This window comes from Solirhodobacter sp. (assembly GCF_964715405.1).
This window is the reverse complement of the sequence record NZ_CBAICG010000029.1, coordinates 1-42,578: the sequence shown is the minus strand read 5'-3', so window position 1 is coordinate 42,578 and position 42,578 is coordinate 1. Positions and strand designations below refer to the sequence as shown.

Genomic DNA, 42,578 nt, shown 5'->3' with positions numbered 1-42,578 from the left:
CGATGATGGCGACGGAACTGGAGTTCTTCCTGTTCGAGCAGTCCTATGCCGAGCTGCGCGACGCGAACTACCGCGACCCCAAGACCTGGGGCGGCTACAACATCGACTATTCGGTGTTCGGAACCACCAAGGAAGAAGACGTGATGCGCGCCGTCCGCAACGGCCTTTACGGCGCGGGCATCCCGATCGAATGCTCGAAAGGCGAGGCCGAGGCGGGGCAGGAAGAGGTTAACGCGAAGTATTCCGACGCGCTGGATGCGGCCGACAACCACGCGATCATCAAGAACGGCGTGAAGGAGATCGCGTTCCAGAAGGGCCGGTCCGTCACCTTCATGGCGAAATACGACCACCGCCGCGCCGGATCGTCGGCCCATGTGCATCAGTCGCTGTGGCAGGGCGACCAGCCCGCCTTCCTCGACAAGACCGCCGAGAACGGCATGTCGGACGTGATGAAACACTACCTTGCGGGCTTGCTGACCCATGCCGAGGAGATCACCTATTTCCTCGCGCCCTACGTCAACAGCTACAAGCGGTTCGTGGTGGGGATGTTCGCGCCGACCAAGGCGGTCTGGAGCCTTGACAACCGCACCGCGGGATTCCGCATCTGCGGCGAGGGCACCAAGGCGATAAGGATCGAATGCCGCATCGGCGGCGCCGACCTGAACCCCTATCTTGCGCTGGCGGCGCAGCTTGCCGCCGGGCTGGACGGGATCGAGAAGAAGCTGGCGCTGGAGCCGGTCGCCTCTGGCGATGTCTACCACGCGGGCAACGTGCGCGAGATTCCGAAGTCGCTGGGCGAGGCGGCCGCCAAGCTGAGCGGGTCGAAGATGCTGCGCGCGGCCTTTGGCGACGGGGTGGTGGACCACTACACCCGCGCCGCGACGTGGGAGATCGAGGAACAGAACCGCGTCGTGACCGACTGGGAAGTGCAGCGCGGGCTGGAACGGTCGTGACACCCGCCTTGCTGCAGATCATGGTCTGCCGCGAGGCGATGCCGGATAGTGAAAAACGCGCCCGATCGGTGCGTACGAAGAGGATGACATGACGAAGACGATCCAATGCATCTCGCCCATAGACGGGCGGGTCTATGCCGAGCGTCCTGTGCTGCCGCTGGCGATGGCCGAAGAGGCTGTGGCCAACGCGCGCGCCGCACAGAAGCACTGGGCCGCGCTGCCGCTGGCCGAGCGCATCGCAAAGGTGCAGGCGGGCATCGCCGCGCTGAACGCGATGAAGGACAAGGTGGTCGAGGAACTGGCCTGGCAGATGGGCCGCCCGACCCGCTTTGGCGGCGAGTTCGGCGGCGTCAACGAGCGCGCGACCTACATGGCCCAGATCGCCGAAACCGCGCTGGCGCCGATGGTGGTGGAAGCCTCGGACCGGTTCGAGCGGCGGATTGTCCGTGAACCGGTCGGCGTCGTTTTCGTGATGGCGCCGTGGAACTATCCCTACCTGACCGCGATCAACACCATCATCCCGGCGCTGATCGCGGGCAACAGCGTGATGCTGAAGCACTCCAGCCAGACGCTGCTGGTGGGTGAACGGCTGGCCGAGGCGATGCACGCGGGTGGCGTGCCTTATGACGTGTTCCAGAACGTCGTGATGGACCACGCGACAACCGAGGCGCTGATCGGCGCGCGGGCGTTCAACTTCATCAACTTCACCGGCTCGGTCGCGGGGGGCGCCAATATCGAGCGCGCGGCGGCGGGCACCTTCACCGGGCTCGGGCTGGAACTGGGCGGCAAGGATCCGGGCTATGTGATGGACGACGCCGATCTGGATGCGGCGGTCGACAGCCTGATGGACGGCGCGATGTTCAACGCGGGCCAGTGCTGCTGCGGGATCGAGCGCATCTATGTGCACCATTCGCTTTTCCATGCCTTCGTCGAAAAGGCGGTGGCCTGGGTCAAGACGCTGAAACTGGGCAATCCATTCGACCCGGAAACCACGCTGGGGCCGATGGCGAACGTGCGTTTTGCCCATGTCGTGCGCAGCCAGATCGCCGATGCCATCGCCGATGGCGCCAAGCCGCTGATCGACCCCGCACTGTTTCCGGCCGATGACGGCGGCGCCTACCTTGCACCGCAGATTCTGGTGAACGTGAACCACGAGATGCGCGTGATGCGCGAGGAAAGCTTTGGCCCGGTGGTCGGCATCATGTCCGTCAAGGACGATGACGAAGCGGTGGCGGTGATGAATGACTCGCCCTACGGGCTGACCGCCTCGCTCTGGACCCAGGACGCCGAGCGGGCGGCGCGGATCGGCGCGCAGGTGGAAACCGGCACCATCTTCATGAACCGCTGCGACTACCTCGATCCGGCGCTGTGCTGGACGGGCTGCAAGGACACCGGCCGGGGCGGATCGCTGTCCGTTCTGGGCTATTACGCGGTCACAAGGCCGAAATCCTACCATCTGAAGAAGGTGACGAAATGAGCAATGTTCCCACCGCGAACTGGTCCTATCCGACGCTGATCAAGTTCGGCCCCGGCCGGATTCAGGAACTCGCGCATCTGTGCAAGCAGGCCGGGCTGACCAAGCCGCTCTTGGTCACCGACAAGGCGCTGGCGAGCCTGCCGATCACCAAGCGAGCACTTGACCTGATGGAGGAAGGCGGCCTTGGCCGCGCCATGTTCTCCGAAGTTGATCCGAACCCGAACGAGGGCAACATGGCCGCCGGGATCGCGGTCTACAACGCGGGCGGCCATGACGGCGTGATCTGTTTCGGCGGCGGCTCGGCTCTCGACCTCGGCAAGATGATCGCGCTGATGCATGCGCAGACGGTTTCGGTCTGGGATCTGGAAGATGTCGGCGACTGGTACAAACGGGCGGACGCCTCGAAGATCGCGCCGATCGTGGCGGTGCCGACCACGGCGGGCACGGGGTCCGAAGTCGGCCGCGCCGGGGTGCTGACAAACTCGGTCACCCACAAGAAGAAGATCATCTTCCACCCCAAGCTGATGCCCGCGATCACGATCTGCGACCCGGAACTGACGGTGGGGATGCCGAAGTTCATCACGGCGGGCACCGGCATGGATGCGCTGGCGCATTGTCTGGAGGCCTATTGCTCGCCGTTCTATCACCCGATGTCGCAGGGCATTGCGCTGGAAGGCATGCGGCTGGTGTTCGAGAACCTGCCGAAGGTCTACGCCGACCCGAACGACCTTGAGGCGCGGGCGAACATGATGAGCGCGGCGGCGATGGGCGCGGTGGCGTTCCAGAAGGGTCTGGGCGCGATCCACGCGCTGTCGCACCCGATCGGCGCGGTCTACGGCACCCACCACGGCACGACGAATGCGGTGGTGATGCCGATGGTGCTGGAGTTCAACCGCGCGGCCATCGAAGAGCGCATCGAACGCGCGGCGGCCTATCTTGGGATCGACGGCGGCTTTGACGGCTTCCATGCCGAAATCATGGAACTGCGCGCCAAGCTGAACATCCCTGCCAACCTCAGCGCGATGGGGGTGGAATTTGCCCGCCTTGACGAGCTGACCGAGATGGCGCTGGAAGACCCGTCCTGCGGCGGCAACCCGGTGCCGATGACGCGCGAGAATACCCGCGCGCTGTTCGACGCCTGCATGTAAGGGCACGTCGGGGGGCATGACGCAGCATCTGTCGGCCGAGATTGCCGTGGTCGGCGCGGGCGTGGTGGGGTTGACCATCGCGCACCGTCTGGCCGCGGCGGGGCATGAGGTGCTGCTGCTCGACCCGGCGGTGCCCGGCTCGGGCGCGTCCTGGGGCAACGCCGGCACCATCGCGGATTACGCGGTGATGCCGGTCGGCACGCCCGATGTGCTGCGCAACCTGCCCTCGCTGCTGTTCGACCGGACCTCGCCCCTGTCGATCCGGCGCGCGGCGCTGCTGTCGCTGGCGCCTTGGCTTTTACGCTTCGCCCGGCAGTCGCTGCCGGGGGCAATGATGCGGAACGCGACCGCGCTGGCGGCGCTGCTGGCCGATGCCGGCCCGCGCTGGATCGAGCTTGCGGCCGGGATCGGTGCAATGGAGATCCTGCAACCGCGCGGCTGCCTTTACCTTTACGAGACGCGAAACGCCTTTGGCCGCGCGGGGGCCGAGATGGCGCTGCGGCGCGGCCTTGGCGTGACGGTGGACCTGATCGGCCCCGACGAGTTGCGACAGATGGAACCGGGCCTGCCCGAGATGGAGGGCGGGGCCGCGTTCTTCCCCAGGGCGGTGTTCCTCAGCGATCCCGGCCGCATGATGGCGGCGCTGGCGCAGGCGGCCCGAAGCGCGGGCGCGGGCCTCCTGCAGGCGAAGGCCGAGCGGCTGACGCGACAGGTCGATGGCGTGGTGCTGGAAGGCACCGGCCCGGGCGGCGCGTTCCACCTGCACGCCCGTCGCGTGGTGATCGCCGCAGGCGCCCATTCGCGCGACCTTGCCCGGCAGGCAGGCGACCGGGTGCCCTTGGACACCGAGCGCGGCTATCATCTGGAATACGACATGGCTGCGCCGCGCCTGACCCGCCCCGCCTGCCCCACGGCGCGCGGCTTCTACCTTTGCCCGATGGAGGGGCGGCTCAGGGTGGCCGGCACGGTGGAACTGGGCGGCCTGACCGCGCCGCCCTCGGCCCACCGGCTGGCGATGCTGGAAGAAGGCGCCCGTGCGATCTTCCCCGACCTGCCCGAACCCTCGCGCACCTGGATGGGCTTTCGCCCTTCGATCCCGGATTCGCTGCCGGTGATCGGCCCGTCAGGGGGCGGGGCCGAGGTGCTGCTGGCCTTCGGGCACGGCCACATCGGGCTGACGCTGGCGCCGATCACGGCGGCGCTGATCGAAGGCTGGATCGAGGGTCGGGCGCCGGAAGGGTTCGACGCGGTTCTGCCTTCGCGCTTCTGATCCCTTTCATCTTGGCGAGAAATATCCCCGCCGGAGGCTCCCATAGCCGATGCCGGATGCCTCCGGCGGGGATATTTGGGCCAAGATGAAAGCAGGGCGCCGGGCTTGACCGCGCGGGGGGCGCCCCTAAGGTGGCGGCGCGTTTCAGGAAAGGTTTGCCGCATGGCCCGCACAGCCCTCGTCACCGGATCGGCCGGGTTCATCGGCTATCACCTGTGCCACCGGCTGCTGGCGGACGGCTTCACGGTGGTCGGGCTGGACGGGATGACGGCCTATTATGACGTGACCCTGAAACAGCGCCGCCATGCGATGCTGAGCCAGTCGCCCGGCTTTACGGCGGTGGAGGGGCTGCTGGAGGCGCCGGGGCGCGTGATCGGACTGGTCGCCGACCTGAAGCCCGACGTCATCGTTCACCTCGCCGCGCAAGCGGGGGTGCGCCATTCGATCGACTCGCCGCGAACCTATGTCGAGGCGAACCTGATCGGCACCTTCGAGGTGCTGGAGGCGGCGCGGGCGCATCCGCCGCAGCATCTGCTGATCGCCTCGACCTCGTCCGTCTACGGGGCGAACACGGCGATGCCCTATGCCGAGACCGACAAGGCGGATACGCAGATGTCGTTCTATGCCGCCACCAAGAAGGCGGGCGAGGCGATGGCGCATTCCTACGCGCATCTCTATGGCCTGCCGACGACGATGTTCCGCTTCTTCACGGTCTACGGGCCCTGGGGGCGGCCCGACATGGCGCTGTTCAAGTTCACTAGGGCGACCCTGGCCGGTGACCCGATCGAGATCTACAACCACGGCGACATGCTGCGCGACTTCACCTACGTCGACGATCTGGTCGAGGGCATCCGGCGGCTGATCGAGGCCGCGCCGGTGGCGGGGGCGCCGGTCGCGGGCGACAGCCTGTCGCCGGTGGCGCCGTGGCGGGTAGTGAACATCGGCAACGGCGCGCCGGTCAAGCTGCTGGACTTCGTCGAGGCGATCGAGGCCGCGACCGGGCGGGAGGCGATCCGGCAATACCTTCCGATGCAGCCGGGCGACGTGCCCGCGACCTGGGCCGCGACCGGGCTGATCGAGGCGCTGGTGGGCCCCCTGCCCCGCACCGACATCCGCGACGGCGTGCGCCGCTTCGTCGCCTGGTACCGCGACTATTACGGCGCCTGAGGGTCAGCCCACGAAATCCTGTGTGACGTAGAATATCCCGCACACCGGGGCTTCGTCGGCGAAGGCCGCCGCCGCGCCGGTGAACCGGACCTGCGGATCAAGGATGTTCTGCCGGTGGCCCGGCGAGGCCATCCAGTTTGCCACCACCTCGGCGGCGAGGCTGCCATAGCTGTGCATCGTGATCACGCGGCCGCTGGCATCGCGAAGGTCGCACTTGCCCTTGCCGGTCTGGAACTCGATGCCATCCACCCGGTAAACATGCGCCGTCGCGATGTTCTCGGCCCCGGACGACATCGGAACCCCGGTGCCCGACAGCCGAGCGAACACGCTGGCCTGCCCCGCCGGGCCGCCGTCGTGCGAGAGCTGGCCGGTCTGCGCCATCCATTCGCTGTGGACAAAGGCCACTTGCCGCACCCCGTCAGCGGGTGCCAGCGGGCCCAGGCCGACCTTGCAGCGCTCGAGGTTCACTCGGGCGCGAATGGCGGTGTCCAGCAACCGCTGATCAAACCCGGCGCCGGGTTTGACCTGCGCATCCAGCCCCTGAAGCGGCGATTGCGAGCAGGCCATCGCACTGGTCCCCGCACCAAGGATCAGAGCAGCCACGAATAGCGCCCCGAAATTGTAACGCATCATCGACACGGCTCTGTCTCCCTCTTTCAGCGCGCCCGGACGGAATCGCCGCGATCCCTGAAGGTGTGGGCCAACCGCACCCATCGGCAACCATTTCGGTGGGCCGCATTGACACAATGCCCACGTTCTCGCATCGGTTGAAGGAAAATCTGGGGCAGCTTCGAGGGAAACATATGAAAATCGCGATGATCGGCACGGGCTATGTCGGCCTTGTGTCCGGGGTGTGCTTCTCGGACTTCGGGCATGATGTGGTCTGTGTCGACAAGGACCCGCGCAAGATCGAGATGCTGGAGGCGGGCAAGCTTCCGATCTACGAGCCCGGCCTTGACGAGGTGATGGCGCGGAACGTTGCGGCCGGGCGGCTGGCCTTCACCACCGACCTCAAGGCGGCGGTGGACGGGGCGGAGGCGGTCTTCATCGCGGTGGGCACCCCGACGCGGCGCGGCGACGGGCACGCCGATCTGACCTATGTGATGGCGGCGGCGGAAGAGATCGCGGCGGCGCTGACGGGCTATGCGGTGATCGTGACGAAATCGACGGTGCCGGTGGGCACCAACAAGCAGGTCGCGCGCGTGATCCGCAAGGCGCGGCCGGAGGCCGTGTTCGACGTCGCCTCCAACCCGGAATTCCTGCGCGAGGGCGCGGCGATCGACGATTTCATGCGGCCCGACCGGGTGGTGGTGGGGGTGCAGACCGAACGCGCGAAAGAGGTGATGTCGGACGTCTACCGCCCGCTGTTCCTGCGCGAGTTTCCGATCGTCTTCACCGATCTCGAGTCGGCCGAGATGATCAAGTACGCGGCGAACGCCTTCCTTGCCACCAAGATCACCTTCATCAACGAGATCGCCGCGCTGTGCGAGAAGGTCGGCGCGGATGTGAAGGATGTGGCGCGGGGGATGGGGCTGGACGGCCGGATCGGCAACAAGTTCCTGCACGCCGGGCCGGGCTATGGCGGGTCTTGCTTCCCGAAGGACACGCGGGCGTTGGCGCGCATCGGGCAGGATCATGCGGTACCGATGCAGATCACCGAGGCGGTGATCAAGGTGAACGAAGAGATCAAGCGGCGGATGATCGACCGCATCGTCGATCTGTGCGACGGGACGGTGAACGGCAAGACCATCGCCGTGCTGGGGGTGACCTTCAAGCCCAACACCGACGACATGCGCGAGGCGCCAAGCCTCACGATCATTCCGGCGCTGGTCGGCAACGGCGCCAAGGTCAAGGTGGTCGATCCGCAGGGCCGCAAGGAAGGCGAGGCGCTGCTGCCGGGGGTGAAGTGGTCGGACGACGCCTATCACGCGGCGCAGGGCGCGCACGTGCTGGTGATCCTGACCGAGTGGAACGAGTTTCGCGCGCTGGATCTGGCGCGGATGGCGAAGAAGATGGCGGTGCCGAGGATGGCGGATCTGCGCAACATCTACTCGGCCAAGGACGCAAAGAAGGCCGGGTTCACCGCGTATGTGGGCGTCGGGCGGTAGGCTGCGGCACGGCCCCGGATAAGGTCACCCGGGGCCCGCCGGAACGGAGGGATCAGAACTTGTAGGTCGCGCCGATCATCACGGTCTGGGAAACGATGTTGTTGTGTTCCTTCCAGTCAAAATCGGTATTGAGCGTCGCATCCGTGACACGCCCGAACTTGATGAAGCGATATTCCGCCCGGGCGGACCAGTGCTCGTTGAAGGCATGCTCGATGCCAATTCCGACCGCCAGACCGGCGCGAACGTGCTTGCCGATATCCTCGACCGTGCCCGGGCCGACCACGGCCGGCGCGGCGGACTCGCCCCCGCCCGCAGTGTCGTAATAGTGCGTCTCGATCTGCCCGAACGCCACGCCGAGGGTTCCGTAGAACAGGTTGGCGCCGACCGCATAGCCGAGCCGACCACTTACCGATCCGACGTTCTTGATGCGGGCGGTCATGTCGGTGCCGAACGGCCAAGCGGCATTGTCGCCTTTGGCGCCCGGAAATTGCAGATTGGCTTCCGCGCCGTAGACCCAGGGACCGTTCTGGACGTTGTATCCGCTGTAGAGGGAAAGCGACCCGCCACGCATCTTGAAATGGTCGATGTAGTCGTTGTCGCCCGTTCCGAGTTGTTCATCATAGATATGGTCATGCGCAAGCGTCGTGGCGACCCCACCGCCGACGTAGACACCTGACCAGTTATAGGGCGTTGCCGTCGGTCCTGCCTGCGCGACACCGGACGCTGCCACGAACACGGAGAATACGACGCCTGAAATTCCGATCTTCATCCTCAAACTCCTTTTCCGCACACAACCGAGCGGGCCAACGCGGCTCTCAAGAAAGCCTTTTCACCGCCCTTCACCAAGAGTTAACACATTCGTTACCTGCGTCAACGCAGCGGCCGACCGCACGCGCAGGGCCGCACCCACTGATGCAAAACCGCATCGGCCGATCGCGGTCAGATCGGTCGGCCCCGCCTTGCGCGGCCCTGCGATCCAGACCCCGCTCAGGCGTGAATCGCGCCGTCGCCGCAGGCCAGCGCGGCCTCGCGCACCGCTTCGGAATAGGTCGGGTGGGCGTGGCAGGTGCGGGCGAGGTCTTCGGCCGCGGCGCCGAATTCCATCGCAACGCAGACCTCGTGGATCAGATCACCCGCCGAGGGGCCGATGATGTGGGCGCCGAGGATGCGGTCGGTTGCCGTGTCGGCGAGGATCTTCACGAAGCCGTCGCCCGAGAAAGTGGCCTTGGCGCGGCCGTTGCCCATGAAGCTGAACTTGCCCACCTTGAAGGCGCGGCCCGCAGCTTTCAGGCTTTCCTCGGTTTCGCCGACCGAGGCGACCTCGGGCCAGGTGTAGATCACACCGGGGATCACGCCATAGTTCACATGGCCGTGCTGGCCCGCGATGACCTCGGCCACCGCCATGCCCTCGTCCTCGGCCTTGTGGGCCAGCATCGGGCCGGGAATGGCATCGCCGATGGCATAGAGGCCGGGGATGTTGGTGCGCCATTGCGCATCGGTCTCGATCTGGCCGCGGGCGGTCAGTTTCACGCCCAGTTCCTCCAGCCCCAGCCCTTTGGTGAAGGGGCGGCGGCCAGTGGCGACCAGCACGGTCTCGGCTTCCAGCGTGGCCTCGGTGCCATCCTTGCGCATCTTGTAGCTGACCCTGGCCTTGCCCCCGGTCACTTCGACCCCCTGCACGGCGGCGCCGGTGATGAACACCATGCCCTGTTTCTTCAACAGCCGCTGGAAGGTGCGCGCGACCTCGGCATCGGCGCCGGGGATCAGCGCATCGAGGTATTCGACCACGGTCACGGCGGTGCCGAGGCGGGCGTAGACCGAGCCAAGCTCCAGCCCGATGACACCGCCGCCGATGACAACCATCGTGTTCGGGATCTTCGGCAGCGCGAGCGCGCCGGTGGAGGTGACCACCGTCACCTCATCCACCGTGACGCCGGGCAGCGATGACGGCTCGGACCCGGTGGCGATGACGATGTGTTTGGCGGTGTGAACCTCGTCGCCGACCTTCACCTGACCGGGCGCGGGGATCGAGGCCCAGCCGGTGATGCGGGTGATCTTGTTCTTCTTGAACAGGAATTCGACCCCCTTGGTGTTGGTCGCGACGACGTCGTCCTTGTAGGCCTGCATCTGCGCCCAATCGACGGTGGGCGATTTGCCCGTCAGCCCCATGGCGGCGAAGTTGGTTTCCGCCTCGTGCAGCATGTGGCTGGCGTGCAAGAGCGCCTTGGACGGGATGCAGCCGATGTTGAGGCAGGTGCCCCCCAGCGTCTCGCGCCCCTCGACGCAGGCGGTTTTCAACCCGAGCTGGGCGGCGCGGATCGCGCAGACGTAGCCGCCGGGGCCGCTGCCGATCACGATCACATCAAAGTTGGCCATCGGGCTTTCCTTTCGTTGCGGTGGCCGGGGGGCTGTCTGCCCCCCGGACCCCCCGAGGATATTTGGGCCAATGCGAAAACATGGCCTAGAGAAGCGCGGCGAGGATCATCGCCACGGATGCGAAGAACCCGACCGACCAGATCGCCGAGCGCCAGGGCGCCCAACCGAAGGCGTAGGCCGGGACATAGAGGATGCGGGCGCCGAGATAGGCCCAGGCGCAGGCGGCCGTGAAGCCGCTGCCGCGGTGGCCGAGGCTGACGACGACGACAGCGAGGGTAAAGAGGATCAGGGCCTCGAAGTGGTTTTCCATCGCGCGCTTCAGCCGACCGGCGGGGGCCGAGAGGGGGCGCGGCGGATCGGTATCGCGCGGGCCGGCGGTGTAGCGGGGACCAAGCTCGCGGTTGGCGGGGATGGCCATCAGCAGGAACTGCACCGCCTGCAGCAGCCCCGCGAGCGCGAGGGCGGTGAGTTCCGGGCTCATCGGGCGGGGCCTTTCGCGGTGCGGCGCCAGAGCACTTCGGTCAGCACGGCGGCGCCGAGGCCGGGCATCAGGGCGAGCAGGTGCAGCAGCGGGCCGGGCACGAGCGCGTCGATCGCCAGGGCCACGGGTCCGGCGAAGGGGATGGCGCGCGACAACTGGTAGAGCAGGTAGAGGAAGGCGGTGCCAACCGCCACCGTTTCGATCATCGACCGCGTCGGCTCTGGCAGGCGCACCTTGCGCCGGGTGGCGAGCAGGCGAAGGCATCCCAGGCTGACGCCGACCGGCAGCGCCGCGAGAAGCCCGACGAACGCGGCCGCGTGCCCGCCGGGTTGCGGCAGGCCGAGCATCCCGAAATAGACGACCGAGGCCACCACCGACAGCGCGGCGGCGGCAAGGGCGGCGGTGCGAAGCTGCAGCGTGGTCATGGCACCTCAGAAGGCCAGGAGGTAGAGCGCGGCGGTGGCGGCGAAGCCGACGAACCAGACCAGCGTGCGGAAGCCGGTGAGGTTGAAGACATAGGCCGGCAGGTAAAGCACGCGCGCGGCGAGGAAGACCTGCGCCGCCAGCAGCGAGGTGGGCGAGAAGCCCGCCTTGGCCTGCAGGATCAGGATCGCCGGGGCGAAGAGCGCCATCGCGGTGACCGAGTTGTTCAGCGCGCGTTCCAGACGGGCGACCATGCCCGAGAGGGTGCGGTGCTCGTCACGCGACGAGAGCAGGTAACCCATGTCGAGCTGGGTCATTGCGCCGGAGGCTTGCGCCACGAGCGTGAGGCAGACGAGGAGCCCGTAGAGGGCGAGGATGTCGAGTTCGCTGGTCAGCATGGCGAGGGGCCTTTCGGGTGGGGCAGGGCCCGGACTGTCGCGCGCAGAACGGGCGGGGTCAAGGCGGCGCGGGTCACGGCGGAGCCGGATGCGGGGCTGGCGAGGAACCCGGGGGGTCGGTGACGACGACGCCCGTCGGGGGGAGCCCTGCCCCGGCCCGCCCGCCGGATCGCGCTGATGGCGCGGCGGCGGTCGATGGCAGGCGCTTCATGCCGGAGGGGAACGGCGGCGACGCGGGCAAGGGGCGCCAACAGCAACCCCGCCACTGCGCCGCCGCAGCCCCCACCGGACGTGAGACGAGCGAGCATTTCGCCCTCAGAGGTCCATCAGCAGGCGGCGCGGGTCTTCCAGCGCCTCTTTCACGCGAACGAGGAAGGTCACCGCGCCCTTGCCATCGACCACGCGGTGATCGTAGCTGAGGGCGAGATACATCATCGGGCGGATGACGATCTGACCCTTCACCACCACCGGGCGGTCCTGAATCTTGTGCATCCCGAGGATGCCCGACTGCGGTGGGTTCAGGATCGGCGAGGACATCAGCGAGCCGTAGACGCCGCCGTTGGAGATGGTGAAGGAGCCGCCCTGCATCTCGGCCATGGAAAGCTTGCCGTCGCGGGCACGCAGGCCCAGTTCGGCGATCTTCTTCTCGATCGCGGCAAAACCCATCTGGTCGGCGTCGCGCAGCACCGGCACGACGAGGCCGGAGGGTGTTCCGACCGCCACGCCCATGTGGACGTAGTTCTTGTAGACCACATCGGTGCCGTCGATCTCGGCGTTGACCTCGGGCACCTCTTTCAGCGCGTGGGTGCAGGCCTTCACGAAGAAGGACATGAAGCCGAGCTTGACGCCGTGCTTCTTCTCGAAGGCGTCCTTGTACTCGTTGCGCAGCTCCATGATGGCGGACATGTCGACCTCGTTGTAGGTCGTCAGCATGGCGGCGGTGTTCTGCGCGTCCTTCAGGCGGCGGGCGATGGTCTGGCGCAGGCGGGTCATCTTGACCCGTTCCTCGCGCGCGGCATCGTCGGCCGGGACCGGGGCGCGGGGGATCGCGGGGGGCGCGGCGGGCGCGGGTGCGGCCTTGGCGGCGGCGACGGCGCGGGCGACGTCTTCCTTCATCACGCGGCCGTCGCGGCCGGTGGCGGTGACAGCGTCGCGGCCGAGGCCCGCGTCGGCCATCGCCTTCTTCGCCGAGGGCGCATCCTCGACATCCTTCGCCGGGGCGGCGGGGGCCGGGGCGGGCGCGGCGGCGGGGGCCGCAACCACGGCGGCCGCGTCGGTCGAGATCACGGCAAGCCGGGCGGCGGCGGCAACGGTCGCCCCCTCGGGCACAAGAATTTGCGCGATCACCCCGGCAGCCGGGGCGGGCACCTCGACCGAGACCTTGTCGGTTTCCAGCTCGCACAGCATCTCATCCTGCGCGACGGTGTCGCCGACCTTCTTGAACCAGGTCGAGACGGTCGCCTCAGTCACGCTTTCGCCCAGAGTGGGCACCATCACGTCGATCATTCCAACTTCTCCTGCGCCGGTCGCCGACGGTGCGGCCCTGGGCGTTGACTGTTCTGCGGGCGACACGTCGGCAAGCTGCGCCAGAAGCGCGGCGACGCCGACCGTGGACCCTTCGGGTGCGACAATCTCTGCCAGACGACCGCCGACAGGGGCGTGAACCTCCACCGTCACCTTGTCGGTTTCCAACTCGCAGAGCATCTCATCGGCGGCGACGAGGTCGCCCACCTTCTTGAACCAGGTGGCGACGGTCGCCTCTGATACGCTCTCGCCGAGCGTCGGCACCCGGACTTCCGTAGCCATCCGCTATCCTCCGATCGTCAGCGCTTCGTTGACAAGCGCCTCTTGCTGGGCCTTGTGCTGGCTGGCGAGGCCGGTCGCGGGCGAGGCCGTGGCAGAGCGCCCGACATAGCGCGGCCGCAGATGCGTGGCGCCGATGCGGCCCAGCACCCATTCCAGATTGGGCTCGATGAAGCTCCAGCCGCCCTGGTTCTTCGGCTCTTCCTGGCACCAGACGATCTCGGCGCCCTTGAAACGCCCAAGCTCGTTGGACAGCGACATCGCCGGGAACGGATAGAACTGTTCCACCCGCATCAGATAGACGTCATCCAGCCCGCGCTTGTCCCGCTCGGCCAGCAGGTCGAAGTAGACCTTGCCCGAGCAGAGCACGACCCGCTTGACCTGATCGTCGGGCGCAAGCTGCGTATTGGAATGGCCCTTTTCGGCGTCATCCCAGAGCACGCGGTGGAAATGCGAGCCGGTGGTGAAATCCTCGGCATCCGAGACGCACATCGGGTGGCGCAGCAGCGATTTCGGCGTCATCAGCACCAGCGGCTTGCGGAAACTGCGGTGGATCTGGCGGCGCAGCGCGTGGAAGTAGTTCGCGGGCGTCGAGCAGTTGGCGACGATCCAGTTGTCCTGCGCGCAAAGCTGCAGCCAGCGTTCGACGCGGCCGGACGAATGCTCCGGCCCCTGCCCCTCGTAGCCGTGCGGCAAGAGCATCACGAGGCCTGACATCCGCAGCCACTTCGACTCGCCCGACGAGATGAACTGGTCGAACATGATCTGCGCACCGTTGGCGAAGTCGCCGAACTGCGCTTCCCACAGCGTCAGGGTGTTCGGTTCGGCCAGCGAATAGCCATACTCGAACCCGAGCACGGCATATTCCGACAGCATCGAGTCGATCACCTCATAGCGCGCCTGCCCGGCGCGGATGTGGTTGAGCGGATAGTGCCGTTCCTCGGTGGACTGGTCGAGGAAGGCGGAATGGCGCTGGCTGAAGGTGCCGCGCGTGCAGTCCTGCCCCGACAGGCGAACCGGGAAGCCTTCGACGGTGAGGCTGCCGAAGGCGAGCGCCTCGGCGGTGGCCCAATCGAAGCCCTTGCCGGTGGCAAGCATCTGCTGCTTCGCCTCCAGCAGGCGGCCCACGGTCTTGTGCAAGTCGAACCCCGGCGGCACGCGGGTCAGCGCGGCACCGACCTCGGCCAGCGTCTCGGGCGCGATCGCGGTCTGGCCGGGCTGATACTCCTCGCCCTCGCGGTTGATGCCGGACCAGCGGCCATCGAGCCAGTCGGCCTTGTTCGGGCGGTATTCCTTGCCCGCCTCGAACTCGGCGTTCAGCTTGGCCTGGAAGGCGGCCTTCATGTCCTCGATCTCGCCTTCCGGGATCAGACCGTCCTTCACCAGCCGCTCGGTGTAAAGTTGCAGCGTGGTCTTCTGCTTCTTGATCCGGGTGTACATCACGGGGTTTGTGAACATCGGTTCATCCCCCTCGTTATGGCCAAAGCGGCGGTAGCAGAAGATGTCGATCACCACGTCCTTGTGGAACTTCTGGCGGAACTCGGTCGCCACCTTGGCGGCGTGCACCACCGCCTCGGGGTCGTCGCCGTTGACGTGGAAGATCGGTGCCTCGACCATCAGGGCGATATCGGTCGGATAGGGCGACGAGCGGCTGAACGACGGCGAGGTGGTGAAGCCGATCTGGTTGTTCACCACGACATGGATGGTGCCGCCGGTGCGATGCCCGACAAGGCCCGACATGCCGAAACACTCGGCCACCACGCCCTGCCCGGCAAAGGCCGCATCGCCATGCAGCAGCACCGGCAGCACCGTCAGGCGCGCCTTGTCGCCGCGCTGTTCCTGCTTCGCGCGCGCCTTGCCCAGCACGACCGGGTTCACCGCCTCAAGGTGGCTGGGGTTCGCGGTCAGCGACAGGTGCACGGTGTTGCCGTCGAAGGTGCGGTCGGACGAGGCGCCGAGGTGGTATTTCACGTCGCCCGATCCGTCGACATCCTCGGGCTTGTAGCTGCCGCCCTGGAATTCGTTGAAGATCGCCCGGTAGGGTTTCATCATCACGTTGGCCAGCACCGACAGGCGGCCGCGGTGCGGCATGCCGAACACCACTTCCTTCACGCCAAGGTTGCCGCCGCGCTTGATGATCTGCTCCAGCGCCGGGATCAGGCTTTCGCCGCCATCAAGGCCGAACCGCTTGGTGCCCATGTACTTGACGTGCAGGAACTTTTCGTAGCCCTCGGCCTCGACCAGCTTGTTCAGGATCGCCTTGCGGCCCTCGCGGGTGAAGCTGATTTCCTTGCCGTAGCCCTCGATCCGCTCTTTCAGCCAGGCGGCCTGCTCGGGGTCGGAAATGTGCATGTATTGCAACGCGAAGGTGCCGCAGTAGGTGCGGCGCACGATCTCGATGATCTGGCGCATCGAGGCGACCTGCAGGCCCAGCACGTTGTCGATGAAGATCGGGCGGTCCAAGTCGGCTTCGGTGAAGCCGTAGGACTTGGGGTCAAGCTCGGGGTGCAGGCCGGTGTCGACCAGCCGCAGCGGGTCAAGGTCGGCGGCCAGGTGGCCACGGATGCGGTAGGCGCGGATGATCATCAGCGCGCGGATCGAATCCAGCACGGCGCGTTGCACCTGCGTATCGGTCAGCGAAACGCCCTTCTCGGCGGCCTTCGCGATGATCTTGGGACCGGCCGACTTCATTTCCCGCGCCGCGGCGGGCCATTCGCCGGTCAGCGCCGAGGTCAGCTCGTCCATCGGCATCGGCGGCCAGTCGGCGCGCGCCCAGCTTGGCCCCTTCGCCTGCTTCTTCGCCTCCATCTCGGTGTCGCCGAGGGCGCGGAAGAATTCGGCCCAGGCGGCATCGACGCTCGCCGGATCGGCGGCAAAGCGCGCCTGAAGCTGGTCGATATACGCCGCATTCGCCCCGTCGAGGAAGGAGGAGGCATTGAAGAGGTCGTTGGGGGATTGGTCGGTCATGGGGTTACCTCAAGCGGGTTGGGACCGTATTCGTTCGGGCCGGACTGCGTCGGGCGGCTGAGCCACCAGATCGGCGCGATGAAACAGACGACGGCGACAAGCCAGACAACGAAGAACTGCAACATATGGCCCGGGGCCACCATCCGGCGCATTGCATCGTCATCCGGCAGGGTGCCGGTGAACGGGTTGATGCCGGAGAGGCCGACCACGAGGTAGAAGATCAGGCCGACCGCAATCAACGGTGGAACCACGGTCCACCAGCCGGGGCGGCCGGTGTCATGCATCCGGCGCCACGACGCCGCCAGCAGCGGCAGCATGCTGAGCAGCGAGAACACCCCCGACACCGGGCCGCCACCGTAGGATACGATCTGGTTGGTGCTGTCGGTGATACGGCCGCTGGAGTCGATGTTGCGGACATGCTCCACGCTGACGTGCGGGCCGAAGATCGCGGCATCGACGATGCTGAGCGCGGACGAGGCAAGCATGAGCGCCAGCACGAACCACCAGAACTCCGGCCGCGAAGCGCGACCCGAGAAGGTCGCGAAACGGCGCAGGCAGGTTCTGATGGCGTCGACGAAGCTCATGCTGCCTGTCCGGTTAACCGATCGCCTTCATCACCGCTTCACCCAGCCCCGCCGGGCTGTCGGCGACGAAGATGCCGGCCGAGCGCATCGCCTCGATCTTGCTTTCCGCGTCGCCCTTGCCGCCCGCCACGATGGCGCCGGCATGGCCCATGCGGCGGCCCTTCGGTGCGGTGCGGCCCGCGATGAAGCCCGCGCAGGGCTTGGACCGGCCGCGCTTCGCCTCGTCCTTCAGGAACTGCGCCGCGTCTTCTTCGGCGGCGCCGCCGATCTCGCCGATCATGATCATCGAGTGGGTTTCCGGGTCGGCGAGGAACATCTCGAGGATGGCGAGGTGTTCGGTGCCCTTGATCGGGTCGCCGCCGATGCCGACGGCGGTCGATTGGCCAAGGCCGAGGTCGGTGGTCTGTTTCACGGCTTCATAGGTCAGCGTGCCGGAGCGGCTGACGACGCCGACGCTGCCGCGCTTGTGGATGTGGCCGGGCATGATGCCGATCTTGCAGGCGCCGGGGGTGATGACGCCGGGGCAGTTCGGCCCGATCAGGCGGGATTTCGACCCCTCCAGCGCGCGCTTCACCTTCATCATGTCCAGCACCGGGATGCCTTCGGTGATGCAGACGATCAGCTCCATCTCGGCGTCGATGGCCTCAAGGATCGAGTCGGCGGCGTAGGGTGGCGGCACGTAGATCACGGAGGCGTTGGCGCCGGTCACCGCCCGCGCCTCGTGCACCGAGTTGAACACGGGCAGGTTCAGGTGGCTGCTGCCGCCCTTGCCCGGCGTCACGCCGCCGACCATCTTGGTGCCGTAGGCGATGGCCTGTTCCGAGTGGAAGGTGCCCTGGCTGCCGGTGAAGCCCTGGCAGATCACCTTGGTGTTTTCGTTAACGAGAATGGCCATGTTCGAAGTGTCCTAGCTTAGCTTTGTCGTGTCGACATCGACATCGACACCGACTTTATTCATTCGTTTCCGTTTGGGCATCATGTGATAAACACATCGCTTCGACTGAAGTCAGAAACGAGTATTTTTCTTCTAAAGATCCGAGATCTTTTATTTTGCGAACCATCGAAATCACTTTGATTTCGCTTTCATCTTGATACATATCAGCGGCCAAACGATCATCATCGCTGTCCAAGAGCTTTTTATTTGCCACCGTCATCCTTGAAAACAAGTCTGCGTACCTCTTCCAAAGTAAGTAGTTTGGTTCAGTTATGACGTTATTATTCTCAAATAGTTCTGCGCTGATTGCGGATGCGGATGCGGTGAGGTGAAAGCACAGGATGGCCTTGGTCGTGTCATCCAAGCTCACTGCCTTCGCCAATGTTGAAGATGCGGCGAGAGCTGAAATTGTGAATGCCAACATCCGCATCGCTACACTTACCCCTTCACCGCTTTGACGATCTTCTGCGCGGCATCCGAGAGGTTGTCGGCGGCGATCACGTTCAGGCCGGAATTCTTGATGATGTCCTTGCCCAGTTCGACGTTGGTGCCCTCCAGACGCACCACCAGCGGCACCTTCAGGCCGACCTCTTTCACCGCGGCGATCACGCCCTCGGCGATGATGTCGCAGCGCATGATGCCGCCGAAGATGTTCACCAGGATGCCCTTCACGTTCGGGTCCGAGGTGATGATCTTGAACGCCTCGGTCACCTTCTCGCGCGTGGCGCCGCCGCCGACGTCGAGGAAGTTGGCGGGCTCGGCACCGTAAAGCTTGATGATGTCCATCGTGGCCATCGCAAGGCCCGCGCCGTTCACCATGCAGCCGATCTCGCCATCCAGCGCGATGTAGTTGAGGTCGAACTTCGAGGCGGCGAGTTCCTTCGGGTCTTCCTCGGTCTCGTCCCGCAGGGCGAGGATGTCGGCGTGGCGGAAGAGGGCGTTGTTGTCGAAGCCGACCTTGGCATCCAGGCACTTCAGATCGCCGTTCGGCATCAGGATCAGCGGGTTGATCTCGACCATCTCGGCGTCTTTTTCGACGAACATCGTGTAGATCTTTTGCAGCAGGTCGACGCATTTGCCGACCGTCTTGCCGCTCAGGCCCAGCGCGAAGGCAACGCGGCGGCCGTGGAAGCCCTGATAGCCGGTGACCGGGTCGATCGAGAACGACAGGATCTTTTCCGGCGTGTGGGCCGCGACCTCCTCGATGTCCATCCCGCCTTCGGTCGAGCACACCACCGAGATGCGGCTGGACTGGCGGTCGATCAGAAAGGCCAGATAGAATTCCTTGGCGATGTCCGACCCGTCTTCGATGTAGATGCGGTTGACCTGCTTGCCGTGCGGCCCGGTCTGGTGCGTGACCAGCGTGCGGCCCAACATCTGATGCGCCATCGCGGCGGCTTCCTCGACCGAGCGGGCCAGGCGAACGCCGCCCTTCTCGCCCGCCTCGGCCTCCTTGAAGTGACCCTTGCCGCGGCCGCCCGCGTGAATTTGTGCCTTCACCACCCAGAGCGGGCCATCGAGCGCGGAGGCTGCCGTCTTTGCCTCGTCGGCGCGCAGAACCACGCGGCCGTCCGAAACCGGGGCGCCGTAGCTGCGCAGAAGCGCCTTGGCCTGATACTCATGGATGTTCATGAAGCTGTCCCGTAGCTGAGGAATTTGCGCAGGCTAATGGCACAAGTTTAAGGCACCACAAACGCAATTCCACGTGGGAGCGGGGTTTCCGCGGAAAATTCCGAGTTTTGTGATCACACGCTGAAAAAGTGTGATCACAAATGCTTCGGCCCGCATCGGAGCGCGAGTCGGTGGCGGATCAGCCTGCCGCGCGCTGGCTGATCGCAAGGCACAGATCGGTCGCTACGGCCATGTCCTGAACCGAGATCCATTCCAGCGGGCCGTGAATGTTCTGCATGCCGGTGAACAGGTTGGGACAGGGCACGCCCATCTCGGTCAGCCGCGATCCGTCGGTGCCGCCCCGGATCGGCACCGACACCGGCTCGATCCCCAGGCTGCGGGCCGCATCGCGGGCGAACTCCACCGGTGTCATGTCCTTTTCCAGCCAGTAGCGCATGTTGCGGTACTGCGGGGTGATGGTGCAGGTGATCTCGGCGCGCGGTTCGGTGGCCTGCACGGCGGCGCAGACCCTGCGCAGCATCTCGCCCTTGGCGGCGAGTCCGTCGAGTTCGAAGTCGCGCAGGATGAACTTGATGCGCATGTCCGCCGCGCCGCCGGTCATGTCGGTGGCGTGGACAAACCCCTGACGGTCGTCGGTGGTCTCGGGCGTCAGGGTCGCCTGCGGCATCGTCTGCATGATCTTCGCGGCCAGATGGATCGCGTTCACCAGCTTGTCCTTGGCAAGCCCCGGATGGATCGAGACGCCCTTGACCGTCACCACCGCGCCATCGGCCGAGAAGGACTCATACTCGATCTCGCCCACCGCGCCGCCATCGAAGGTATAGGCGAAATCGGCGCGCAGGTCGGCCGGCAGCCGCTTGTCGACGCCGCGCCCGATCTCTTCGTCGGGGGTGAAGGCCAGACGGATGGTCGGATGCCGCAGCCCCGGCGTCGCCAGCATGTGCCGCGCCGCCGTCATGAGGATCGCCACGCCCGCCTTGTCATCGGCGCCCAGCAGCGTCAGGCCCGAGGCGGTGACGATGTCATGGCCCTGCTTTTCGGCCAGATGCGGAAACTCGCGCGGGTCCAGCACCAGATCGGGATTGTCGGGAAAGGTGATGGCGCCGCCGTTGTAGCCCTTGATCACGCGCGGCTTCACGCCCGTGGCGTTGAACTGCGGGGCGGTGTCGACATGGGCCAGGAACCCGACCGTCGGCCCCGGCGCGGTGCCGGGAATGGTCGCGATGACGGTGCCGTAGGGGGTCTTGGTCACCTCCGCCGCCCCGATCCCGGTCAATTCCAGCGCCAGCAGGTCCAGCAGCCTGTGCTGGATCGCGGTCGAGGGCGCCGCGGGGCTGTCGGCGTCGGACTGGCTGTCGATGGCGGCATAGCGGACAAGGCGGGCGGCGAGTTCGTCGTGGAAGGGCATCGGGGACACTCTGCGGTTCGAGTTTCGGCAGGTGGGGGTTCAGGGCTGACCGTCCAAGACAGGCGCCTCGGCAGGGTGGCGCCCGTCACCATGGATCGCGGCACGGGCGGCGGGCCAGTCGTCGCCGGACAGACCGAGGCCGATCCGTCCGGTCGGCAGGTTCGCCTGTGCCATCGCGGGGAAGACGGCGGCGCACGGGCGCCGCCGTCCTTGCGCCGGTCAGGCCAGCGACGGGTCGATCGCCTTGCAGGCGGCGACAAGGCCCTTCACGGCATCCACCGACTTCTGGAACATCGCCTGCTCGGCGGCGTTCAACTGGATGTCGATCACCTTCTCGACGCCGCCCGCACCGATCACGGTGGGCGCGCCGACGTAAAGCCCGTCCAGCCCCAGCGCGCCTTTCACATAGGCCGCGCAGGGCAGCACGCGCTTTTGGTCCTTCAGGAAGGCTTCCGCCATCTCGATGGCGCTGGCGGCGGGCGCGTAGAAGGCCGAGCCGGTCTTCAAGAGCCCGACGATCTCGGCGCCGCCGTCACGGGTGCGCTGGATGATCGCGTCAAGTTTGTCCTGCGTCGTCCAGCCCATCGCGACGAGGTCCGGCAGCGGAATGCCGCCCACCGTCGAATACCGCGCCAGCGGCACCATCGTGTCGCCATGGCCGCCCAGCACGAAGGCGTTGACGTCGCGCATCGAGACGCCGAATTCGAGGCTCAGGAAGTGGCGGAACCGGCCCGCGTCCAGCACACCGGCCATCCCCACCACCATGTGGTGCGGCAGGCCCGAGAATTCGCGCAGCGCCCAGACCATCGCATCGAGCGGGTTGGTGATGCAGATCACAAAGGCATCGGGCGCGTGCGCCTTCAGCCCCTCGCCGACCGCCTTCATCACCTTCAGGTTGATGCCCAGCAGATCATCGCGGCTCATCCCCGGCTTGCGCGGCACCCCGGCGGTGACGATGCAGACATCGGCGCCCGCGATGTCGGCATAGCTGTTGGCACCCTTCAGGCTGGCGTCGAAGCCCTCGATCGGGCCGGATTGCGCGATGTCGAGCGCCTTGCCCTGCGGCGTGCCTTCGGCGATGTCAAAGAGGACGATGTCGCCGAGTTCCTTGATCGCGGCGAGATGGGCGAGCGTGCCGCCGATCTGCCCCGCGCCGATGAGGGCGATCTTGGGTCTGGCCATGAGGTGTTCTCCGGGTCGGTTGATGACGCGGGGATGCGTAGACCCATTGCCCCCGCCGTGCAAGTGTGCCGCAGCGCGGCGGAATCGGCGCGCTCTGGCGGCTCGCGCATGTTTGCGCTAAACCGGCGCCAACCCCTTGGGATTGCGAAGGCGCTCGCCATGATGTTCGATCTGACCTTCTTCGCGATCGCCATTCCGGCGGTGATCTTCACCGGCGTGTCGAAGGGCGGTTTCGCCGGGATGGCGGCCTTTGCCTCGACTCCGATTCTGGCGATGGTGCTGCCGCCCGCGCAGGCGGCGGGGCTGATCCTGCCGCTTCTGATGATGATGGATGTGGCAACGCTGCGGCCCTACTGGGGCCAGTGGGACCGAACGGCGGCGCGGGTGCTGCTGCTGGGCGGACTGCCGGGCGTCGCGGTGGGTGCCGCGCTGTTCCGGCTGACAAATCCGGACGCGTTCCGGCTGTTCATCGGCCTTATCGCGGTGGCTTTCGTGGTCTATCAGGTCGCCCTCGCCACCGGCGTGCTGCGCATCCGCCCGCGCGAGGTCAGCCTCGGCGCCGGGCTGCTGGCCGGGCTTGTCGCCGGGTTCACCAGCTTCGTCGCCAATGCCGGCGGTCCGCCCGCCTCGGTCTACATGCTGGCCCGCGGCGTGACGAAGACCGAGTTCCAGGCAACGATGGTGATCGTGTTCTGGATCATCAACGTGGCGAAGTTCGTGCCGTTCCTGTTTCTCAACATCTTCACCTGGCAGATCGCCAAGGCCGACCTGATGCTGGCCCCCTTCGCGGTGTTCGGCGCCTGGCTTGGCGTCAAGGCGCACCACGCGATCCCCGAGCGCCTGTTCTTCGGCCTCACCTATGTCCTGCTGCTCGGCACCGGCGGCAAGCTGATCTGGGACGCGCTGACCTGATCCGATCTCACACCCGGTCAAAGCTGAAGCGCGTCACCTGCCGGTAGACCTGCCCCGGATCCAGCGTGATCGGCGGAAAGCCCGGATGCGCGGCGGCGTCCGGCCAGCGTTGCGGTTCCAGCGCCAGCCCGGCGGAAGGCCCGTAGGGCTGCCCCGCGTGGCCCACGAATGGTGCCGTGTTCAACCCGCGCCCGTCGTAGACCTGCAACCCCGGTTCGGTCGTCGCCAGCGTCATCCGCAGACCGCTTTGCCCGGTCAGATCGGCCGCGAACGACAGAGGGCGGGGGCCATCCGCCAGGCAGAAGTTGTGATCGAACCCTTCGGTCAGATCAAGGCTGCGCCCGGCGCGCAGATCGAACGCGCCCGCGACCAGCCGCGCCTCGCCGGTCGGCAGCAGCGCGGCATCGACCGGCAGATAGCGATCCGCCGCGACCCGCAGCCGCTGGCCGCGGATGTCGGCGTGGCCGTCCATCGTCCAGTAGCCATGGCTGGCCAGGTTCATCAGCGTGGGTGCGTCGGTGGTGGCGCTCAGCGTCAGCGTCAGCGCCGAACCCGACAGCGCATAGACCGCCGTGATCTCGCGATGGCCCGGAAAGCCGCCAAGCCCGTCGGGCAGCGTCAGGCACAGCGTCACGGCAGAGGCCGTGGCCTCGGTCACCGACCAGACCCGCGCATGAGTGCCGGTCGCGCCGGAGTGCAGCAGGTTCGGCCCCTCGTTCGCCGCGAACCGATACTCCCGTCCGCCGATCGTCGCCCGCGCGCCGCCGATGCGGTTGGCGACCGGGCCGACAATCGCCCCGCAATAGGCCATCGGCCCGGCATAGGCCGCCGCCACATCGGAGCCGAGCGTCAGGCTGTAGGGCGCCCCGGCCAGCCGCAGGTCTTGCAGGATCGCGCCGAGCGTCAGCACGACGGCGGTCAGTTCGCCGGACTGAAGCCGGATCGCGTCGATGGCCTCGCCGGTCGGGGTCGTTCCGAAAGGGCGGATGAGTGCGGTCACGTTTGCTCCGATGCACGCCGGTGGGAAAGTGCGCTGCCGATCACCCTAATCGGCGCGCGCGGGCAGGTGAAGAGGCGGCGGGCCAGGGGCAGATCGCACGCCGCCGCCGACCGTCAGCCCTTCACGCAATCGGCGACCGTCCGCGCGAGATTGCGCATCAGGGTGTCGTAAAGCTGCGGGCTGGGCGCATCGGACGGGTCGGTCCCTTCCGGGTCCTGGCCCGCGCCGATGAGCGCGCCGCTGCCTTCGGTGACGGTGGCGATGAACTTCGGGTCGCGTCCCAGTTCGGGGAAGACGCAGGTCGCCTTGGCCGCGGCCAGGGTCTTGCGAATCCCGGCCAGCCGCGCCGCGCTGGGCGATGCGGCGTCGCCAAGCTCGATCGTGCCGACGACGTTCAGCCCGTAGTGATCGGCGAAATAGCCGAAGGCGTCGTGGAATTCGACGATCGGAACGCCGCGCGCCGGGGCAAGTTCGGCCGTCAGCTCGGCATCGAGCGCCGTCAGCCGCGTCCGTGCCGCCGCCGCGTTCGCGCCGTAGGTCGCGGCATTCGCGGGGTCGAGTTTCGCCAGCCGGTCGGCGATGGTCGCCACCCAGGCTTCGGCGTTGGTCGGGTCGAGCCAGGCGTGCGGGTCGGTCCCTTCGCCATCGCCGAACTGCCGGATGTGGCCGCCGCCCTCGTGCAACAGCGCCACCGTCTGCGCCTTGCCCGCCATCGCGGTGATCGCCTCGGCCAGCGAGGGCATCAGTTCCGGCCCGTCCCAGAACACGATGTCTGCCGCGGTCAGCGCGGTGGCCAGCGAGGGGCGCATCTGGAAATCATGCGGGTCGCCGCCGACCGGCGACAGCATCACGGGCGTGCCGAGGTTGCCCATCACCTGCATCACCAGCGACTGGATCGGCGCGAAGTCGGTCACCACCTTCGGCACCGCAAGGGCGGGCGAAGCCAGCGCGGCGAGGGCAGCAGCTAGGATCAGGCGCATGGGAACCTCCGGGATTGCGTTTCGGAGGGAAGGTTTCTATGTTACAAGATAACATGTCAAGAGATGTAATATCGTAACATACGAGCCTGTGATGACCGCATCCCCCAACCCCGCCGCCGCGCTGGCCTTCGCGCATCATGACCACGCCCATTGCGCAGGCGCCGTGCTGGCGCGCGCCGAGGCCGCCAGCCTCGCCCGTGGCGCCCGGCTGACGCCGGTGCGGCGGCGCACGCTGGAGATATTGCTCGAGTCGCATCGCGCGATGGGGGCCTATGACGTGCTCGACCGGCTGGCGGCCGAGGGCTATGGCAAGCAGCCGCCGGTGGCTTACCGCGCGCTCGATTTCCTTGTCGAACAGGGCTTCGCGCATCGGATCAACCGGCTGAACGCCTTCACCGCCTGCATCCATCCGGGCGAGGATCACGCCGCCGCCTTCCTGATCTGCCGGGCCTGCAATGCGGTGGCCGAAGCACCCGCCGCCCGCGTCCGCGCCGCGCTTGATGCGGCGGGGGCCGAGATCGGCTTCACCGTCGAACGGGCCACGGTGGAGGCGCTTGGCCTTTGCCCCGCCTGCCGGGCCGCATCATGAGCCTGATCGCCGCCGAAAACCTCAGCATCCGGTTCGGCGGGGCGACCGTGCTGGAAGGGGTGACCATGTCGATCGAACCCGGCGAGATCGTCACGCTGGTCGGCCCGAACGGCTCGGGCAAGTCGACCCTGCTGCGCGCGCTGCTGGGCATCGTCGCGCCATCCGCGGGCAGCGTCAGCCGCAAGCCGGGGCTGCGCATCGGCTATGTGCCGCAAAAACTGCACATCGACGACGCCCTGCCGATGCCGGTGCGCCGCTTCCTGTCGCTGCCGCATCGCCATTCCGCCGCCGACATGGCCGCCGCGCTGACCCGCGTCGGCATGGCCGGAACCGAGACGCGGGGCATGTCCGATCTGTCGGGCGGCCAGTTTCAGCGCGTGCTGCTGGCCCGCGCGCTGCTGATGACGCCCGACATCCTGATCCTCGACGAGGCGACGCAGGGGCTGGACCAGCCCGGCGAGGCGTCGTTCTACCTGCTGATCGAAGAGGTCCGGCGCGACCTCGGCTGCGCCGTGCTGATGGTCAGCCACGACCTGCATGTAGTGATGGCGGCGTCTGACCGGGTGATCTGCCTCAACGGCCACGTCTGTTGTGAGGGCACGCCGCATGTCGTGTCGAACGCACCGGAATACCGGGCGCTGTTCGGGCTGGGCACGCAGGGCGCGCTGGCGCTGTATCAGCACCGGCACGATCACGACCATTCGCACGATCACGGGCACGGCCATGACCCCGCCCACCCGCACCATCTGCACGACGAGCCGCATGGGGCGCATGACCACGGGGCGCATGACCATGCTGAATGATTTCCTGGTGCGCGCCGCGCTGGCCGGGGTCGGGCTGGCGCTGGCGGCCGGGCCACTGGGCTGCTTTGTCGTCTGGCGCCGGATGGCCTATTTCGGCGACGCCACCGCCCATGCCGCGATCCTTGGCGTGGCGTTGGCGCTGGCGTTTTCCGTGTCGATCTTCACCGGCACGCTGGGGGTGGCGCTGCTGATGGCGCTGACCGTCTCGACGCTGGTCGGCCGTGGCTGGGCGATCGACACCACGCTGGGCGTGCTGGCCCATTCCGCGCTGGCCGTCGGCCTGATCGCGATCAGTTTCGTGCACGGCGTCCGGGTTGATCTGGAGGCCTATCTGTTCGGCGACATCCTCGCCGTCACGCGCACCGATCTGGTGTTCATCTGGGTCGGCGCGGCGCTGGTGCTGGGGCTGCTGGTCTGGCGCTGGTCGGCGCTGCTGACGGCGACGCTGAGCGAGGATCTGGCGCAGGCCTCGGGCGTTTCCCCGGCGCGCGAGCGGCTGGTGCTGACGCTGGCGCTGGCGGTCGTGGTCGCGGTGGCGATCAAGGTGGTGGGCGCGCTCTTGATCGCGGCGATGCTGATCATCCCGGCCGCCGCCGCCCGCGGCATCTCGCGCACACCCGAGGCGATGGCCGCCGCCGCCGTCGGCGTCGGCGCGCTGTCGGCGCTGATCGGGCTTTATGCCTCGCTGACGTTCGACACGCCCGCAGGGCCGTCCATCGTCGCGGCGGCGACAGCCTGCTTTGCGGTGTCGGTCCTGTTCGGCACGCTCCGGCGGCGGGCCTGAGGCGCTATCGCCCGAACATCCGCCGCCAGAACCCGCGCGCGCGGTCGTCGGCGTTGTCCCAGGCCTCCTCGGCATCCTCGACCATCGGGGCGATCGTGCGCTCGCGGAACTGCAACCACATCCGCCGGATCGCCAGCAGGATCAGCGCGAGAAGGGTCAGGATGATGGTGTTCGCCCAAGGAAACACCGTGGCATCGGGGCTGTCGACCGCCCGCACCCGCACCGCGTTCGGGAAGATCGTCAGGAACTGGCTGCGCCAGCCATAGCGCGTGACCATCACCCATTTCGGCGCCGCCTCGGTCGAGATCAGGTTGCTGGCCTCGGTCTGCAAGTCGAAGCTGTCGAGCTTGAAGTAGGGCGGCCAGCCCCAGCCGGTATCCTCGTTGCGAAACACCATCGGGCGGCCGTTCGGGCGGATCGTCTGGATGAACTTGATGTCGCGCCCGGTGCCCGAGGCGTTGGTGCCGCCGGTGCCGACATCCGGCACGGCATAGAACCAGGCGTTTTCGCCCATGTCGATGCGCTGGGTGTTGGTAGCGACGATCCGCACCACCTCGTGCTGCGGCAGCACGTAGTCGAAGAACAGGAACAGGATCAGCGCGATCAGCGCGTAGAATGTCCACTTCACGGTACGCATCACGACCCTCTCAGGTGAAATTCAGCAGATAGACAATGGCGGCAATCCCCAGGATCGGTACCACATAGACGCCCAAGATCAGCTTGTGCCGGAAGCCGTGGCGCCAAGTGCGCATCCCTTCGGCGATGAAGGCTGCGCGGGTCTCGGCATCGGCACCGGCGGGCGGGTTGTCATCCCACTCGCCCTCCAGCCGTTCGCGGCGGACCGAGGCGGCATAGGCCGAGACAATCAGGTAACCGATGGTCAGCGCAACCAGCCCGAAGACGGCAAGCCGGAAGAACGCGATCATCTTCCCCTCCCTCAGAACCGGCGATCTGCCCGACAGATGGGCACGCCCGCCCCTGCTTACTAGGGCTTTCGCCGCCGCGCGGCAACGCGCAACCCGTTGCAGGTCGCCCCGCTGCCGGTCTAGGCTCGCGCCATGCAGCCCGACGATGCCCCCCTGTTCGCCCAGATCGACGCCCGCCGCGCCGCGCTGATCGGCCTGACGCAAAGCCTGATCCGTATCCCCACGCTGAACCCGCCGGGGCTGAACTACCTTGAAATCTGCGAGTTCCTGGCCGGCTACCTGCAAAACGCGGGCTTCACCGTGCAGCTTCTGCGCGCCACCGGCGCCATCGCTGACAGCGACGAATACCCGCGCTGGAACCTGCTGGCCCGGCGCGAGGGCACGCGGCCCGGCGACTGCGTGCATTTCAACGGCCACCACGATGTCGTCACCGTGGGGCACGGCTGGACCACCGATCCCTTCGGCGGCGAGGTGAAGGATGGCCGCATCTATGGCCGGGGCGCCTGCGACATGAAGGGGGGCATCGCCACCGCGATCATCGCCGCCGAAGCCTTCATCGCGACCTACCCCGATTTCGGCGGCGCGATCGAGATCAGCGCCACGGCGGATGAGGAATCGGGCGGCTATGGCGGCGTCGCCTGGCTGGCCGAGCAGGGCTATTTCAGCCCCGACCGGGTGCAGCACGTCATCATCCCGGAACCGCTGAACAAGGACCGTATCTGCCTGGGTCATCGTGGCGTCTGGTGGGCCGAGATCGAGACGAAGGGGCGCATCGCCCACGGCTCGATGCCCTTCCTGGGCGACAGCGCAATCCGCCACATGGGCGCGGTGCTGGCCGAGATGGAGGAGGTGCTGTACCCCCTGCTGGCCGGGCGGCGCACCGCCATGCCGGTGGTGCCGGAAGGCGCGCGCAGTTCCACCCTGAACGTCAACGCGATCCACGGCGGCGAACCGGAACCGCCCGCAGGCTATACCGGCCTGCCCGCGCCGCTGGTGGCCGACCGCTGCCGCATCACCATCGACCGCCGCTTCCTGATCGAGGAGGACATCGGCGCGGTAAAGGCCGAGATCGCCGCGCTGATGGACCGGGTGCAGGCCCGCCGCCCCACCTTCCGCTACGAGATCCGCGACCTCTTCGAGGTGCAGCCGACGATGACCGACCGCGAGGCGCCCGTCGTTCGCTCCACCGCCGCCGCAATCGAGCGGGTGCTGGCGCGGCAGCCTGATTACGTGGTTTCGCCCGGCACCTACGACCAGAAGCACATCGACCGTATCGGGCGGCTGAAGAACTGCATCGCCTACGGCCCCGGCATCCTTGATCTGGCGCACCAGCCCGATGAATGGATCGGCATCGACGATATGATGGATTCCGCCCGCGTGATGGCGCTGGTTCTGGCCGAACTGCTGCTGCCCTGAAACGCGCCGCTTGAGCCGCGCCCCGAGTCGCCGCACACTCCGCGGCAGGAGGATCAGCCATGCTTGACCACATCGGCCTTACCGTCTCGGATTTCGCCCGCGCGCGCGCCTTCTACAGCGCCGCGCTCGCGCCCCTCGCGCTTGGCGTGGTGATGGAGGTGACCGCCGAACAGACCGGCGGCACCGCCCATGCCGGGTTCGGCGCCCCGGGCCAGCCGTTCTTCTGGATCGGCAGCGGCCCACACCGCTCGGGGCCGCTGCACGTCGCGTTCAGCGCGCCCGACCGCGCGACCGTTGCGGCCTTCCACCGGGCCGCGCTGGCGGCGGGCGGCACCGACAACGGCCCGCCCGGCCTGCGCCCGCACTACCACGCGAACTATTACGGCGCCTTCGTGCTCGACCCCGACGGCAACAACATCGAGGCGGTGTGCCACCTGCCGGAATAGCGCCCTACGCCGGATCGACGCCGATGTTGTCGATCAACCGCACCTCGCCCAGCCAGGCTGCCGCCAGCAGGCGGGCGGGGCGGTCAAGACGAGCCATCGGCACAAGGTCGGCCGCCCCGCGCAGGTCCAGATATTCCACGTCGCGAAAGCCCGCCGCGAGGATGGCGCAGCACGCCGCGTCCAGCGCGGCCGCGACCGGCGCCCCGGCCCGCATCGCCGCGCCCGCCCCGGTCATCGCGCGCGCCAGCGTTGGGGCCACCGCGCGCTCGGCCGCCGTCAGCCGCAGGTTGCGCGACGACAGCGCCAGACCATCGGCCTCGCGCACCGTGGGGTGGCCGATGATCTCGACGTCCAGGTTCAGGTCGGCCACCAGCCGCCGCACCACCTGCAACTGCTGCCAGTCCTTCTCGCCGAACCAGGCGCGGTCGGCGCCGGTCATCCCGAACAGCTTGGTCACCACGGTCGCCACGCCATCGAAATGCCCCGGCCGCCCCGCCCCGCATAGCCCCGCGCTGACCCCGGCGACGGACACCGTCGTGGAAAACCCGGCCGGGTAGACCTCGGCGGGCGGCGGCGCGAAGACCGCATCGACACCGATCGGCGCCAGCAGCGCCGCGTCGCTGTCCTCGGTGCGGGGATACTTCTCCAGATCGGCCGGGTTGTTGAACTGCCGCGGGTTGACGAAGATCGTCACGATCACCCGGTCGGCCCCGGCGCGGGCGGCGCGGGCCAGGCTCAGGTGGCCGTCGTGCAGCGCGCCCATCGTCGGCACCACGCCCACGCTTTGCCCGGCGCGCTTCCACCCGGCCACAAGGGCGCGCAGATCGGCCAGGCTACGCAGGATCGGCGGCGTCACGGGCGCGGTTCCTTCGTCGGCGCGGCCTCGCCGAACAGATGTTCCGGCGCGGGGAAACGGCGGGCGCGCACATCCTCGGCATAGGCGGCGATGGCGCGGTCGGCGGCTTCGCCCAGTTCGGCGTAGCGTTTCACGAACTTCGGGCGGAAGGTGGTGAACAGGCCCAGCATGTCGTCCACCACCAGGATCTGCCCGTCGCACCCGGCCGAGGCCCCGATCCCGATCGTCGGCACGGCAATCTCGGCGGTGATGCGGCGCGCCAGCACGTCGGGCACCTTTTCCAGCACCACGGCGAAGGCCCCCGCCTGCGCCACCGCCGCCGCATCGGCCGCGATCCGCGCGGCATCGGCGCCCCGCCCCTGCACCTTGTAGCCGCCCAGCGTGTTCACCGACTGCGGCGTCAGCCCGACATGGCCCATCACCGGCACGCCGCGCGCGGTCAGGAAGGCCACGGTTTCGGCCATCGCCACGCCGCCCTCCAGCTTCACCGCCGCCGCACCGGTTTCCGCCATCAGGCGCGCCGCATTGCGGAACGCCTGGGCCGGGCCTTCCTCGTAGCTGCCGAACGGCATGTCGATCACCAGCAGCGCGCGCGACACGCCGCGCGCCACCGCCTGCCCGTGCAGGATCATCATCTCCATCGTGACACCCAGCGTCGAGGGCAACCCGTGCAGCACCATCCCCACGCTGTCGCCCACCAGCACCACGTCGCAGTGCGGATCGACCAGCCGCGCCACCGGCGTGGTGTAGGCCGTCAGGCAGACCAGCGGCACCCCGCCCTTGCGGGCGCGCACGTCCTGCGGATTCGGGGCGGGCGTCGGTGCGGTCGCGCTCATGCGGGCAGTCTCTTCATCGGGGCCGGGACCGTCATACCTCTCCCGCCGCCGCAACGCCAGTTCCGCGTCGCGCAGCGGGGCTTGATCCGCCCTGGCAAGGGAACGATCATGCCGCAACCGCCCGTGTTCCGAGACAGGAAACCTCTTGGCCCTCAGACTGAAACTGACTGTCGCCATTCTTGCCCTTTCCGCCTCTGCCGCGCTGGCCGCGAAAGACTCGATCACCCTGGGCATGGTGCTAGAGCCGCCGATCCTCGACCCCACCGCAGGCGCCGCCGCGGCGATCAAGGAGGTGACCTACGCCAACATCTTCGAGGGGCTGACCCGGTTCGGCCCCGATGGCGCAATCCGCCCGGCGCTGGCGAAAAGCTGGGACGTGACGGACGATGGCAAGGTCTGGACCTTCCATCTGCAATCGGGCGTGACGTTCCAGGACGGCACGCCCTTTTCCGCCGATGACGTGAAATTCAGCTATGACCGCGCCCGCGGGACGGATTCGCCCAACGCGCAGAAGCCGAAATATGCCGGGATCGACAACGTGGACGTGATCGACCCGCTGACGGTGCGATTTACCCTGAAGGCGCCGGATGGCAACTTCACCTTCCTGACCGCGCTTGGGGATGCCGCCATCGTCTCGCCCAAGACCGTGGGCACCGATGCGACCGCCCCGATCGGCACCGGGCCGTTCAAGTTCGTCGACTGGGTCAAGGGCGACCACATCGACATCGCGCGCAACCCCGACTACTGGGGCACGCCGGTGAAGCTGGCCAAGGCCACGTTCAAGTTCATTTCGGACCCGAACGCCGCCTATGCCGCGATGATGTCGGGCGACGTCGATGCCTTCCCGAACTTCCCCGCGCCCGAGACGCTGGACCAGTTCAAGGCCGATCCGCGCTTTTCGGTGATCGTCGGCACCACCGAGGGCAAGACGATCCTCGCCATCAACAACCGCAACCCGCCGCTGGACAACGTGAAGGTGCGCGAGGCCATCGCCCATGCGATCAACCGGCGTGACATCATCGACGGCGCGATGTTCGGCTATGGCACACCGATCGGCACCCATTTCCCGCCCTACAACCCCGACTATGTCGACCTGACGGGGCTTTCCGACTACGACCCCGCGCTGTCGAAGAAACTGCTGGCCGAGGCGGGGGTGAGCAACCTCAAGCTGCGCCTGGCGCTGCCGCCGCCGACCTATGCCCGGCGTGGCGGCGAGATCATCCAGAACGAGTTGAAGGCGGTCGGCATCGACACCGAAGTGACCAACATGGAATGGGCGCAGTGGCTCGACCAGGTGTTCAAGCGGCATGACTTCGACCTGACCATCGTCAGCCATACCGAGCCGAACGACATCGATATCTACGCCCGGCCCGACTACTACTTCGGCTATGGCAAACCCGCGTTCGTCGCGCTGATCGACAAGCTGCAGGGCACCGTCGACCCCGCCGCACGGTCCGCGATCCTGAAAGAAGCGCAGACGATGATCGCCACGGATTTCGTCAACGGCTTCCTGTTCCAGTTGGCCAAGACCGGGGTTGCCAACGCCAAGATCCACGGCCTCTGGGCGAACGCGCCGGCGCAGGCGAACGACCTGACCGAGGTCTATTGGGACGAGTGACGCCACCGGCGCGCACCCCGGCCAATGGAGGATTGATGACCCACCTGCAACGCCTCACCACTGATGGCTTCGCCCCCGAAACCTCGCGCCCCGATGCGGCGAAGGTTCTGGCGGGCGATCCCGTCTTCACCACCTGGAGCATCGAGGAACGTCAGGGGTTGTTCTGCGGCCTCTGGGAATCCTCGCCGGGAAAGTGGCGCATCGCCTATGACGAATGGGAATACTGCCGCATCCTGAGCGGGGTTTCGGTGCTGACCGAGGATGGCCAGCCGCCGGTGACGGTGCGCGCGGGCGACAGTTTCATGATCCGGCCCGGCTTCACCGGCACCTGGGAGGTGCTGGAAACCACCCGCAAGGATTACGTCATCCGGGTCTGACGCCAGGCGCGCATTTTCCCCGCGCATCCATCGGGAAAGCGGCTATGGTAGCGCCACAACAGGCAATTTCGTCAGGAGGAACACCTTGAGCATTCTCATCATGCTGATCATCGGCGCCATCGCGGGCTGGCTGGCGGGGCAGATCGTCAGCGGCTACGGCTTCGGCCTTGGCGGCAACATCGTCGTGGGCATCGTCGGCGCGATCGTTGCGGGACTGTTGTTCCCGCTCATCGGACTGGGGTTCGGCGGCGGCGTGCTCGCCGCGATCATCCACGCCACGATCGGCGCGGTGATCCTGCTTTACCTGATCCGCGTCATCAAGAGCGCCTGAGGCAATGGCGCCCCCTTGCGGGGGCGCCACCATCGCTCAGCCGACGACGTTGAACTCCGGCCCGTAGGGATAGTGGGTGATGTCCTCGGCGCCGTCCTCGGTGATCACCAGAATGTCGTGCTCGCGGTAGCCGCCCGCGCCGGGCTCGCCCTGCGGGATCGTCAGCATCGGTTCCATCGAGATCACCATGCCGGGTTCCAGCACGGTGTCGATATCCTCGCGCAGTTCCAGCCCGGCCTCGCGACCGTAGAAATGGCTGAGCACGCCGAAGGAATGGCCGTAGCCGAAGGTGCGGTATTGCAGCAACTGGCGTTCCGACAGGAAGTCGTTGATCTGCGCGGTCACGCCCGAGCAACTGGCGCCGGGCTTCAGCAGGCTCATGCCGAATTCATGGGCGGCAATGTTCGCCTCCCAGATCCGCAGGCTGGCGGGGTCGACTTCGCCCACGAACATCGTCCGTTCAAGGGCGGTGTAATAGCCTGAAATCATGGGAAAACAGTTCAGCGAGAGGATGTCGCCGCGCTGCATCGCCCGCCCCGTCACCGGGTTGTGCGCGCCGTCGGTGTTCAGCCCCGACTGGAACCAGACCCAGGTGTCGCGGTATTCGGCGCCCGGAAACCGCTTGGCGATCTCGGCCTCCATCGCGTTGCGGCCGGCCATCGCCACGTCGATCTCGCGCGCGCCGACCTTGACCGCCTCGCGGATCGCATAGCCACCGACGTCGGCCACATTGGCGCCCGCGCGGATCAGGTCGATCTCGGCCGAGGATTTCATCATCCGCTGCGCCATCGTGGCGGGGGCGATGTCCATGCCGCGCTTGGGTTGCAGGAAGGCGTTCAGCTTTTCCGATTGCAGCAGCGTCAGGTGATCGGCCTCGCAGCCCACCGCCTTGCCAGTGCCGATCACGCTGGCGATGGCGCGCCAGTAGTTGTCGCGCTTCCAGTCGGTGTAGGTGATGTTGTCGCCGTGGCAGCGCCGCCAGGGCTGGCCCGCGTCGATGCCCGCAGAGATGGTGACGCAATCTTCTTTTGTCACAACAAGGGCATAGGGCCGCCCGAACGAGCAATACAGAAAGCCCGAGTAATAGGCGATGTTGTGCATCGAGGTCAGCACGGCGGCGTCGAGCGAGTGCAGTTCCAGGATGTCGCGCAGACCGGCGAGGCGTTCGTCGTATTCCTCGGGCGCGAAGGGAAGGGCGACCTTGTCGCCGTTGTGAAAGCGGTAGAATTCCGGGCGTTCGATCATCATTTCAGACCTCATGGGCCGGGGTCTGCCTGTGTGCCGGACCCCGAAAGGTCCCGGCGTACAGGACGGTGGCGGGTGATCCGCAAGCGGTGGGGAAAGCCCCCTGTGGCGACGCCATCGCCACGGCTCGGGGTGCAGAATGCCCTGCGGCGCGGGGCAAGGCAAGAGGCCGAAAGCGGGCAAAACCGGGATACCGATCTTGCACCGAAAAGGCACCGAAAACACACCGACGTTGTGCCGATGCGCTAGCCGTGGCTGCCCCAGGGGCCGTGGTGGCTGTCGGCGGCGTCGAGCCGGTCGAAGCCGTGCGCGCCGAAGAAGTCGCGCTGACCCTGGATCATGTTCGCGGTGCCGCGGGCGGTGCGCATCATGTCGAAGTAGGCCAGCCCCGCCGACAGCGCGGGCATCGGCAACCCGTGCACGGCGGCGGCGGCGGTGGCGTTGCGCAGCGCGACATGGGTGGCGATCAGCCGGTCGGCGAAGGCCGGGGCCAGCATCAGGTTGCGGTCGGGGGCGTCGGTCAGCGCCGAGGCCATGTCGTTGAGCATCGCCGAGCGGATGATGCAGCCCTCACGCCAGACCCGGGCGATGTCGGGCAGCGGCAGCGGCCAGCTAAAGGCGGCGGCGGCGGCCGAGATCATCGCGAAGCCCTGCGCGTAGCACAGGATCTTGCCGCAGATCAGCGCCTGTTCCAGCGTGTCGATGGAGAGCGCGCCGGTGCCGAGGCGGGCGGGGGCGGCGCCAAAGAGTGCCTGCCCCGCCTGCCGTTCGGTCAGCCGGGCCGAGATGTTGCGGGCGGCGACGGCGGCCTCGATCACGGTGATCGGGGCGGCCAGATGCTGCGCCTCGATCGCGGTCCAGCGGCCGGTGCCCTTCTGCCCCGCCTTGTCGAGGATCATGTCAAGGATCGGGCCATGACCGATCGGATCGGCCGCGGCGGCGACTTCGCCGGAGATCTCGATCAGGTAGGATTGCAGCGGGCCCTTGTTCCAGCGGCGGAACACGGCGGCGATCTCGGCGGCCGTCAGGCCCATGCCGTCGCGCATCACGCCGTAAACCTCGGCGATCATCTGCATGTCGGCGTATTCGATGCCGTTGTGCACCGCCTTGACGAAATGCCCGGCGCCGCCCGGCCCCATCCAGGTCGCGCAGGGCGTGCCGTGGTATTTGGCCGAGATGGCTTCGAGGATCGGGGCCACCCGGTCCCAGTCCGCCCGCGCGCCGCCGCCCATGATCGAGGGGCCGTGGCGGGCGCCCTCTTCCCCGCCCGACACGCCGATGCCAAGGAAGCGCGGCCCGCCCTTGGCGGCGTTCGCCGCGCGGCGGTCGGTGTCGTGGAAGTTGGCGTTGCCCGCGTCGATGATCATGTCGCCGGGCGACAGCAGCGGGGTCAGCGCGGCGATCTCGTCATCCACCACCGGCCCGGCCGGGACCATCAGGATGATCGCGCGCGGCGGCTTGATGGCGGCGACCAGATCGGCCAGCGACTCGGTGGGGGTGATGCGGGCGGCAAGGTCGCCTGCCCCGGCATGGAAGGCGCGCGTGGTGGCCACGGTGCGGTTCCAGACTGCGATGGGAAAGCCCTTCTCGGCGATGTTGAGCGCGAGCATGGCGCCCATCGTTCCAAGGCCGATCAGCCCGATTTCTGCCTGGCTCATGGCTGTTGCACCCCTTTGCGGTTGAGAATGACGGAATAGATGCTGGTCGTGGCGGTGATGAAAAGCTGGTGTTTGGCGTGGCCGCCGAAGCAGAGGTTCGAGACGACCTCCGGCACGAGGATCTTGCCGATCAGGTGGCCGTCGGGCGCGATGCAATGCACGCCGTCGCGGGCCGAGGACCAGATGTTGCCGTCGGTATCCGCGCGGATGCCGTCGGCGCAACCCGGCGCGATGCTGTGGAAGACGTCGCCACCGCTCAGGCGCCCGTCGGCGCCCGCGTCGAAGGCGCGGATGTGCTGCGGATCCTTGGCGAACATGCGGCCGGTGTCGGCGACGTAAAGGCGGGTTTCGTCGGGGCTGAAGGCAAGCCCGTTGGGGCCGGCGACATCGGTCAGGACGGCGGTGATGCCGCCCGAGGGATCGACCCGGTAGACGTTGCAGGGCAGTTCCTGTTCGGCCTGAAACCCTTCGTAATTCGTCATGATCCCGTAATGCGGATCGGTGAACCAGATCGCGCCGTCAGAGGCGACGATCACGTCATTGGGCGAGTTCAGCCGTTTGCCCTGATAGCTGTCGGCGATGACGGTGACGGCGCCGTCAAGCTCGGTCCGCGTCACGCGGCGCAGGCCGTGTTCGCAGGACACCAGCCGCCCCTGCCGGTCGCGGGTGTTGCCGTTCGAATGGTTCGAGGGCGCGCGGAAGGTGGTCAGGCCGTGGCCGGGCGTCCAGCGCAGGATGCGGTTGCCGGGGATGTCGGAGAACAGAAGGCACCCGGCGTCGCCGAACCAGACCGGCCCCTCGGCCCAGTCGAAGCCGGTGGCGATCTGCTTGAGGGGTGCGTTGCCGATGACGTAGGCGGCGAAGGCCGGATCAACGATTTCGAAGAACGACATGGGGCACCTCCGCCCTTGCCGGGCATTGGCGCGAGTTAAACCCCATTGCGCGCGCGGTGCAACGGCGGATGTTTGCGCTCACACAACCGCGCTTGGCAGTGGGCGGCCTGCGAAATGGGCGGCAAGGTTGGCGCGCATCACCTGACCCATGGCGCGGCGCGTTTCCACCGTGGCGGAACCGTGGTGGGGTTGCAGCAGCACGTTCTGCAGCGGCAGGAAGCGCGGGTTGACCTGCGGTTCTCCCTCGAACACGTCGAGCGCGGCGCCGGCGATGGTGCCCGCCTCCAGCGCGTCGAGCAGGGCGGATTCGTCGATGTTGGCGGCGCGGCTGATGTTGATCACGCGACCCTCGGGGCCGAGGGCCTGCAGCACGTCGCGGCCGACGATGTGGCGCGTCTCGGCCGAGGCGGCGAGGGCGACGAAAAGGTGATCGGACTGCCGCGCCAGTTCCACCGGGTCGGGGACGTAGGTCCACCCGGTCGGCACCTCCTTGGGGCTGCGGGCGGAATAGGCGATCGGCATCCCGAAGGCGGCACAGCGCTGCGCGATCGCCAGGCCGATGCGGCCAAGGCCGAGGATGCCCGCGCGGGCCCCGGTGATGCGGCGGCGCAGCGGCGGGCCGCCAGTGGCCGCCCAGGCGCCGCTGCGCACATTGGCATCGGCCGCCACGACACCGCGCGCCAGCGCCAGCATCATCGCCACGGCAAGGTCGGCCACATCGTCGGTCAGCACGTCGGGGGTGTTGGTCACGCGGATGCCACGGGCGCGGCAAACGGCAAGGTCCACCGCGTCATAGCCGACGCCATACACCGCGACGATCTGCACCTGCGGGCAGGCAGCGAGGATATCGGCGCTGACGCCGCGCCCGCCGTGAGTGGCGATGGCCAGCACCTGCGGGCCGACCCGCGCCAGCAGCGCAGGCAAGTCGGGCGCGTCGAAATAGCGGTGCACGGCGAAGGCCGCGTCGAGCGGGGCCTGATCCGCCTCGGGGTAGGGCACGAGTTGCAGCAGGGCGGGCTTGGGCACGGGCGCGGGTTCCGGCGCTTGACGTTGCGGGGTGGCGATACCTAAACGGGAGAGGCCGCGGGTGTCGAGGCGGAAAGCAGGAGGCGCGGATGGGAAGTGATCTGTTCGACTTGAGCGGGCGGCGTGCGCTGGTCACGGGGTCGTCGCAGGGCATCGGGATGGCGCTGGCGCTGGGGCTGGCCGGGGCCGGGGCCGAGGTGGTGCTGAACGGGCGCGACGCGGGCAAGTTGGCCGCTGCGGCGCAAGCGGTCGGCGGCGCGCGGGTGCTGGCTTTCGACGTGACGGATCACGCGGCGGCGCGCACGGCGGTGGACGGGTTCGAGGCCGAGGCGGGGCCGATCGACATCCTGGTGAACAACGCCGGGATGCAGCATCGCGGCCCGCTGGAGGAGTTTCCGGCAGAGGCGTTCGAGCGGCTGCTGCGCACCAACATCTCCAGCGTGTTCAACGTGGGGCAGGCCTGCGCGCGGCACATGATCGCGCGCGGGCGCGGCAAGATCATCAACATCGCCTCGGTGCAGACGGCCCTGGCGCGGCCGGGGATCGCGCCCTACACCGCCACCAAGGGCGCGGTGGGCAACCTGACCAAGGGCATGGCGACGGACTGGGCCCGCCACGGGCTGAACTGCAACGCCATCGCGCCGGGCTATTTCGACACGCCGCTGAATGCCGCCCTGGTGGCCGATCCGGTATTTTCGGGCTGGCTGGAAAGGCGGACACCGGCCGGGCGCTGGGGCCGGGTGGAGGAGCTGGTGGGGGCCTGCGTGTTCCTTGCCTCCGAGGCGTCATCGTTCGTCAACGGCCATGTGCTTTACGTCGACGGCGGCATCTCGGTGTCGCTGTGATGCGGGTGGTGCTGATGGGGGTGGCGGGGTGCGGCAAATCCACCGTCGGGGCGGCGCTGTCGGTGCGGCTGGGGGTGCCCTACCGCGACGGCGACGACCTGCACTCGGCCGCCAATATCGCCAAGATGCGCCGGGGCGAGCCGCTGACGGATGCCGACCGGGCGCCGTGGCTGCGCGCGGTGGGCGCGGCACTGCACGACGGCGCGCCGCTGATCATCGGCTGTTCGGCGCTGAAGCGGCAGTATCGCGACCTGATCCGGGCCGAAGCGGGCGGGCCGGTGACCTTCGTGCACCTGGCGGGCAGCCGGGCGGTGATCGCGGCACGGATGGCGGCGCGGACGGGGCATTTCATGCCCCCCGCGCTGCTCGACAGCCAGTTCGCTGCGCTGGAACCGCCGGGGGCGGATGAGAATGCGGTGACGGTGAGTATCGACCAGCCGCTGGATGCGCTGGTGGAGCGGGTGGCGGGGGCGGTGGAGGGGCGAGGCTAGGCGCCCCTTGCCCGGAATCAATGGCGAAGCCCGCCGGGCAGCGCCCGACCGCCCCCTGGGCGGGCGCTGCCGCTGCGTCGGCGCAGGGCACGAGGTTGGGGGATGCCGCACCATAAAGTGCAGACTATCCGCCTTGCGGCGCCCACCCGCGATCGGGCGCCGCCCTCTGTTGCGCGATCGCGGCTTGGCGCTCCCGCCCGCATTGACCTCGCCCGCCGCCGGATTAAGGTCTGCGCACAGCATTCTCCGAAAGGCCCGCGCCATGCCCAAGAGCCCGATCGACCCCGACAAACTCGACCGCCTCGCCGAGGTTGCGGTGCGGGTCGGGCTGAACCTGCAACCGGGGCAGGATCTGCTGCTGACCGCGCCCTCGGCCGCGCTGCCCTTCGTGCGGCGGATCGCGGTTCATGCCTACAAGGCGGGCGCCGGTCTGGTGACGCCGATCCTGTCGGATGAGGAGGTGACGCTGGCGCGGTTTCGCAACGCGCCGGATGCCAGCTTCGACCGGGCGGCGGGCTGGCTTTACCGCGGCATGGCCGAGGCATTTTCCGGCAATACCGCGCGCATGGCGGTGGTGGGCGACAACCCGATGATGCTGTCGGCCGAAGACCCCGACAAGGTGGCGCGGGCGAACAAGGCCAATTCCATCGCCTACAAACCGGCGCTGGAGAAGATCTCGGGCTTCGACATCAACTGGAACCTGACCGCCTGTCCGAACCCGGCCTGGGCGCGGCTGGTGTTCCCCGACCTGCCCGAGGATGAGGCCACCGCCAAGCTCGCCGAAGCGATCTTTGCCGCCTCGCGGATCGAGAATGGCGACCCGGTGGCGGCCTGGGCGGCGCACAACGCCAACCTGCGGACGCGAACGAAATGGCTGAACGGGCAGCGGTTTTCGGCGCTGCATTTCACCGGACCGGGCACCGATCTGACGGTCGGGCTGGCCGATGGGCACGAATGGCACGGCGGCGCCTCGACCGCGAAGAACGGCATCACCTGCAACCCCAACATCCCCACCGAAGAGGTGTTCACCACCCCCCACGCGCTGCGGGTGGAGGGCCATGTCTGCGCCACCAAGCCGCTGTCGCATCAGGGCACGCTGATCGAGAACATCGCGGTGCGGTTCGAGGCCGGGCGGATCGTCGAGGCCAAGGCGACGAAGGGCGAGGCAGTGCTGCTGAAGGTGCTGGACAGCGACGCGGGCGCGCGGCGGCTGGGCGAGGTGGCGCTGGTGCCGCATTCCTCGCCGATCTCGCAGTCGGGGCTGCTGTTCTACAACACGCTGTTTGACGAGAATGCCGCCTGCCACATCGCGCTGGGTCAGTGCTATTCCAAGTGCTTCCTCGATGGCGCAACGCTCAGCCCCGAACAGATCGCGGCGCAGGGCGGCAATGCCAGCATGATCCACATCGACTGGATGATCGGGTCGGACCGGATCGACATCGACGGCATCGCGGCCAATGGCACAGCCATGCCGGTGTTCCGCAAGGGCGAGTGGGCCTGAGGCACCGAAAGCGAATTGGGTTTAGCTTGAATCAGGTTTCGCCCCAAGACTTGGGCGAATCCCGATGTTTCCACGTCAGATAAAACGCAATTCGCTCTATGCCTCGGGGGGCACGGCGTATTGATCGTCGGTGACGTGTTCCAGCCAGTCGGCGGTGCTGCCCGCCAGCGCCTCCTGCATCGCCAGATGGCTCATGCCGTTGGCGGGGGCGGCGCCGTGCCAGTGCTTCTCGCCGGGGCCAAACCAGATCGTGTCGCCGGAGCGGATGACGCGAACCGGGCCACCCCAGCTTTGCGCCAGCCCCAACCCGGAAAGGACCAGCAGCGTCTGGCCCAGCGGGTGGGTGTGCCAGGCGGTGCGCGCGCCCGGCTCGAAGGTCACGACGACGGCGCGCAACCGGGCGGGTTCGGGCGCTTCGATCACCGGATCGGTCCGGACGGCGCCGGTGAAATAGCTGGCCGGGCCCTTGCCCGAGGGTCGCGATCCGCTTGTCTTGATGTCCATCCGAACTGCCTCCGCCGATGCTGTGCCGCGCCAGTGTCGGGCATGTCGGGCGGGGCCACAAGGTCGCTGCGGGCCTACCGCTTCAGCCACGTCCGGAACGCCTCGGCGTAGTCCGGGTGCCAGCGCGACAGCGGCGGGCGGTTTTCCACGATGTCACCGGCGGCCCAGAGGATGCGTTTCTCGTCGGTCGCGCGGTCCACGTCGTTGTCGGGGCACAGGATGTAGAAATC

Annotated in this window: 43 protein-coding genes; 18 read left to right on the top strand and 25 right to left on the bottom strand. The window is 67.6% G+C overall.

Translation table 11 applies throughout. The annotated features are described in order from the left end of the window. The 5 genes from AC11WY_RS13360 to AC11WY_RS13340 form a co-directional block, all read left to right on the top strand. Window positions 1-953, top strand: a 953-nt coding sequence (locus AC11WY_RS13360) for a glutamine synthetase family protein (RefSeq protein ID WP_482926278.1), incomplete at its 5' end; no start/stop codon positions are given. 88 nt (window positions 954-1,041) lie between these two features. Next, window positions 1,042-2,430: an aldehyde dehydrogenase family protein gene (locus tag AC11WY_RS13355; RefSeq protein WP_482926276.1), complete on the top strand. Its 1,389-nt coding sequence runs from the start codon at window positions 1,042-1,044 to the stop codon at window positions 2,428-2,430. Then, the gene (locus AC11WY_RS13350) at window positions 2,427-3,578 is read left to right on the top strand and encodes an iron-containing alcohol dehydrogenase (protein ID WP_482926274.1); all 1,152 of its coding nucleotides are present in this window, start codon (window positions 2,427-2,429) and stop codon (window positions 3,576-3,578) included. The genes AC11WY_RS13355 and AC11WY_RS13350 overlap by 4 nt, the downstream gene beginning before the upstream one ends. A 16-nt stretch (window positions 3,579-3,594) precedes the next feature. Then, window positions 3,595-4,848 carry an NAD(P)/FAD-dependent oxidoreductase gene (locus tag AC11WY_RS13345; RefSeq protein WP_482926272.1) on the top strand — a complete coding sequence of 418 codons (1,254 nt, stop codon included), beginning with the start codon at window positions 3,595-3,597 and terminating at the stop codon, window positions 4,846-4,848. Window positions 4,849-5,010: 162 nt separating this feature from the next. Next, entirely contained in the window at window positions 5,011-6,015 is a 1,005-nt protein-coding gene (locus tag AC11WY_RS13340) for an NAD-dependent epimerase/dehydratase family protein (RefSeq protein ID WP_482926270.1), read from the top strand. Window positions 6,016-6,018: 3 nt separating this feature from the next. Here AC11WY_RS13340 and AC11WY_RS13335 read toward each other — a convergent pair whose 3' ends face one another. After that, window positions 6,019-6,648: a CAP domain-containing protein gene (locus tag AC11WY_RS13335; protein ID WP_482926286.1), complete on the bottom strand. Its 630-nt coding sequence runs from the start codon at window positions 6,646-6,648 to the stop codon at window positions 6,019-6,021. A 170-nt stretch (window positions 6,649-6,818) separates the two neighbouring features. Between AC11WY_RS13335 and AC11WY_RS13330 the strand changes: the two genes are divergently transcribed. Further along, window positions 6,819-8,123, top strand: a complete 1,305-nt coding sequence (locus tag AC11WY_RS13330; RefSeq protein WP_482926268.1) for a UDP-glucose dehydrogenase family protein — start codon at window positions 6,819-6,821, stop codon at window positions 8,121-8,123. Window positions 8,124-8,175: 52 nt separating this feature from the next. Here AC11WY_RS13330 and AC11WY_RS13325 read toward each other — a convergent pair whose 3' ends face one another. From AC11WY_RS13325 to mdh, 13 genes are all read right to left on the bottom strand, one after another. After that, a complete protein-coding gene (locus tag AC11WY_RS13325) occupies window positions 8,176-8,892 on the bottom strand; it encodes an outer membrane protein (RefSeq protein ID WP_482926266.1) in 717 nt (238 codons plus the stop codon). 218 nt (window positions 8,893-9,110) lie between these two features. Continuing rightward, window positions 9,111-10,499 carry a dihydrolipoyl dehydrogenase gene (gene lpdA, locus AC11WY_RS13320; RefSeq protein WP_482926264.1) on the bottom strand — a complete coding sequence of 463 codons (1,389 nt, stop codon included), beginning with the start codon at window positions 10,497-10,499 and terminating at the stop codon, window positions 9,111-9,113. Between the two features lie 85 nt (window positions 10,500-10,584). Further along, window positions 10,585-10,980, bottom strand: coding sequence for an MAPEG family protein (locus AC11WY_RS13315; RefSeq protein WP_482926262.1), 396 nt, complete (start codon window positions 10,978-10,980; stop codon window positions 10,585-10,587). Beyond that, a complete protein-coding gene (locus AC11WY_RS13310) occupies window positions 10,977-11,405 on the bottom strand; it encodes a hypothetical protein (RefSeq protein ID WP_482926260.1) in 429 nt (142 codons plus the stop codon). The genes AC11WY_RS13315 and AC11WY_RS13310 overlap by 4 nt, the downstream gene beginning before the upstream one ends. Window positions 11,406-11,411: 6 nt before the next feature. Next, on the bottom strand, window positions 11,412-11,801 hold the full coding sequence (locus AC11WY_RS13305; protein ID WP_482926258.1) for an MAPEG family protein: 390 nt from the start codon (window positions 11,799-11,801) through the stop codon (window positions 11,412-11,414). Between the two features lie 315 nt (window positions 11,802-12,116). Further along, window positions 12,117-13,607 carry a 2-oxoglutarate dehydrogenase complex dihydrolipoyllysine-residue succinyltransferase gene (gene odhB, locus AC11WY_RS13300; protein ID WP_482926256.1) on the bottom strand — a complete coding sequence of 497 codons (1,491 nt, stop codon included), beginning with the start codon at window positions 13,605-13,607 and terminating at the stop codon, window positions 12,117-12,119. Between the two features lie 3 nt (window positions 13,608-13,610). Next, window positions 13,611-16,571, bottom strand: coding sequence for a 2-oxoglutarate dehydrogenase E1 component (locus AC11WY_RS13295; RefSeq protein ID WP_482926254.1), 2,961 nt, complete (start codon window positions 16,569-16,571; stop codon window positions 13,611-13,613). Then, on the bottom strand, window positions 16,568-17,155 hold the full coding sequence (locus AC11WY_RS13290) for a DUF805 domain-containing protein (protein WP_482926252.1): 588 nt from the start codon (window positions 17,153-17,155) through the stop codon (window positions 16,568-16,570). Before AC11WY_RS13290 ends, AC11WY_RS13295 begins: the two co-directional genes overlap by 4 nt. A 13-nt stretch (window positions 17,156-17,168) precedes the next feature. Then, on the bottom strand, window positions 17,169-18,050 hold the full coding sequence (gene sucD, locus AC11WY_RS13285; protein WP_482926250.1) for a succinate--CoA ligase subunit alpha: 882 nt from the start codon (window positions 18,048-18,050) through the stop codon (window positions 17,169-17,171). Between the two features lie 55 nt (window positions 18,051-18,105). Beyond that, complete coding sequence (locus AC11WY_RS13280; RefSeq protein WP_482926248.1) at window positions 18,106-18,453, bottom strand: hypothetical protein; 348 nt, start codon at window positions 18,451-18,453, stop codon at window positions 18,106-18,108. Between the two features lie 74 nt (window positions 18,454-18,527). After that, window positions 18,528-19,721 carry an ADP-forming succinate--CoA ligase subunit beta gene (sucC, locus tag AC11WY_RS13275; protein WP_482926246.1) on the bottom strand — a complete coding sequence of 398 codons (1,194 nt, stop codon included), beginning with the start codon at window positions 19,719-19,721 and terminating at the stop codon, window positions 18,528-18,530. A gap of 178 nt (window positions 19,722-19,899) precedes the next feature. Then, window positions 19,900-21,129: a peptidase T gene (pepT, locus tag AC11WY_RS13270; RefSeq protein ID WP_482926244.1), complete on the bottom strand. Its 1,230-nt coding sequence runs from the start codon at window positions 21,127-21,129 to the stop codon at window positions 19,900-19,902. Between the two features lie 219 nt (window positions 21,130-21,348). Next, a complete protein-coding gene (gene mdh, locus AC11WY_RS13265; protein ID WP_482926242.1) occupies window positions 21,349-22,311 on the bottom strand; it encodes a malate dehydrogenase in 963 nt (320 codons plus the stop codon). 159 nt (window positions 22,312-22,470) lie between these two features. Between mdh and AC11WY_RS13260 the strand changes: the two genes are divergently transcribed. After that, a complete protein-coding gene (locus AC11WY_RS13260; RefSeq protein WP_482926240.1) occupies window positions 22,471-23,223 on the top strand; it encodes a sulfite exporter TauE/SafE family protein in 753 nt (250 codons plus the stop codon). Between the two features lie 7 nt (window positions 23,224-23,230). Here the strand turns inward: AC11WY_RS13260 and AC11WY_RS13255 are convergent, their stop codons facing one another. Both AC11WY_RS13255 and AC11WY_RS13250 read right to left on the bottom strand, forming a co-directional pair. Then, entirely contained in the window at window positions 23,231-24,223 is a 993-nt protein-coding gene (locus tag AC11WY_RS13255) for an aldose epimerase family protein (RefSeq protein WP_482926238.1), read from the bottom strand. Between the two features lie 113 nt (window positions 24,224-24,336). Next, window positions 24,337-25,203, bottom strand: a complete 867-nt coding sequence (locus AC11WY_RS13250) for a zinc ABC transporter substrate-binding protein (protein ID WP_482926236.1) — start codon at window positions 25,201-25,203, stop codon at window positions 24,337-24,339. A gap of 91 nt (window positions 25,204-25,294) precedes the next feature. Between AC11WY_RS13250 and AC11WY_RS13245 the strand changes: the two genes are divergently transcribed. From AC11WY_RS13245 to AC11WY_RS13235, 3 genes are read left to right on the top strand one after another with little or no spacing between them, the layout of a single operon-like run. Beyond that, entirely contained in the window at window positions 25,295-25,792 is a 498-nt protein-coding gene (locus tag AC11WY_RS13245; protein WP_482926234.1) for a transcriptional repressor, read from the top strand. Next, on the top strand, window positions 25,789-26,595 hold the full coding sequence (locus AC11WY_RS13240) for an ATP-binding cassette domain-containing protein (protein WP_482926232.1): 807 nt from the start codon (window positions 25,789-25,791) through the stop codon (window positions 26,593-26,595). The genes AC11WY_RS13245 and AC11WY_RS13240 overlap by 4 nt, the downstream gene beginning before the upstream one ends. Then, window positions 26,585-27,379: a metal ABC transporter permease gene (locus tag AC11WY_RS13235; protein ID WP_482926284.1), complete on the top strand. Its 795-nt coding sequence runs from the start codon at window positions 26,585-26,587 to the stop codon at window positions 27,377-27,379. The genes AC11WY_RS13240 and AC11WY_RS13235 overlap by 11 nt, the downstream gene beginning before the upstream one ends. 4 nt (window positions 27,380-27,383) lie before the next feature. Here the strand turns inward: AC11WY_RS13235 and AC11WY_RS13230 are convergent, their stop codons facing one another. Beyond that, window positions 27,384-28,016: a DUF1523 family protein gene (locus AC11WY_RS13230; RefSeq protein WP_482926230.1), complete on the bottom strand. Its 633-nt coding sequence runs from the start codon at window positions 28,014-28,016 to the stop codon at window positions 27,384-27,386. 10 nt (window positions 28,017-28,026) lie between these two features. Then, window positions 28,027-28,305, bottom strand: a complete 279-nt coding sequence (locus AC11WY_RS13225) for a hypothetical protein (protein ID WP_482926228.1) — start codon at window positions 28,303-28,305, stop codon at window positions 28,027-28,029. A gap of 132 nt (window positions 28,306-28,437) precedes the next feature. On the opposite strand from AC11WY_RS13225, the gene AC11WY_RS13220 reads away from it, so the two are divergent. Together AC11WY_RS13220 and AC11WY_RS13215 are read left to right on the top strand one after the other, a co-directional pair. Then, complete coding sequence (locus AC11WY_RS13220) at window positions 28,438-29,721, top strand: acetylornithine deacetylase/succinyl-diaminopimelate desuccinylase family protein (protein WP_482926226.1); 1,284 nt, start codon at window positions 28,438-28,440, stop codon at window positions 29,719-29,721. Window positions 29,722-29,780: 59 nt separating this feature from the next. Continuing rightward, entirely contained in the window at window positions 29,781-30,167 is a 387-nt protein-coding gene (locus AC11WY_RS13215; protein ID WP_482926224.1) for a VOC family protein, read from the top strand. A gap of 4 nt (window positions 30,168-30,171) precedes the next feature. On the opposite strand, the gene panC is transcribed toward AC11WY_RS13215, so the two are convergent. Both panC and panB read right to left on the bottom strand, forming a co-directional pair. Then, a complete protein-coding gene (gene panC / locus AC11WY_RS13210) occupies window positions 30,172-31,023 on the bottom strand; it encodes a pantoate--beta-alanine ligase (protein ID WP_482926222.1) in 852 nt (283 codons plus the stop codon). Further along, window positions 31,020-31,859, bottom strand: coding sequence for a 3-methyl-2-oxobutanoate hydroxymethyltransferase (panB, locus tag AC11WY_RS13205; protein WP_482926220.1), 840 nt, complete (start codon window positions 31,857-31,859; stop codon window positions 31,020-31,022). Before panB ends, panC begins: the two co-directional genes overlap by 4 nt. Before the next feature lie 145 nt (window positions 31,860-32,004). On the opposite strand from panB, the gene AC11WY_RS13200 reads away from it, so the two are divergent. The 3 genes from AC11WY_RS13200 to AC11WY_RS13190 all read left to right on the top strand — a co-directional run bounded on the left by AC11WY_RS13200 (window position 32,005) and on the right by AC11WY_RS13190 (window position 34,185). Next, on the top strand, window positions 32,005-33,477 hold the full coding sequence (locus AC11WY_RS13200; RefSeq protein WP_482926218.1) for an ABC transporter substrate-binding protein: 1,473 nt from the start codon (window positions 32,005-32,007) through the stop codon (window positions 33,475-33,477). 35 nt (window positions 33,478-33,512) lie between these two features. Further along, window positions 33,513-33,854 carry a cupin domain-containing protein gene (locus AC11WY_RS13195; RefSeq protein WP_482926216.1) on the top strand — a complete coding sequence of 114 codons (342 nt, stop codon included), beginning with the start codon at window positions 33,513-33,515 and terminating at the stop codon, window positions 33,852-33,854. Between the two features lie 100 nt (window positions 33,855-33,954). Next, window positions 33,955-34,185 carry a GlsB/YeaQ/YmgE family stress response membrane protein gene (locus AC11WY_RS13190; RefSeq protein WP_482926282.1) on the top strand — a complete coding sequence of 77 codons (231 nt, stop codon included), beginning with the start codon at window positions 33,955-33,957 and terminating at the stop codon, window positions 34,183-34,185. Window positions 34,186-34,221: 36 nt separating this feature from the next. Here AC11WY_RS13190 and AC11WY_RS13185 read toward each other — a convergent pair whose 3' ends face one another. The 4 genes from AC11WY_RS13185 to AC11WY_RS13170 all read right to left on the bottom strand — a co-directional run bounded on the left by AC11WY_RS13185 (window position 34,222) and on the right by AC11WY_RS13170 (window position 39,007). Then, window positions 34,222-35,427, bottom strand: a complete 1,206-nt coding sequence (locus tag AC11WY_RS13185; RefSeq protein ID WP_482926280.1) for an aminopeptidase P family protein — start codon at window positions 35,425-35,427, stop codon at window positions 34,222-34,224. A gap of 248 nt (window positions 35,428-35,675) precedes the next feature. Further along, a complete protein-coding gene (gene gndA / locus AC11WY_RS13180; RefSeq protein ID WP_482926214.1) occupies window positions 35,676-37,088 on the bottom strand; it encodes an NADP-dependent phosphogluconate dehydrogenase in 1,413 nt (470 codons plus the stop codon). Beyond that, the gene (locus AC11WY_RS13175; RefSeq protein ID WP_482926212.1) at window positions 37,085-37,981 is read right to left on the bottom strand and encodes an SMP-30/gluconolactonase/LRE family protein; all 897 of its coding nucleotides are present in this window, start codon (window positions 37,979-37,981) and stop codon (window positions 37,085-37,087) included. The genes gndA and AC11WY_RS13175 overlap by 4 nt, the downstream gene beginning before the upstream one ends. A gap of 78 nt (window positions 37,982-38,059) precedes the next feature. Then, window positions 38,060-39,007 (bottom strand): 2-hydroxyacid dehydrogenase, encoded by a 948-nt coding sequence (locus AC11WY_RS13170; protein ID WP_482926210.1) that lies wholly within the window; start codon window positions 39,005-39,007, stop codon window positions 38,060-38,062. Between the two features lie 89 nt (window positions 39,008-39,096). Between AC11WY_RS13170 and AC11WY_RS13165 the strand changes: the two genes are divergently transcribed. From AC11WY_RS13165 to AC11WY_RS13155, 3 genes are all read left to right on the top strand, one after another. Beyond that, a complete protein-coding gene (locus AC11WY_RS13165; RefSeq protein WP_482926208.1) occupies window positions 39,097-39,852 on the top strand; it encodes an SDR family oxidoreductase in 756 nt (251 codons plus the stop codon). Beyond that, a complete protein-coding gene (locus AC11WY_RS13160) occupies window positions 39,852-40,343 on the top strand; it encodes a gluconokinase (RefSeq protein WP_482926206.1) in 492 nt (163 codons plus the stop codon). The genes AC11WY_RS13165 and AC11WY_RS13160 overlap by 1 nt, the downstream gene beginning before the upstream one ends. Window positions 40,344-40,605: 262 nt before the next feature. After that, window positions 40,606-41,844, top strand: coding sequence for an aminopeptidase (locus tag AC11WY_RS13155; protein WP_482926204.1), 1,239 nt, complete (start codon window positions 40,606-40,608; stop codon window positions 41,842-41,844). 96 nt (window positions 41,845-41,940) lie between these two features. On the opposite strand, the gene AC11WY_RS13150 is transcribed toward AC11WY_RS13155, so the two are convergent. Beyond that, on the bottom strand, window positions 41,941-42,348 hold the full coding sequence (locus AC11WY_RS13150) for a (R)-mandelonitrile lyase (protein WP_482926202.1): 408 nt from the start codon (window positions 42,346-42,348) through the stop codon (window positions 41,941-41,943). Window positions 42,349-42,578 lie beyond the last annotated feature (230 nt).

Excerpts from the sequence above, each read along its gene's own strand:
- AC11WY_RS13335 (WP_482926286.1), bottom strand. The coding sequence starts at position 6,648 with ATGATGCGTTACAATTTCGGGGCGCTATTCGTGGCTGCTCTGATCCTT.
- AC11WY_RS13230 (WP_482926230.1), bottom strand. The coding sequence starts at position 28,016 with ATGCGTACCGTGAAGTGGACATTCTACGCGCTGATCGCGCTGATCCTG.
- AC11WY_RS13345 (WP_482926272.1), top strand. The coding sequence starts at position 3,595 with ATGACGCAGCATCTGTCGGCCGAGATTGCCGTGGTCGGCGCGGGCGTG.
- pepT (WP_482926244.1), bottom strand. The coding sequence starts at position 21,129 with ATGCCCTTCCACGACGAACTCGCCGCCCGCCTTGTCCGCTATGCCGCC.
- AC11WY_RS13355 (WP_482926276.1), top strand. The coding sequence starts at position 1,042 with ATGACGAAGACGATCCAATGCATCTCGCCCATAGACGGGCGGGTCTAT.
- AC11WY_RS13260 (WP_482926240.1), top strand. The coding sequence starts at position 22,471 with ATGATGTTCGATCTGACCTTCTTCGCGATCGCCATTCCGGCGGTGATC.
- AC11WY_RS13305 (WP_482926258.1), bottom strand. The coding sequence starts at position 11,801 with ATGCTGACCAGCGAACTCGACATCCTCGCCCTCTACGGGCTCCTCGTC.
- AC11WY_RS13195 (WP_482926216.1), top strand. The coding sequence starts at position 33,513 with ATGACCCACCTGCAACGCCTCACCACTGATGGCTTCGCCCCCGAAACC.
- AC11WY_RS13235 (WP_482926284.1), top strand. The coding sequence starts at position 26,585 with ATGCTGAATGATTTCCTGGTGCGCGCCGCGCTGGCCGGGGTCGGGCTG.
- AC11WY_RS13225 (WP_482926228.1), bottom strand. The coding sequence starts at position 28,305 with ATGATCGCGTTCTTCCGGCTTGCCGTCTTCGGGCTGGTTGCGCTGACC.
- AC11WY_RS13165 (WP_482926208.1), top strand. The coding sequence starts at position 39,097 with ATGGGAAGTGATCTGTTCGACTTGAGCGGGCGGCGTGCGCTGGTCACG.
- AC11WY_RS13325 (WP_482926266.1), bottom strand. The coding sequence starts at position 8,892 with ATGAAGATCGGAATTTCAGGCGTCGTATTCTCCGTGTTCGTGGCAGCG.
- AC11WY_RS13330 (WP_482926268.1), top strand. The coding sequence starts at position 6,819 with ATGAAAATCGCGATGATCGGCACGGGCTATGTCGGCCTTGTGTCCGGG.
- panB (WP_482926220.1), bottom strand. The coding sequence starts at position 31,859 with ATGAGCGCGACCGCACCGACGCCCGCCCCGAATCCGCAGGACGTGCGC.
- AC11WY_RS13150 (WP_482926202.1), bottom strand. The coding sequence starts at position 42,348 with ATGGACATCAAGACAAGCGGATCGCGACCCTCGGGCAAGGGCCCGGCC.
- AC11WY_RS13240 (WP_482926232.1), top strand. The coding sequence starts at position 25,789 with ATGAGCCTGATCGCCGCCGAAAACCTCAGCATCCGGTTCGGCGGGGCG.
- AC11WY_RS13160 (WP_482926206.1), top strand. The coding sequence starts at position 39,852 with ATGCGGGTGGTGCTGATGGGGGTGGCGGGGTGCGGCAAATCCACCGTC.
- AC11WY_RS13340 (WP_482926270.1), top strand. The coding sequence starts at position 5,011 with ATGGCCCGCACAGCCCTCGTCACCGGATCGGCCGGGTTCATCGGCTAT.
- sucD (WP_482926250.1), bottom strand. The coding sequence starts at position 18,050 with ATGGCCATTCTCGTTAACGAAAACACCAAGGTGATCTGCCAGGGCTTC.
- mdh (WP_482926242.1), bottom strand. The coding sequence starts at position 22,311 with ATGGCCAGACCCAAGATCGCCCTCATCGGCGCGGGGCAGATCGGCGGC.
- AC11WY_RS13295 (WP_482926254.1), bottom strand. The coding sequence starts at position 16,571 with ATGACCGACCAATCCCCCAACGACCTCTTCAATGCCTCCTCCTTCCTC.
- AC11WY_RS13175 (WP_482926212.1), bottom strand. The coding sequence starts at position 37,981 with ATGTCGTTCTTCGAAATCGTTGATCCGGCCTTCGCCGCCTACGTCATC.
- AC11WY_RS13190 (WP_482926282.1), top strand. The coding sequence starts at position 33,955 with ATGCTGATCATCGGCGCCATCGCGGGCTGGCTGGCGGGGCAGATCGTC.
- AC11WY_RS13290 (WP_482926252.1), bottom strand. The coding sequence starts at position 17,155 with ATGAGCTTCGTCGACGCCATCAGAACCTGCCTGCGCCGTTTCGCGACC.
- AC11WY_RS13245 (WP_482926234.1), top strand. The coding sequence starts at position 25,295 with ATGACCGCATCCCCCAACCCCGCCGCCGCGCTGGCCTTCGCGCATCAT.
- gndA (WP_482926214.1), bottom strand. The coding sequence starts at position 37,088 with ATGAGCCAGGCAGAAATCGGGCTGATCGGCCTTGGAACGATGGGCGCC.
- lpdA (WP_482926264.1), bottom strand. The coding sequence starts at position 10,499 with ATGGCCAACTTTGATGTGATCGTGATCGGCAGCGGCCCCGGCGGCTAC.
- AC11WY_RS13315 (WP_482926262.1), bottom strand. The coding sequence starts at position 10,980 with ATGAGCCCGGAACTCACCGCCCTCGCGCTCGCGGGGCTGCTGCAGGCG.
- AC11WY_RS13310 (WP_482926260.1), bottom strand. The coding sequence starts at position 11,405 with ATGACCACGCTGCAGCTTCGCACCGCCGCCCTTGCCGCCGCCGCGCTG.
- sucC (WP_482926246.1), bottom strand. The coding sequence starts at position 19,721 with ATGAACATCCATGAGTATCAGGCCAAGGCGCTTCTGCGCAGCTACGGC.
- AC11WY_RS13155 (WP_482926204.1), top strand. The coding sequence starts at position 40,606 with ATGCCCAAGAGCCCGATCGACCCCGACAAACTCGACCGCCTCGCCGAG.
- AC11WY_RS13220 (WP_482926226.1), top strand. The coding sequence starts at position 28,438 with ATGCAGCCCGACGATGCCCCCCTGTTCGCCCAGATCGACGCCCGCCGC.
- AC11WY_RS13215 (WP_482926224.1), top strand. The coding sequence starts at position 29,781 with ATGCTTGACCACATCGGCCTTACCGTCTCGGATTTCGCCCGCGCGCGC.
- AC11WY_RS13350 (WP_482926274.1), top strand. The coding sequence starts at position 2,427 with ATGAGCAATGTTCCCACCGCGAACTGGTCCTATCCGACGCTGATCAAG.
- AC11WY_RS13250 (WP_482926236.1), bottom strand. The coding sequence starts at position 25,203 with ATGCGCCTGATCCTAGCTGCTGCCCTCGCCGCGCTGGCTTCGCCCGCC.
- odhB (WP_482926256.1), bottom strand. The coding sequence starts at position 13,607 with ATGGCTACGGAAGTCCGGGTGCCGACGCTCGGCGAGAGCGTATCAGAG.